Raw genomic sequence first — 57671 nt, 5'->3', positions numbered from 1 at the left:
CAGCCACCCCGGCTTGGACACCGCCGTCACGCGTGATGGCAAGCGCCTGCTGATCCAGAACGACATCGGCACCAACGATGCGCACGTGCTGGTGATCGAAGTGGAAGGCCAGACCATCCGCCTGACCTACTCCGACCTGCACCCGCCGCGCTTCAAGTTCTTCCAGGGCCTGCTGGAGAACGCCGGCTTTGTCTGGAAAGTGTCCGAGCCCGTCATCTCGCGCGACCTGAACGAGGGCAAGCCCTATACCGTGGGCATCGCCACGCTGGAGGCCGCCGACCAGGCTGCACTGGAACAGGGCCTGGAAGACATCGCTTCTTGCATCGTGTTCGTGATCGACTGGAACCGTGCGCGCAAGCGCCTGCAGCTGTTCGTGAGCAAGGCGCAGGCGGTGGCCATCCTGCAGCACACCTCGGAGCACCGCTGGGGCCATATGGGCTGGCTGCTGGCCGGTGGTGAGTTCCTGGTGTACGACACCATGGAAGCCGTGGGCAGCGACACTTTCCGCATCGGCGAGCGACTCGATGCCGTGCTGGGCGAAAACGGCGCACGCGCCTTCCTGATCGAGCTGCTGCGCAACTGCAGCGAGCTGCTGCAACAGCAGCAGCCGCTCACGCTGGTGCAGGACAAGGCGCGCCTGCTGCTGGGCCGCGTGCTGCAGCAACGCCATGTCGAGTTCGACCTGCTGGCCGAGCACGCCGCCTTCTGCCATGCGCTGGCGCAGACGCTGAGCGATGTGCTGACGCAGGGCTGCAACGGCCATTGCGAACAGGTGGTGCTGCGCGCCAAGAACTGGGAGCACCGCGCCGACCATCTGCTCACCACCGCGCGCCAGCGGGCCGAGCGCCAGCCGCACTGGCGCGCCGTGGTCGATCTGCTGGTGCAGGCCGACAACGTGGCCGATGCGCTGGAAGAATCCACCTTTGTCTATACGCTGACGCTGGCCGAACCCATCAACGGCCTGCCGCCCTCGGTGATGGAGGTGCTGGGCAAGCTGGCCGATACCACGCTGGTGGCGATCCAGGATCTGGTGAAGGCGATCGAGATCGCGCGCCTGCTCGATGCCGGCATCGACACCACCGACAGTGATGCCTTCCTGCAGATTCTGTGGCGCATGCTGCGTGCCGAGCGCCAATGCGACGATCTGCTGCGCACGGCCCGCCAGCACATCGTGCAGACGCTGCATGCGCAGCCGGCGGCCATGCTGCTGGCCACCGAACTCGCCACCACCATCGAAGGCGCTTCCGACGCGCTGGTGGCCACTGGTTACGCGTTGCGCCAGATGGCCTTCCTCAAGACAGGAGTCCCGGCATGAGCCACCACCACCCCTTCCCCTGGCCCGACCACCTGTATCTGGTCGATCATCCCGACAGGCAGCATGCTGCCTACGTGCGCAACGGCCTGTCGCCCAGCCGCGAAACCATGGGGTCGAAGGCGCACAACCTGCTGCGCATGGCCGAGGCGGGCCTGCCGGTACCGCCCGCACTGGTGCTGGGCACGCACTACGCCCACCACCGCAAGCAGTGCATCCACCCGCTGTTCGACACCGGCATTCCGGCGCTGGAACAAAGCTCCGGCTATGGCTTTGGCGATATCCGCAAGCCGCTGGTGGTGTCGGTGCGCTCGGGTGCGCCCATCTCCATGCCCGGCATGATGGAAACCCTGCTCAACATCGGACTGTGCGATGCCACGCTGCCCGGCCTGCTGCGCCAGACCGGCAACCCGCGACTGGTGTGGGATGCCTATCGCCGCCTGGTGGCGAGCTATGGCGAAGTGGTCGAAGGCCTGCCGGCCAGCCTGTTCGAAAATGCGTTGCAGGACCTGACCCAGGGCCGCGACGAGCGTCTGCTCGATTTCAGCGAACTGCGCCAGCTGACGCAGACCTATCTGGCCCTGTATGCCGAGCATGCCGGCCACCCGTTCCCGCAGGATGTGCGCCAGCAGCTCGCGCGTGCCGTGCTGGCGGTGTTTGCCTCCTGGGATTCGGCCAAGGCGCGTGAGTACCGCAAGCTCAATGGCATCGACAGCGCCATGGGCACGGCCGTGACCATCCAGCGCATGGTGTTCGGCAACGCAGGGGGGCGCAGTGGCGCCGGCGTGGGTTTCACGCGCAATCCGAGCAATGGCGAGCCGACGCTGTGGATCGACTTTCTGGCCAATGCCCAGGGCGAGGACGTGGTGTCCGGCCGCCGCAATGCGCACGGGCACGAGGCGCTGGCCGATCTGGCACCGGATGCCTGGAACGAGCTGTCGGAAGCCACGCGCACGCTGGAGCGCCTGTTCGGCGACATGCAGGATTTCGAGTTTACGGTGGAGGACAGCGAGCTGTTCCTGCTGCAGGCGCGTTCCGGCAAGCGCACGCCGCTGGCGGCGGCGCGCATTGCGCTGGACCTGCATGAAGAGGGTCTGATCGACCGCACCACGGCACTGCAGCGCACCGATACGCTGGCGGAGGACGACTTGTGCACCGCCCATCTGGCCAGCGACTGCGGTGCCCCGGCCAGCCCCGTGGCGCAGGCAGCCAGCGCCTGCTCGGGGGTGAGCAGTGGCGAGATCGCGCTCGATGCGGAACGCGCAGCCAAGCGTGCGGCCAAGGGCCACCCCGTGATTCTGGTGCGCAATGATGCGGAGACCAATGACATCGGGGCGCTGGAGCAGTCCGTCGGCCTGCTGACGCGCAACGGTGCGCGCACCTCGCACGCGGCGGTGGTGGCACGCCAGCTGGGCAAGGTGTGCCTGGTGGGCTGCGAAACGCTGCGCATCGATATCGGCGACCGCAGCATCCAGCTGGGCGAACTGGCGCTGCGCGAAGGCGATACCATCACGCTGGACGGCAACGCCGGGCTGGTTTATCCGGGGCTGATTGCCACGGTGCGCGAACCGGATGAAGCGGTGATTGCACGGCTGGAGCAACTGCGCAGGACGAAGGCCTGAACGGGCCGGTTGCAGGCTCCCGGCCACAATGGCCCCGGGGCGATCAGGCGATCAGGGCTGGCTCCCGCTCGCGCTCCCCGGCAGCCGCACCGCCCAGTTCCGTCCGCAACCGCTGCGCTGCCTGCACCATGCGGGACAGCGCCGCCTCGGTCTCCGGCCAGCCGCGGGTTTTCAGGCCGCAATCCGGGTTGACCCACAGGCGCTCGACCGGCACCACCGTTGCCGCCTTGCGCAGCAGGCGCTCCATCTCCTGCGCCTCCGGGACGCGCGGCGAGTGGATGTCGTACACACCGGGACCAATCTCGTTCGGGTAATGGAAGTCGCCGAAGCCGCGCAGCAACTCCATGTCCGAGCGGCTGGTTTCGATGGTGATCACGTCGGCATCCAGCGCGGCGATATCCGGCAGGATGTCGTTGAACTCGCTGTAGCACATGTGGGTGTGGATCTGCGTTTCGTCACGCACGCCGCTGGCGCTGATGCGGAAGGCGCGTGCCGCTTGGTCGAGGTAGCTGCGCCAGCCGGCACGGCGCAGCGGCAGCCCTTCGCGGAAAGCCGGTTCGTCGATCTGGATGATGGCGATGCCCGCTTTTTCCTGATCCACCACCTCGTCGCGGATGGCCCAGGCAATCTGCTCGCAGGTGAGTGCGCGCGGCTGATCATCGCGCACAAAGGACCATTGCAGCATGGTGACGGGGCCGGTAAGCATGCCCTTCATCCAGCGCGGCGTGAGGCTTTGCGCATACTGCGTCCACGCAACTGTCATGGGCGCGCGGCGGAGCACGTCGCCGTAGATGACCGGAGGCTTGACGCAGCGCGAACCATAGCTCTGCACCCAGCCATTGGCGGTAAAGGCATAGCCGTCGAGCTGCTCGCCGAAGTATTCCACCATGTCGTTGCGCTCGGCCTCGCCATGCACCAGCACGTCCAGCCCCAGCGCCTCCTGACGGCGAACGACATCGCGGATTTCCTCCTGCATGCGCGTGCGGTAGGCTTCTTCGGTCAGCGCTCTCTTGCGCAATGCCGCGCGCGCGGCGCGGATGGCGGGGGTCTGCGGGAACGAGCCGATGGTGGTGCTGGGAAGCAGCGGCAGTTTCAGATGCGCGCGCTGTGCCGCCTGCCGCACGGCAAAGGCAGATGCCCGCTGGTCGTCACCGGGTACGCTGCTGACGATACGCCGCGCCACTTCCTCGCGGTGGACCCGGGTGCTGCTGCGGCGGCTCTGCAGGGCCGCGCGGGCGCTGTCCCACGCGGATTGCTGCGCCGCCGGCAGTTGACCGCCCAGATCCAGCGCCGCACGCAGCAAGCCCAGTTCCGCCAGTTTTTCCTGTGCGAAGGCCAGCCAGGAACGCAGCTCGGGATCAAGCCGCTCTTCCGACTCGAGGCTGATCGGCACGTGCAGCAGCGAGCAGGACGGCGCCAGCCACAGCTCGCCCTTGTGCTTGGCTGCCACTTCGCGCAGGCGTGCCAGCGCAGCGTCCAGATCGGTGCGCCACACATTGCGCCCGTCGACAATGCCGACCGACAGCACCTTGTGTGGCGCCGCCAGCCAGTCGGCCACGCGAAGCAGCTCGGCCGGTGCGCGCACGGCATCCACATGCAGGCCGGCCACGGGCAGCTGGCAGGCCATGCGCAGGTTGTCATCCAGCGGCGAGAAATAGCTGGCCAGCAGGATGCGCGGTGCGCTGCGGGCCAGCTGCCAGTACGCGCGCTCGAAAGCATGGCGCCAGGCATCAGGCAGATCCAGGCCGAGGATGGGCTCATCCAGCTGCACCCATTCCACGCCGCGCTCAGCCAGCCGCGCCAGGATGCGCTCGTAGGCACCCAGCAAATCGTCGAGCAGCTTGAAGCGGTCGAATCCGGCTTGCTTTTCCTTGCCCAGCCAGAGGAAGCTCAGCGGGCCCACCAGCACCACCTTCACCTTGTGGCCCAGCGCCTGCGCCTGCTCCACTTCCGCCAGCAGGCGGTCGGCCTGCCCGGCAAAGCGCGTGTCGGGATGGAATTCGGGCACCAGATAGTGGTAGTTGGTATCGAACCACTTGGTCATCTCCAGCGCGAAGGTGCCGCCCTCTTCGGCCGCTCCGTCTTCCTGCGCCACGCCGCGCGCCATGGCGAACGCGCGCAGCAGGTCGGCCTCCGCGCAGTCAAAGCCGAAACGCGCCGGCTCGCACCCCAGCCACTGGATGTGGTTGAGCATATGGTCGTAAAAGGCAAAGTCGCCAACGGTCACCAGATCAAGTCCGGCGTCTCGCTGGGCCTGCCAGTGGCGCTGGCGCAGCTCGGCGCCGGTCGCCTCCAGGGCTTGCAGGCTGATCTCCTTGCGCCAGTATTGTTCCAGCGCGAATTTCAGTTCGCGCTGCGCGCCGATGCGCGGAAATCCCAGGGTATGGATGGTGCTTGGCATTGCTCACTCCTTGTATGCACAAATTTCAAAATCAGATGCGCTATGATGAGTTTTATTAATAAATGAATCAAACGAAACTTTTTGCCCCTCACTATTAGTCATTCTCATGATCCAGTCCCCGCTCGAGATTCGTCACCTGCGCACCCTGTCCGCCCTGCGGGATGCGGGCAGCCTGGTGCGCGCCGCCCAGTGGCTGCACCTGACCCAGTCAGCCCTGTCGCACCAGATCAAGCTGCTGGAAGACCGCTATGGCACACCGCTGTTCGAGCGCAAATCGGTGCCGCCGCGCTTTTCCGCTACCGGGCAGCGCCTGCTGCAACTGGCGGATGCCGTGCTGCCGCAAATCGACGCCGCCGAGCGCGATGTGGCGCGCCTGGTGTGCGGCGGTGCCGGGCAGTTGCGCATCGTGGTCGAATGCCATACCTGCTTCGACTGGCTGATGCCGGTGATGGACGCCTTCCGCACCGCCTGGCCCGAAGTGGAACTGGATATCGTCTCGGGCTTTCATCCCGACCCGGTGGCGCTGCTGCTGCAGGAGCGCGCCGAAGTGGCCGTGGTGTCGGAGATGGATGCGCAGGATGCCGACAGCGGCGTGCAGTTCCACCCGCTGTTTTCCTATGACATCGTCGCGCTGCTGGCCAACACCCATCCACTGGCAGCCAGGCCCTTTCTGCAGGCTGAAGACTTTGCCGACCAGACACTGATCTCCTATCCGGTGCCCGATGACATGCTGGACCTGATGCGACAGGTGCTGCTGCCGGCCGGCATCCAGCCGGCGCAGCGGCGCACCACCGAACTGACCGCCGCCATGCTGCAACTGGTGGCAAGCGGCCGCGGCATTGCAGCCCTGCCGCGCTGGGCCGTGCAGTCCTACTTGGATCGCGGCTACGTCACCGCACGTCCCATCGGCGCGCAAGGACTGACGGGCCAGCTGTTCCTCGCCTGCCGCGCCGATCTGGCCGGACAGGCCTGGCTGCCGGATTTCGTACACACCACGCGCGAGACCTGTTTCATGCAGCTCGCTGGCGTGCGCCTGCTTTAGCCGCCATGCGCTGCTCGAAGGCGGGGCCGTAGGCCAGGCGCAGACGTCCCTCCGCCAGGGCCAGCATATGTCCCAACAGGGAAGCCTCCCGTTGCGCAGGCGGGGTACGCCGTGCCTGCGTATGCAACAGGCGATACAGCCGCTCCGCCTCGCGTCGTTCCTCGGCGCTGATCACCGCCACATGCATGCCGTAATGCGGCCGCGCAACCAGCAGGCCCTCGTACTGCAGACGCTTCAGCGCTTCGCGCACCGGTGTGCGGCTGATGCCGTACTCCTCCACCAGCGAGCGTTCATCCATGGCCTGGCCGGGCGCAAACTCGTGGCGGAGCACGCGCTGGCGCAGGTCGTCCACCAGGCGATCGCACAGGGCCCGAGCGGGTGGCAGCATGCCACGCGCCGCGCCATCCAGCCGCAGGGTTTCCGGCACTTGCAACACGCTACCGCCTCCCTCCCGGCCTCAGCGGTAGCGCTGTTCCAGGGCGTCCCATTCCGGCTTGCCCACCAGGCGCTGACGCTCGGCAAACGGCGCCACCAGGCCGCTGGACTCCTGCACTTCCTTCTCGTCGCGCAGCACCACAAGCGCCTTCTGCATGCCGGCCACAGCACCCTGCAGCGCGGCGTTGGCATACAGCACCAGGCCATAGCCGAGCTCGCCCAGCTCGGTGGCGTTGAAGATCGGCGTCTTGCCGCCGATCACCATGTTCATCAGCTGGGGCTTGTCCAGGCGCTGCGGCAGCGCGCGAATCTCGTCGGCCGTGGTCACGGCTTCGACGAACAGGATGTCGGCACCGGCTTCGGCAAAGCGCTGCGCCCGCTCCACGGCCGCTTCGAAGCCATGCACGGCCGCCGCATCGGTACGCGCCATGATGAGCAGATCACTGTCGCGGCGCGCATCGGCAGCGGCCTTGATCTTGCTCACGGCCTCTTCGGTGGAGATCTCCTCCTTGCCGGAAAAATGGCCGCAGCGCTTGGGTGCCACCTGGTCTTCCAGCTGGATGCAGTCGGCACCGGCCCGTTCCAGCGTGCGCACCGTGTGGTACACATTCAACGCATTGCCAAAACCGGTATCGGCATCGACGATCAACGGCAGGTTGACGGCATCGCGAATGCGCGCGGTATGGTCGGCGATTTCATGCAGGCCCATGAACCCCTGATCGGGCATGGCAAACCACATGTTGGTCACGCCGGCGCCGGTGATGTAGATGGCCTCGAAGCCCAGATCCTCGATCACCTTGGCAGAAAGGGCGTTGAATGCGCCGGGCACAAGCACGCCACGGCGCGCTTCGGCCAGGGCCTTGAGTTGCTGACGGGGGGTCATAGGGCTGTTCTCCTGATTCTTTTCTTCGACTTAAAAACTGTCGGCCGGCACATACACCATGCCTTCCATCAACACGCGGGCACTGCGGCTCATCAGCGCCTTGGACACGCGCCACTGCCCTTGCTCCTCGATGGCTTCTGCGCCCACGCGCAGCGTGCCGGAAGGATGGCCAAAGCGCACTGCCTGGCGCGTGCCGCCACCCGCGGCCTGGTTGACCAGCGTGCCGGGGATCGCTGCGGCGGTGCCAATGGCCACGGCAGCCGTGCCCATCATCGCGTGGTGCAGCTTGCCCATGGACAGCGCCCGCACCAGCAGGTCGATCTCGCCCGCCTGCACCGGCTTGCCGCTGGATGCGGTGTACTCCGCCGGCGGAGCCACAAAGGCCACCTTGGGCGTGTGCTGGCGCTGCGCGGCTTCGTCCACGCTGCGGATCAGCCCCATGCGCAGCGCGCCCGCGGCACGAATGGCCTCGAATCGGGCCAGCGCCTGCGCATCGCCATTGATGGCTTCCTGCAGCTCGGTACCGGTGTAGCCGATATCCGCCGCATTCACGAATACGGTCGGAATGCCGGCGTTGATCAGCGTGGCCGGCAGGCTGCCGATATCGGGCACGTCCAGCGTATCGACCAGATGGCCGGTGGGGAACATGGCGGCGCCCTCGCCCTCCTCGGCCGGATCGACGAATTCCAGCCGTACCTCCGCCGCCGGAAAGGTCACGCCGTCCAGCTCGAAATCGCCGGTTTCCTGCACCTGGCCGCTGGCCATGGGCACCTGCGCGACGATGGTCTTGCCGATATTGGCCTGCCAGATGCGCACCGTGCAGATACCGTCCATCGGCACCCGCTGCGCATCCAGCAGTCCGTTGGCAATGGCAAATGGCCCGACTGCTGCGGAGAGATTGCCGCAGTTGCCGCTCCAGTCCACAAAGGGCTGGTCGATCGCCACCTGGCCGAACAGATAGTCCACATCATGGTCGGCACGACTGCTGCGGCTGACAATCACGGTCTTGGAGGTGGACGAAGTGGCGCCTCCCATGCCGTCGATCTGCTTGCCGTACGGATCGGGACTGCCGATCACGCGCAGCAGCAGCTTGTCACGCGCCGCGCCGGGCTGCTGCGCAGCAGCCGGCAGGTCCTGCAGGCGAAAGAATACGCCCTTGCTGGTACCGCCGCGCATATAGGTGCCGGGAATGCGGATCTGGGGTGCGAATGCCATCTCAAGCCTCCTGTTGCTGCGCAAGAAAGTCCTGCGCAAAGCGCTGCAGCACGCCGCCCGCCTCGTACACCGACACTTCCTCGGCCGTATCCAGACGGCAGATGACCGGCACCTCCAGCACATCGCCGTTGCGGCGCGTGATGCGCAGCGTCAGCGTAGCGCGCGGCGTGCGCTCGCCCAGCACATCGTACTGCTCGCTGCCGTCCAGCTTCAGCGTCAGGCGCGTGGTGCCGGGCTGGAATTCCAGCGGCAGCACGCCCATGCCGATCAGGTTGGTGCGATGGATGCGCTCGAAGCCTTCGGCCACCACCACTTCCACTCCGGCCAGACGCACGCCCTTGGCGGCCCAGTCACGGCTGGAGCCCTGGCCGTAATCGGCCCCTGCAACAATGATCAGCGGCTGGCGGCGGTTCAGATAGGTCTCGATCGCCTCCCACATGCGCACCACCCGCCCTTCCGGCTCGATACGCGCCAGCGAACCGGCACGCACGCTGCCATCGGCATTGCGCACCATCTCGTTCTTGAGCGTCGGGTTGGCAAAAGTGGCGCGCATGGCGGTCAGGTGATCGCCGCGGTGCGTGGCGTAGCTGTTGAAGTCCTCTTCGGGCAGACCCATATTCGCCAGGTATTGGCCCGCCGCCGAATCGGCCAGAATGGCGTTGGAGGGCGACAGATGGTCGGTAGTGATGTTGTCCGGCAACACGGCCAGGGCGCGCATGCCGGCCAGCGTGCGCGGGTAGGCCGCCAGCGCGCCCACGCCCTCCGCATCCCAGTAGGGCGGGCGGCGGATGTAGGTCGATTGTGGGCGCCAGTCATACTGCGGGGACACGGTTTCACCATCGTCCTGGCGCAGGGCGAACATCGGCTCATAGACCTTGCGGTACTGCTCCGGCTTGACGGCCTGCGCCACCACGGCGTCGATCTCCGCATCGCTGGGCCAGATGTCCTTCAGGCGAATGTCCTTGCCATCCACGCTACCCAGTACGTCGTTCTCGATATCGAAGCGCACGGTGCCGGCAATTGCGTAGGCCACCACCAGCGGCGGCGATGCCAGGAATGCCTGCCTGGCATAAGGATGGATGCGGCCATCAAAGTTGCGGTTGCCCGACAGCACCGCCGTGGCGTAGAGGTCGCGATCGATGATTTCCTGCTGAATCTCGGGATCCAGCGCACCGCTCATGCCATTGCAGGTGGTACAGGCAAACGCGACAATGCCGAAGCCCAGTGCCTCCAGGTCCCCCAGCAGGTCTGCTTCCTGCAGATATAGCTCGACCGCTTTGGAACCCGGTGCGAGGGAGGTCTTGACCCAGGGCTTGCGCGTCAGGCCGAGGCGATGTGCATTGCGTGCCAGCAGCGCCGCCGCAATCACGTTGCGCGGGTTGCTGGTATTGGTACAGCTGGTAATCGCGGCAATGATGACCGCGCCATCCGGCAGCAGGCCTTCGGCCTCTTCGGCCCGCGCCATCTCCAGCTTGATCGGCCCGGCAATGCCGCGCTTGACCAGTTCGCTGGTCGGCAGGCGGCGGTGCGGGTTGCTCGGGCCGGCCATGTTGCGCACCACGGTGGAGAGATCGAAGCGCAGTACGCGTTCGTATTGCACATTGGCCAGCGTATCGGCCCAGAAGCCGGCCTGGCGCGCATACGTTTCCACCAGCTGCACCTGCTCGGGCTCGCGGCCGGTCAGGCGCAGATAGTCCAGCGTCTGTTCGTCGATGGCAAACAGCGCAGCGGTGGCACCGTATTCGGGGCACATATTGGAAATGGTGGCGCGGTCGCCAATCGTCAGACTGCGCGCACCCTCGCCGTAGAATTCGAGGTAGGCACCCACCACTTTTTCCTGGCGCAGGAATTCGGTCAGCGCCAGCACCACATCGGTCGCGGTAATGCCCGGCTGGCGGCGGCCGGTCAGCTCCACGCCGACGATATCGGGCAGGCGCATCCAGGAAGCGCGGCCCAGCATCACGTTCTCGGCCTCCAGTCCGCCCACGCCCACTGCAATCACGCCCAGCGCGTCCACGTGCGGCGTGTGGCTGTCGGTACCGACGCAGGTATCGGGAAAAGCCACCCCGTCCTGCACATACACCACGGGCGACATCTTTTCCAGATTGATCTGGTGCATGATACCGTTCCCGGCCGGGATCACATCGACATTGGCAAATGCCTTTTTCGTCCAATCAATGAAGTGAAAGCGGTCTTCGTTGCGGCGATCCTCGATGGCGCGGTTTTTGGCGAATGCGTCCGGCACATGGCCGCCACACTCCACCGCCAGCGAATGGTCCACGATCAGCTGCACCGGCACCACCGGGTTGACGGCGGCCGGATCGCCTCCCTCCTTGGCAATGGCATCGCGCAGACCGGCCAAATCCACCAGCGCGGTCTGGCCCAGAATGTCGTGACACACCACGCGCACCGGGTACCACGGAAAATCCCGGTCGCGGCGGCGCTCGATCAGCTGGCGCAGGCTGTCGTCCACGATGGCCGGATCCGCCTTGCGCACGATGTTTTCCGCATGCACGCGTGCGGTGTACGGCAGAGTGTCCCAGGCGCCAGGCTGCAATTGCTCCACGGCGGCACGCGCATCAAAGTAGCTCAGCGCCGTACCGGGAAGGGGTTTTTTGTATTCAGTATTCATGGGAGGATGCAGGTTCGCCGCCTTGCGCCATCCACCAGCCTGGGCGAGGCCGGCAGCAGAAGCAGGCAGCATACCGGGCAAGGCCTGCACACAGCGCCTTGCCGGTGGATCAAAACAAAACTACGCGACAGGGTTCGGCAAGAACCTCAGCCCCGCGCCTCGATCGGCACAAAGCGCTGGTCTTCCGGGCCCGTGTAGTTGGCACTGGGGCGGATGATCTTGTTGTCCACGCGCTGCTCGATCACGTGCGCCGCCCAGCCGCTGGTGCGCGCGATCACGAACAGCGGCGTGAACATGGCGGTGGGCACGCCCATCATGTGGTAGCTCACCGCGCTGAACCAGTCCAGGTTGGGAAACATCTTCTTGACTTCCCACATCACCGACTCCAGGCGCTCGGCAATGTCATACATCTTGGTCGAGCCGGCCTCTTCCGACAGCGCCCTGGCCACGCCCTTGATCACCACATTGCGTGGATCGCTGAGGGTGTAGACCGGGTGACCAAAACCGATCACCACTTCCTTGCGCTCCACGCGGGCGCGGATATCGGCCTCGGCCTGATCCGGATTGTCGTAGCGCTTCTGGATCTCGAACGCCACCTCGTTGGCGCCGCCATGCTTCGGACCGCGCAGCGCACCAATGGCGCCGGCAATCGACGAGTACATGTCGCTGCCGGTACCGGCAATCACGCGTGCCGTGAAGGTGCTGGCGTTGAACTCGTGCTCGGCGTACAGGTTGAGCGAGGTGTGCATGGCACGCACCCAGCTTTCCGGCGGAGCTTCGCCATGCAGCAGATGCAGGAAGTGGCCGCCAATGGAGTCGTCATCCGTCTCCACCTCGATGCGCTTGCCCTGCGTGCTCCAGTGGTACCAGTACAGCAGCATGGAGCCGAGCGATGCCATCAGGCGGTCGGCAATATCGCGGGCGCCGGGAATATTGTGGTCATCCTTCTCCGGCAGCACGCAGCCCAGCGCCGACACGCCGGTGCGCATCACATCCATCGGATGCGCACTTGCCGGCAGCTTTTCCAGTGCCTCCTTCACGCTGGCCGGCAGCCCGCGCATGGCCTTGAGCTTGGCCTTGTAGGCCTTCAGTTCGGCCCGCGTCGGCAGCTTGCCATGCACCAGCAGATGCGCGACCTCCTCGAACTCGCACACCTCGGCCATGTCCAGAATGTCGTAGCCGCGATAGTGCAGATCGTTGCCGCTGCGGCCGACCGTGCACAGCGCCGTATTGCCGGCCGCCACTCCCGACAGCGCCACGGATTTCTTGGCCTTGGGCGCAGCCACCGTTGCCGGTGCGGCGATCGTTGCGTCAGTTCTCATGTTGTCTCCTGATTGATGTAACGCGTTGCCATGGGCTGCGGACGACCCTTGCCGTCCACCGCCACCATCTCGAACACCCCCTTGAGCGCCAGTTCCTCAGCCAGGGCGGGCCGGCTGATCACGCCATGCACGCACACGGTGAGCGAACTGCGCCCCATGCGGCTGACCCAGGCACGCAGATGCAGCACGCTGCCCTGCGGCACGGGCGCCAGGAACTCCACGCCGCTTACCGCCGCCATCACGACATTGGCCTGCGCGCATTGCCGTGCCGCGACGAAGGCCGCCTTGGCCAGCATCTGCAGGGCATTGCCGCCGAACAGCGTGCCGTAGTGGTTGGCGTGCTCGGGGAACACGATTTCGGTCATTTCGGTAGTGGCTTGGGGATGTCGCATAATTCGCAATGTACGCAATCCTCTGCTGCAAAATAAGCCCTGAATTGGCGAATGGTTGCCAATAAATTCGCCTGTTTTGCAAATTTTGCGAATCCGCTTGCAAGGAACCCCGATGCGAAAGACTTTCATGGGCGTGCGCCTGCGCAGCCTGCGCGCCGAACGCGGCATGACGCAGGTCGCCATGGCACAGGCGCTCGGCCTGTCGCCCAGCTACCTCAACCAGCTCGAGCAGGACCAGCGCCCGCTCACCGCCTCCGTGCTGCTCAAGATCCACCGCGTGCTCGATGTGGACATCCAGCAGTTCTCCGAGGATGAAGAGGCGCGCTTCGTCGCCCAGCTGCAGGATGCCCTGGCCGAAAACCCCGCTGGCGAAACCGTCGACCAGGCCGAGCTGCGCGAAGTCGCCGCCAAGCTGCCGAAAATCGGCCGCATCCTGCTCGCCCTACAGCGCCGCCACCTGGAAGACCTGCAGCGGCAAGAGGCACTCGCCGCCGGCCTGGGCGACGTGCGCGGCCCCTCCCCGGCCACCCGCCCCATGCCCTACGAAGCGGTGCGCGACGTGTTCTTCACGCACCGCAACTACTTCCACACACTGGATATCGCCGCCGAAACCCTGGCCGACGAAGCCCGTGCCCATGGCGGCGCCCTGGCCGACTGGCTTGCCACCCGTCTGCGCGAGCGGCATGGCGTGCATGTCACGCTCACCAGCGCCGCCACGCAAGGCTCGCTGCGCCACTTCGATGCGCAGGCACATGTGCTGCAGCTCTCTGGCCAGCTCGCCCCGGCGCAGCGCGCCTTCCAGCTGGCCACCCAGCTCGCCCTGCTGGAACACACCGCCGACATCGACACCATCGTCTGCGCCGCCGCGCTGGACCACGATGCATCCCTGCTGCTGCGCCTGGGCCTGGCCAACTACCTGGCGGGCGCGCTGCTGCTGCCCTACCGCCTGTTCCTGCAGAGTGCCGAAGCCCTGCGCTACGACATCGACCTGCTGGCGCAGCGCTTCGGCGTGGGCTTCGAAACCGTGTGCCACCGCCTGTCCACACTGCAGCGTCCGCAGATGCCGGGCGTGCCCTTCTTCTTCATCCGCGTGGACCGTGCCGGCAACATCTCCAAGCGCCAGTCCGCCACGCACTTCCACTTCTCCAAAACCGGCGGCACCTGCCCGCTGTGGAACGTGTACGAAGCCTTTGCCAAGCCGGGCGAGATACAGCGCCAACTTGCCCGCATGCCCGACGGCCGCACCTACCTCTGGATTGCCCGCACCGTCACCCACAGCGAAGGCGGCTTCGGCGCTCCCAGCAAGACCTTCTCCATCGGCCTCGGCTGCGACGTGCGCCACGCCGGCCGCCTCGTCTATGCCAAAGGGCTGGACCTGAAAGACCCCGACGTCGCCACCCCGATCGGCATGGGCTGCAAGGTGTGCGAACGCGCCGCCTGCCCGCAGCGCGCATTCCCCTTCACCGGGCGGCCGCTGGATGTGAATGAAAACGACAGCCGGTTTGCGCCGTATGCGGTGGCGACCTGATTGTTGCCATTCGTGAGCCGGTCAATCGGCGCATGCTGTCAACCTTCCTGCGACAACCCGCCATCCGTATTGCCGGAGCGCGTCACAAGCGCATGACTTCCTTGTCGCCAATCCAACAATGTAGTAACATGACTACATTCATCCACGGACATCAGGAGGGACTCATGACCGTGACCACTCTCACCAGCCGCGAATTCAACCAGGATCTCAGCCGCGCCAAGCGCGCTGCCCTGGAAGGCCCGGTCATCATCACCGACAGAGGCAAGCCAGCGCATGTGCTGTTAAACATTGAGGAATACCGTCGGCTTACCACCGCTCCACGCACACTGGCCGAAGCTCTCGCCATGCCTGGCGCCGCCGATATTCCGTTTGACCCGCCACGGCTGAATATTGGCCTTCGCATCCCCGATTTCGACTGACAGTCCACTGCCCATGTATTTGCTCGATACCAATGTGGTTTCCGAACTGCGCAAGGCCATGCACGGGCGTGCCGATCCACGCGTTGTCGCTTGGCAGGCTCAAGTCGATCCAAGCCACTGTTTCATAGCTACCACTACTGTCATGGAGCTGGAAATCGGCATCCTCCGGATGGAAAGGCGCGACGCCATGCAGGGCGCCATACTCAGACAGTGGCTGGAGCAGCATGTGTTACCTGCTTTCTCCCAGCGCATCCTGTCCTTTGATCTTGCCACTGCCCGACAGTGTGCCCGGTTGCATGTGCCTGATCCCCGTTCCGAACGGGACGCCATGATCGCCGCCACCGCTTTGGTACATGGACTCACTGTCGTGACGCGCAACGCCGCTGACTTTGAAGCTACTGGCGTGCCGTTGCTGAACCCTTGGGGAAAATGGACGTTGCAGGAACAGAGCGCCGACTACCTGCACCAGACCTGTGCAAGCACCACCCCCGTTTTCGCTCGCTGAGTTGTTGTTCAGGAAACGCGCGCGCCCTTTCAACCGGCATTCCCACCGATGCCTACGGGCTCGAAGAAGTCTGCCTTTAGCCTTGAGCAAACGTTTCCAGTTGCAGGTCTTTCCTGGATGGCACCAACGTCAGGTTACGTCTTGCCTTGCTCCCACAGGCATGCATTGCTAGCCTGACCGCTCCCCTCTCATCAGGAAAGGAATCCTATGCACCTGCTATCCGTCGCCTATCACGAAGACTCCGAAGGCTGGATCTACTGGATCTGGAAGGACAATCCCATGGTCGGCAACATGTGCGGCCTGGAGGCCCACAGCCAGGGCCCCGTGTACCCCAGCTACGAAGAGGCACTGAAGGCCGGCGCCGCTGCCCTGCAGCGGGTGGATCACGCCCACGAAGCGGGCATCTGAGCTCGCACGGGCCGACCATTCAGGCAAGAAAAAAGCACCTTAGCCGTCAGCCTAGGTGCTTCCAAGTATTTGATCTACCAACAAAAAGTTGGTAGGCGCGAGAGGACTCGAACCTCCGACCCCCACCATGTCAAGGTGGTGCTCTAACCAGCTGAGCTACGCGCCTGTAATTCAGAAGCGAGAGTATAGCACGCGTTTTTCACGGTTTTCAAGACCGCGACACTTTTCGTCGGATTTCTGCACCATCCTCCCCGACCACCCCGTCGGCCGCATGCAGAATCAGCAACAGCATACGAAGCGCCGCCAGACGCCACCCACGGAGGAAAACACGATGAATACCCAGCCCGCCGCCCCTGCAGCTGCAGTCACCCGAATCGCCAGCCGCCGCGCCCGCGCAGGACAGGAGGCCGCCTACGAGGCGCTGGTGCGCGAGATGTTCGAGCAGATGCGCCAGACACCGGGCTTCCGCCACGGGCAGCTGGTGCCACCCGAGCAGGCCGGCGGGCTCTACCATGTGATTTCGCAATTCGACTCCGAAGCGGCACTGCAGGCCTGGAACGCCTCCCCCAAACGCGCCGACATCCACGCCCGCATGCGCGCCGTGGCCGAAGACGAACCCGAGTACCGCGTCCTGACCGGCCTGGAAGCCTGGTTCGCTCCCGCCGTGGTGCCCGCCACCATGCACCCGCCCCGCTCACGCATGGCCTTCGTCACCTGGCTCGGCATTTTCCCGACGGCGGCCTTCTTCCTCTGGTTCGTGGCGCCGCTGGTCGCGCACTGGCCCTTCCTGCTGCGCACCGCGCTGATCACCGGCCTGATCGTGGCCACCATGACTTGGCTGGTCGCGCCACGCCTGACGCGCTGGATGCGCGGCTTTCTCAACCCGAAACGCTGAACACCCTCAGCGCCGCCGCGTCCCCAGAATGCCGTCCATCACCGACAGCTCGCCGAGCACCTTGTTGAGCCGGTGCGTGTCGCTCACCTGCACGGTCAGCATCATGTGGCTGATTTCCTTGCCGGCATCGCTGTGCAGGCCCACCACCGGCATCTTCTCGCGCGCAAACAGTTCGCTGATGTCGCGCAACAGGCCGGCGCGGTCCGTCGCCTGCACCAGAATGTCGACCGGGTAGGCGGCAGTCCCGCCCTCCAGCCCCTGCCACTGCACCTCGATGGCGCGCTCGGGATTGTCGCGCACCATGCTGCGGTAGTTGGGACAGTCGGCCCGATGCACGCTTACGCCCTTGCCGCGCGTGACGAAGCCACCGATGGCATCCGGCGGTGCCGGCTTGCAGCACTTGGCCAGTTGCGTCATCAACGAGCCCATGCCCACCACCAGCACCCCCCCCTTGGGTGCCGGCCGGTGCGACTTGCGGTCGCCCTTGGCCGCCTGCTTCTGCAGCAGGATCTCATCCTGCGACAGCTGCGGTGCCTGCGGCTTGAGCACCGCCTCGATGTTGCGCAGCGAAAATTCGTCCTTGCCCACCACCTCGAACAGCGCATCCGCATCCGAAAACCCGAGCTGCCCGGCCAGATCATCGAGCTTGACCGCCGTCTTGCCTTCGCGCTGCAGCAGCTTCTCCACCGCATCGCGACCGCGGGCAATCGCGTCCTGCAAGGCCAGTGCATTGAACCAGGCGCGCACCTTGGCACGGGCGCGGTTGCTCACCAGATAGCCCTGTTCCACGTTCAGCCAGTCGCGTGAGGGGCCACCCTCCTTGGCCGCCGTGATCGACACGGTCTGCCCGTTGCGCAGCGGCGTGTTCAGCGGCACCATGGCCCCGTCCACCTTGGCGCCGCGGCAACGGTGGCCCAGGGTGGTGTGCACGCTGTAGGCAAAGTCCACCGGCGTGGCGCCCTGTGGCAGTTCGACGATGGCCGCTTCCGGCGTCAGCACATAGATCTTGTCGTCCAGCACCACATTCGGCTGCTCGGGCTCGGGCGCCTGCTCGCCCCCCGCGGCAAACTCGCGCTCCCAGGCCAGCAGCTGGCGCAGTACCGCAATCTTCGCGTCATAGGCGCTGTTGGCGCTGTGGCCGGCATAGCCCTTGGCCCCGGCCTCCTTGTAGGCCCAGTGCGCCGCCACCCCGCTCTCGGCGTGATCGTGCATGTCCTGCGTGCGGATCTGGATCTCGACTGGGCGCACCCGCCCGTCCTCTCCCAGCTGCCGGATCACCGTATGCAGCGACTGGTAGCCGTTGGCCTTGGGCTTGGCGATGTAGTCGTCAAACTCCGAGGGGATGGGCTCGTGCTGGCTGTGCACCCAGCTCAGCGCCGCATAGCAGTCCTTCACCTCGGGCACGATCACGCGCAGCGCCATGCGGTCGTAGATCTGCTCGAAATCCAGCCCCTTGCCACGCATCTTCTTGACGATGCTGAAGATGTGCTTGGGCCGCGCCTGCACGCTGGCCGTGATGCCCTGCGCGGCCAGCCCCTCGCGCACCTGCCGGCGCAATTCCTCGGCGCGCTGCTCGCGCTCGGTGCGCTTTTCGTCGAGCAGGCGCGCTACGGAACGGTAGGTGTCCGGCTCCAGAAAGCGGAACGCCAAGTCTTCCATTTCCCACTTGATCTGCCAGATGCCCAGCCGGTTGGCCAGCGGCGCCAGCACGTGCAGCGCCTCGTAGGCCAGCGCATGCGGCACCGGCAGCTTGGTGGCGGCATAGTGGCGCAGGGTCTGCAGGCGCGAGGCCAGGCGCAGCAGGATCACGCGCAGGTCGCGCGAGAAGGCCAGCAGCATCTTGCGCACCGCCTCCACCTGCTCGGCGGGGCTGCCCAGGCCGCTGCTGCCCGGCTGCACGCGTTGGCTCTGCTGCAGCCGCATCAGGCGCGTGGCCTGCAGCGCCAGCTGCGCATATTCGTCGCCAAAGGCCTGCTCGATCATCTCCTGCGGGCGGCTCAGATGGTCGGCCGCATACACCAGATAGGGCACGGCCTGCAGCGAGACGGCGCCACCCATCTGCTCCAGGATTTTGGCCACGCCGTCGGCATGCTCCAGCTCGTTCTCGCCGCTCGGCAGGCTGCAGTTGACCAGCAGCGGGCCGGCAAACTGGCGCGCGCGCGTCAGCACGTCGGCCTGGGTTGGCAGGGTGTCGGAACTGGCCTGGACGATGCCGGCCACTTCGTCATCGGGGGAATGCTTGCCTGCGGGGGCACTTGCGGGATTCATGGTTCAACCTGTGCCGGCTCTCGGGCCGGTCTCTCGTCATTCTCGTTGGCACGCTGCCTGCCGGCAGCCATGCCATGCTCAATCAGCTGTCTGCATCCAGCAGGAAATGCCGTATCGTCTCCACCTGCTCCGGCTGCACCAGCGCAGGCGCATGGCCCACGCCGGCAAACTCGACCAGGCGCGGTTTGGGCCCATGCTCGGTCATCGCCTTGGCCGCGGGAGCCGTCAGCAGATCGGATTCGGCTCCGCGCAGCAGCAGCGTGGGCGTGCGGATGGCCTCGTACAGCTTCCACAGCAGCGCCTCGCCCTGCACAAAGGTTTCGCGCGGCACATGGCGGAAGGCCAGGCCCAGCAGCGGGTCGTAGTGCAGTTGCAGGCCGCCTTCGTGGTGCGGGCGCAGCATGGGGCGGTTGATTTCGGCCCACTGCTCGGGCGTATGCGGCCCGAAATTGGCAAAGCGCAATTCCAGCGCCGCCAGCGCCTCGGCCTCGTCGGCAAAATGGCCGGTATCCATCACGTAGCTGCCGATGCGCTGGATCGACTCCCAGGCGATCACCGGGCCCACGTCATTCAACACCAGCTTGTGGATGGGCGATGGCAGCGGCCAGGCCTCGGTGGCCATCACGGCATGGATGCCCATGGCAATCAGGCCGCCCATGCTGGTGCCGACCCAGTCGAGACGTCCGATCGGCGCCTGCTGGTGCAAGTGCGCCAGCAGCTGCAGCATGGCGCCCACGTAAGTTGGCACCTGATACAGCGCAGGATTGCGCAGCCACTCGCTTTGACCGCGACCGGGAACATCCGGACAGATGATGCGCATCGGCGGCAGGCCGCGCTGCTCGGCATCGGCCAGCAGCGCACGCGCCAGCACGTCGAAGTCGCGTCCCTGGCGCGTCAGGCCGTGCACGCACAGCACCACGTGCGAGGCATTCGGGTCGCCCCACTGCCACCAGGCCATGCGGAAAGCGTGGTCACCGGAGGTGCATACAATGTGCTGGAGTGTGGGCTGTGTCATGGTCGGACATCCGCAAGTCAACGTGGATAACAGGCTGGCAGGGCGGCGCGCCCCATACGGATTCATCGTACCTGAATAATCCCCGCAGAGACGCAAGGAGAAACTACATGCTCAAGGGAAAAACCGCGCTGGTCACCGGATCGACCAGCGGCATCGGTCTGGGAATCGCCAAGGCACTGGCAGCCCAGGGCGCCAACGTGGTGCTGAACGGCTTTGGTGACCACGAAGGCCCGCAGCGCGAAGTCGAGCAGGCCGGTGCCGCCCACGGCATCGCCACCGCCTACCACGGCGCCGACATGAGCAAGCCGGTCGAGATCGAAGCCATGATGGCCTTTGCCGCCGAGAAATTCGGCCGCGTCGATATCCTGGTGAACAACGCCGGCATCCAGCATGTGGCGCGCGTGGAGGATTTTCCCGTCGAGAAGTGGGATGCGATCATGGCCATCAACCTGAGCAGCGCCTTCCACGCCACGCGCCTGGCCATCCCCGCCATGCGCGAAGCCAACTGGGGCCGCATCATCAACGTGGCGTCTATCCACGGCCTGGTGGCATCCGTTGAAAAATCCGCCTACGTGGCGGCCAAGCACGGCGTGATCGGCCTGACCAAGGTCACCGCGCTCGAGAATGCCACCACCGGCGTCACCTGCAACGCCATCTGCCCGGGCTGGGTGTTGACGCCGCTGGTGCAAAAACAGATCGACGCGCGCGCGCTCGAGGGCAACATCAGCGTGGAAGAAGCGCAGAAGAACCTGCTGCGCGAAAAGGAACCCTCCCTGCAGTTCACCACGCCTGAAGAGCTCGGCGCACTGGCCGTGTTCTTCTGCTCGCCCGCCGGCAACAACGTGCGCGGCGTGGCGTGGAACATGGACGGGGGTTGGACGGCGCAGTAATACCAGCCCGGCCACGGAGGAGCGGAACGGTCACGGACCCTCGCCCTCCTCACGCAACGCCACCGACCATGCCGTCTGTGTACAACAGGCGGCTTTTTTCGTTGTGCGGCCGCCGCGACCGTCCAAATCCCCGTATCCTCACCGGCCATGTCTTCCTATTTCCGACTGCTCCTGCTGCTGTCCGCCCTCACCATGGTCGGCCCGCTGGCGATCGACGCCTACCTGCCGTCGTTCAGCGCCATCCGGCAGGACCTGAAAACCGATGAAGTGATGGTCCAGCAGACGCTGGGCCTGTTCCTGTTTGCCTTTGCCGGCATGATGCTGTTCTACGGCACGCTGTCCGATGCCTTCGGGCGGCGCAAGGTGATTCTGGTGTCGCTGGCGGTCTATACACTGGCTTCGCTCGGCGCCGCGCTCAGCCCGAGCATCGAATGGCTGCTGTTCTTCCGCGTGCTGCAGGGCCTGGGCTCCGGCGGCGGTACCGTGGTCAGCCGCGCCATCGTGCGCGACCTGTTCAAGGGCGCCGAGGCACAGCGCATGATGTCGCACATGACCATGGTGTTCGGTCTGGCACCGGCCATTGCGCCCATTCTGGGCGGCTGGCTGCAGGTGCTGCTGGGCTGGCGCTGGGTGTTCGGCTTCTCGGTGCTGTTCGGGCTGCTGATGCTGGTGCTGGTCTGGCGCCATCTGCCCGAGAGCCTGCCGCCGGAAAAACGCCAGCCTTTCCATCCGGGCGCCATCGCCACGCAGTACATCAACTGTCTGCGCCACCCGCGTTTCGTGCTGCTGATTCTGGTGCTGGCCATGGCCTTTGCCGGTTTCTCGCTCTACATCGGCTCGGCCTCGCATTTCATCATGGACATCCTGCACCTCGAGGAGACCGATTTCGGCTGGATGTTCATTCCGCTGGTGGGCGGCCTGATCACCGGTTCGGCCATCGCCGGCCGGCTGGCGCACCGGCTGTCACGCCGCACCTTTGTGCAGACCGCCTTCGGCATCATGGCCACCGCAGCCATCTTCAACGTGAGCTACAACCTGCTGCAGGGCGACCAGCTGCGCCTTCCCTGGGCGGTGCTGCCGCTGTTTATCTACAACTTCGGCCTATCCTTCCTGACGCCGGCGGTGACGATGGGGGCGATGGATTTCTTCCCGCACAACCAGGGCTTGGCCTCGTCGCTGCAATCGTTCACGCAGATGGTGGTGTTTGCCACCATGGCCGGCGTGGTAGTGCCGCTGCTGTTCGGCAGCGGGCTGTATCTGGCGCTGGGCATGGCGATCATGGCCTGCCTGAGCCTGCTGTTCTACTTCCTGTTCCGGCTGCTGCATGCGCGCGCTGTGGGGCCGGAGGCTGCACCCCCGCCCCGCTGAGCCATGCCTGCCCATTTTTTCCACATCCGCCGCGCGAGCCTGCACGACCTTGCTGCCATCGAGAGGATCCAGCACGAATGCTATGGTGCGGACTTTCATGAAGGGCAGGACGCGTTTGCCAACAAGATCCGGCAGGCGCCGGACTATTGCCTGGTGGCGGAGTGTGCGCAAGGCACCGTGCTGGGCTACTTCATGTGCCTGCTGGCAAGTGCCGAGCGGTTTCCCTGCCTGCATGCGGATGACTTCCAGTGCCCCGGCGATCCGGACATCCTGTATCTGCATGACATGGCCCTGTCCGCTTCCGCCCGGGGCCGCGGCCTCCGGCAGGCCTTTCTTGCCGCCATCTACCGCACTGCACGGCAGAACCAGGCATTGAAAGACGTGTTTCTGGTGGCGGTTCAGGGTGCCGAAGTGGTATGGGAAAGGGAAGGCTTCCAGCCCGTCAATGCCCGTGCCGTCGGTCTGTCCGCCTCGCTGGAAACCTATGGCAGCAGCGCGGTCCTGATGAAAAAACCCCTGCAGCCTGCCGTCGCGCGCTGAACATGGTGGCTTGCGCCCATGTGCCACGGGGCAGCCGCCGGCAGTGACCAGCAACCCTGCAGGCAACCCTAGCGCCCCCTGTTTGCCATGCATCGGCGATAATAGACAATCCCTGCCATCCCGCAGGCACTGTTTCGAAAGCAATTGCCCCATGACAGACCAAGCTACTGTCTCTCTTTCCCCTGTTTCCATTTCTCCCGTCGAAGACATCGTGGCCGACATGCGTGCCGGCAAGATGGTGATCCTCGTGGACGAGGAAGACCGCGAGAACGAAGGCGACCTGGTACTCGCCGCCGACCATGTCACGCCCGAGGCCATCAACTTCATGGCGCGCTACGGCCGCGGCCTGATCTGCCTCACGCTCACGCGCGAGCGCTGCCTGCATCTGGGCCTGCCGCCCATGACGCAGCGCAACGGCGCCCAGCATGGCACCGCCTTCACGGTATCAATCGAAGCTGCACAAGGCGTCACCACCGGCATCTCTGCGGCCGACCGTGCCCGCACCGTGCAGGCTGCCGTGGCACCCAATGCGGTGCCGGCCGATCTGGTCCAGCCCGGCCACATCTTCCCGCTGCAGGCGGTGGATGGCGGCGTGCTGATGCGCGCCGGCCATACCGAAGCCGGTTGCGACCTGGCCGCCATGGCCGGCTGCAGCCCCACCGCCGTGATCTGCGAGATCATGAAGGACGACGGCACCATGGCCCGCCTGCCCGATCTGCAACTTTTCGCAGCCGAGCATGGCCTGAAGATCGGCACCATCGCCGACCTGATCGAGCACCGCGCCCGCCACGAATCGCTGATCCGCAAGGTCGCCAGCCGCACACTGATGACGGCGCATGGCGAATTCATGGCCCACGCCTACCAGGACATGCACGGCCACAACCTGCATCTGGCGCTGGTCAAGGGCGTCTGGAACGAAGACGACGAAGTGCCCACCCGCGTGCACGAGCCGCTGTCCGTGCTGGATGCGCTCGAAACGGGCCGCCAGATGCACAGCTGGAGCCTGGAAGACAGCCTGCGCTACATCCACGCACAACAACGCGGCGTGGTGGTGCTGCTCAACTGCGGCGAAACCGCCCAGCAACTGCTGGCCCAGTTCGACGGCACGGCTGAATCCTCGCACGCCCCCGGCAAGGGTCTGGACCTGCGCAGCTACGGCATCGGCGCGCAGATCCTGCGCGAATGCGGCGTACGCAAGCTCAACATCCTCGGCACGCCGCGCCGCATGCCCAGCATGGCCGGCTACGACTTGGAAGTGACCGGCTTCATTCCGGCCCCGCCTCAAGCCTGATTTAATGCATTACCTATACACATCATGAAAAACGCTGACAAGGGCGATCTGGACGCCATCACCAGTCAACTCAACGGCAAGAAGCTGCGCATCGGTATCGTGCAGGCGCGCTGGAACGCCGGCGTGACCGACTCCCTGGCCGAAGCCTGCCTGGGCGAGCTGATGCAGCTCGGCGTCAAGGCCAAGAACGTGACGCTGGTGCAGGTGCCCGGCGCGCTGGAAGTGCCGCTGGCGCTGCAGGCCCTGGCCGACCGTGCCGACTACGACGCGCTGATCGCGCTGGGTTGCATCATCCGCGGCGAAACCTACCACTTCGAGCTTGTAGCCAACGAATCCGGTGCGGGCGTCACCCGCATCTCGCTGGACCATGGCCTGCCGATCGCCAACGCCATCCTCACCGTCGAAAACCAGCAGCAGGCCGAAGCCCGCCAGGTGGAAAAAGGCGTGGACGCCGCCCGCGTGGCGGTGGAAATGGCACTGCTGCTCGAAACCATGGCCGGGGCCTGAGCATGACGGCGACCACTCCCAAGTCCGGCGCCGAAGATGGCGCCCTGACGCCCGAACAGGCGCTGCAGCAGGCTGTACAGCAGGACCATGCTGCCGCCGACAAGGCTGCTGCCGCGAAAAAACCTGCTGCGCCCCGCGCGCGCAAGCCCTCCAGCAAGACCGGCCGCTCGCGCGCCCGCGAGTTCATCGTGCAGGCCCTCTACCAGCATCTGGTCGGCCACAACGACGCCACGGCCATCGACCAGTTCACGCGCGAACTCACCGGTTTCCACAAGGGCGATTCGGCCCATTTCGACTCTGTCTTCCACGGCTGCGTGGAGCATGGCAAGGAACTGGACACGCTGATCGAGCCCCTGCTCGACCGCGGCTGGAAAGAAATTTCTCCGATCGAGCATGCCTGCATGTGGATCGGCGTGTACGAATTCAAGTTCTGCCCCGACGTGCCCTGGCGCGTGGTGCTGAACGAGTGCATCGAGCTGGCCAAGTCCTTCGGCGGCACCGACGGCCACAAGTATGTGAACGGCGTGCTGCACGCCCTGGCGCCGCGCCTGCGTGCCACCGAAGTCGAGCACGACCGCAGCAAGAAGTGACGCCTCGCGGCCGGCGCTGCCACAAGCGGCGCCCGGCCTGTTCCGTTCAGCCGGGCTCGCACGCGGCCCGTCCTGCCTGATGAGACCGCAATGACGCAAGCCCCCCCTCTTCGCCTGGCCAGCCGCGCCGAACGCATCGAGCCGTTCTACGTGATGGAGATCTTCAAGGCGGCGCAACAATTGCAGGCACGCCTGCCGGCCGGCGCCGATCCGCTGATCTACCTGAATATCGGCGAGCCCGACTTCACCGCACCGCCGCTGGTGGCCGAAGCCGCGGCGCGCTGCATCCGCGACGGCAACACGCAATACACCCAGTCCAACGGCCTGCCGCTGCTGCGCGAACGCATCAGCCAGTGGTATGCGCAGCGCTTTGGCGTGGACATGGATCCGGGCCGCATCGTGATCACCGCCGGCGCCTCGGCGGCGCTGCAGGTGGCCTGCCTCGCGCTGATCCAGCAGGGCGACGAGATCCTGATGCCGGATCCGAGCTATCCGAGCAACCGCCATTTCGTCAGTCTGGCCGAGGGCACGCCCAAACTGATACCGTCCGGCGCCGCCGAGCGCTTCCAGCTCAGTGCCGCCAAGGTGGCAGAACACTGGGGTGAGCACACGCGCGGCGTGATGCTGGCCACCCCGTCCAACCCGACCGGCACCTCGATCGCGCCGGAGGAACTGCGCGCCATCCACCAGTTCGTGCGCAGCAAGGGCGGCGTCACCATCGTCGATGAAATCTACCTCGGCCTGAGCTACGACGAAGCCTACAGCCACAGCGCGCTGGCGCTGGGCGAGGACGTGATCAGCATCAACAGCTTCAGCAAGTATTTCAGCATGACCGGCTGGCGCCTGGGCTGGGTGGTGCTGCCGCCGGTGCTGGCCAAGACGGTGGAATTGCTGTCGCAACACCTGTTCATCTGCCCGAGCACGGTGGCGCAGCATGCGGCCGTGGCCTGCTTCGCGCCGGAAAGCATCGCGCTGTACGAGCAGCGCCGCGCCGAATTCCAGGCCCGGCGCGACTGGTTCGTGCCGCAGCTCAACGCACTCGGCCTGCAGGTGCCGGTGATGCCCGACGGCGCCTTCTACGCCTGGGCCGACTGCAGCAGCTGGTTCGAGCGCCTGGGCGTGGACAATAGCTGGGATGCCACTTTCGCGCTGATGGAAAAGGCGCAGCTGGTGGTCACGCCGGGCCGCGACTTCGGCGTGGCCGACACCAGCCGCTTCATCCGCTTCTCCACGGCCAATGCCCTGCCGCAGTTGCAGGAGGCGGTGGAACGGCTCAAGCGCCTGCCCTGAGACACTCTGCTGCACCGCAACATCATGTTTCACTTTGACATCCGCGTTTACTGGGAAGACACCGATGCCGGCGGCATTGTCTTCTATGCTAACTATCTGAAGTTCTTCGAGCGCGCCCGCACCGAGTGGCTGCGTGCGCTCGGGGTGCAGCAGCAGGAACTGCGCGAGCGCAGTGGCGGCATGTTCGTGGTGAGCGCCACCGAGATGAAGTACCATCGTCCGGCCCGGCTGGATGACGTGCTCCATGTCACGGCCGACCCGGTGCAGATCGGCAAGGCTTCCTGCGTGATCGCGCAAACCGCCCGCCTCGGTGGCCCGGAGGGGCCGCTGCTGGCCGAAGGCAGCATCCGTATCGGCTGGGTCGATACCGCGACGATGCAGCCGGCGCGCATGCCGGCAGAGCTTCACGCCATCATGGTGGCCGGGCACTGAACCCCTTCGTGGCAGGCCGTGCCGTGCCTGCCGCACACAACGACAACAGGAATCGCATGAACGCTCAGGACATGAACATCGTGCAGCTGGTGCTCAACGCCAGCTGGGTGGTACAGGCAGTGATGCTGCTGTTGCTGGCGGTGTCCATCGCCAGCTGGGCGGCGATTTTCAGCAAGATCGGTGCTCTCAAGCGCACGCGCAGGCTCAACGATGCCTTCGAGCGCAACTTCTGGTCGGGCAGCAACCTGACCGAGCTGTACGCCGGCGCCAGCCAGAACGCCAAGCTGGCAGGCCCGACCGAACGCATCTTTGCCAGCGGCATGCGTGAATTCCTCAAGCTGCGCGAGCGCCATGTGTCCGACGCCACGCTGCTGGACGGTGCCCGCCGCGCCATGCGCGCCAGCTACCAGCGCGAGGTGGACAGCATCGAAAGCGGCATGTCCTTCCTGGCCTCGGTCGGCTCCATCTCCCCCTACGTCGGCCTGTTCGGCACGGTGTGGGGCATCATGCACGCCTTCACCGGCCTCTCCGCCATGGAACAGGTCACGCTGGCCACGGTGGCGCCCGGCATTGCCGAAGCGCTGGTGGCCACGGCGCTGGGCCTGTTTGCCGCCATTCCGGCAGTGGTGGCCTACAACTACTTCGCGCGTGACATCGACCGCGTGGCCGTATCGCAGGAAACCTTCATCGAGGAGTTTTCCAACATCCTGCAGCGCAACACCGGCGAGCAAGCTGCTGCCGGCACGGCCTCGGGCCACTGAAACGAGGAGCCTGCCATGCCCGCCCTGGTTTCCCGCGGCCGCGGACGCCGCACCATCAACGAAATCAACATGGTGCCCTTCATCGACGTGATGCTGGTGCTGCTGATCATCTTCATGGTCACCGCGCCGCTGATCCGTCCGGGCACCATCAACCTGCCCTCGGTGGCCAAGAGCAGCCAGCAGGCGGCCGACGTGGTGCAGGTGGAAATCAAGCGCGACGGCACGCTGGCGCTGCACGGCAAGACCGAAAGCAGCACGCTGCAGCTCGACAGCATTGCCACTGCGGTGCAGGAAGCCCAGGCTGGCGATCCGGCACGCCCGGTGGTGATCAGTGCCGACCGTGAGGTGCAGTACGACCAGGTGATCCAGGTAATGGACCGCCTGCGCCAGGCCGGCGTGCAGCGCATCGGTCTGGCTGCTGCTTCGCGCTCCTGAGGCGGGTGATTTGCGCTGATGCTGGATACCACTGCCCTCCGCGATGAATTTGCTCCGCCGCGCCCGCGTGGCGTTGGCAAGGCAGTGGCGCTTGCGCTGCTGGTGCATGTGGGTCTGGTCGGGCTGCTGGCGCTGGGGGTGAACTGGAAGTCGGATCCGCAGACGGCCGTGTATGACGCCGAAATCTGGGACATGACGCCTTCGCAGGAAGGCGGGCCCAAGGGCCCTGCAGTACCCGCCAAAGAGCCGGAAGCGCGGAGCGAGGGGGACACGGCCAATGCCGACGAGGCAATCCGCGTGGCCCGCGAACAGCAGGCGCGCCAGGCGGCCGAGCAAGCCATGGCACGGCGTGCCGAGCAAGCCGCCCAACGCCAGCAGGAAGCGGAGCGCCGTCTGGCCGAACAGCAGCAACAGGCAGAAGAACGCCAGCGCCAGGCGCAGCAGCGCGCCGAACAGGCCCGTGAAGCGCGTCAGCGCGAACAGGAAGCGGAAATTGCCCAGCGCAAGCGCGACGCGCAGAAGCAGCAGGAACAAGTGCAGGCGGAACGGCGCAAGCAGGAAGCCGAGCGCCAGGCCCGCCAGCAGGCGGTGAAGGATCAGGCGAGAGCGCAGGCGGAAGCGCGCGTGAAAGCCCAGCAGGAGGCGAGGGCTGCGGCACAAGCCAGGGCGCAACAGGATGCCAGGGCCGCAGCGCAGGCCAAGGCGGATGCCGCTGCGAAAGCAAAGGCCGACGCAGCCGCAAAGGCGCAAGCTGCCAAGGAGGCCGCCGCCAAACGGGAGGCAGACGCGGCACGCGCAGCCCAACTGGATCGCCTGCAGAAGCTGGCCGGCGCTGCCGGAGGTGGCGGCTCGAACTCCGCCAAAGGCGCCACCGGCAGCGGCAAGGACGCCAAGTCGCGCGGCGGCCCCTCCTCTGGCTACGCGGCCAAGGTCCGCGCCAAGGTGCGCCCCAACATCACTTACAACGATGACGAAGGCGACAGTCCGCGCACCGACGTGGAAGTGCGTGCCGCGCCCGACGGCACCATCACCGCGCGTCGCATCATCCGTTCCAGCGGCAACCGCAGCTGGGACCAGGCCGTGCTGCGTGCCATCGACAAGACCGACACGCTGCCCAAGGATATCGATGGCAGCGTGCCGTCACCCATCGTGATCGAGTTCCGCTTGCGGTAATTCGGGTTGCCCTCCCGTTGCGGGTAGCCGCGACCATGCCGCGCTGGCGTGCCTATGGCAGCGCATCCGGAAAATGCCCCTGCAGGATCAATCGCAGCGAGTGCAGGATCGCCTGGCGATCCACCTCTTCCCCGGCCAGTTGCGCAATCATCGGCACCGCCCCCAGCGTGGTACTGAGCGCCCCCAGCAGCAGAAAATGGAACACCGCCGGATGCGGACTGAGCAGCACGCGCTGCTCGATGGCCTGCTGCCATAGCGGCGCACAGATCGCATAGCAAGGTTGCACCAGCCGTTCGGTCAGATACTGCAGACGCCGCCCCGAGTGCCCCAGTTCCCGCTGGATGAAGCGGAACAGCGCGCGCTGCTGATCAGCCAGATCGATGAAGAAGTCAACCGCATCATGCACCCGCTGCAGCAGGGGGGATGGCGCATCCACGATCCCCTGCAACACCGGAAGCAGAGGTTTCTGGCGCTCTGCCACCGCATCCACAGCCGCATGCCACAGTCGCTGCTTGGAACCGAAATGGTGCGAGACCAGCGCCGGATCCAGCCCTGCCAACTCCGCGATGGCGCGCAGGCTGGCGGGCTCGAAGCCCTGGAAGCCAAATACTTCCTCTGCAGCCTGCAGCAGGCGCTGGCGCCCGTCCTCGCCGGCAGAACTGGCCGGTCGGCCGGGCCGACGATGGACGGAAGGGGTATCACGGGCAGCAGCAGCAGACACGGTTTCTCCCTCTGATATATTCAATGGTCGTTGAATTATGCCGCATATATGGATTATGATATGCATCGATAGTTGCCATTTTGGTAGCAAGGTGTCTGGGGTGCACAGCTTTTTTCTGTCGCGCTTCAGGCTCCCGTTCCCGCCGTGCTGTTGCACAGTGCCGGCAACCGGGTTTCCCCAAGATCAAGAGACATCATGAACTTGCCCTTGCGTTCCTGCCCCCCGCCGAATCGTCTGCTGCTGGCCGCACTCACATCGCTGGCGCTGGTCGGCGGTATTGCCGGCTGTGCCGCCCCTGCCCAACCCGAACAAGCCCTGACGCCGCTTCCGTACCGGTATCCGGAGCTGCCGGGATCCGGGCTGTCCGCTGCGGCCGCGTTGCCCACCCTGGACTGGGCCGAGCTGATCGCCGACCCCGACCTGCAGCGCCTGCAACAGGCCGCCCTGGCCTACAACAGCGACTTGCGCGTGGCCGCCATGCGCGTGGAGGAGGCGCGCGCGGCCGCCGGCCTGCAGCGCGCCACCACCCTGCCGATGATCGGCCTGTCCGCCCAGGGCGTGCGTGCGCGCACCGAATTGCCGCTGGACCAGATCGACCTCTCCAATGCCGGTCTGCCACCCCAGCTGGCGGTGCCGCTGGAAAATGCCCTGCACCAGGCCGAGCGCGAGCGCATCCTCTCGACCTATTCGGCCGGCGTCATCATGCCCAGCTACGAGATCGACTTCTGGGGCAAGGTGCGCGCCATGAATCAGGCCGCGCGCGACCGCTATCTGGCCAGTGCCGAGGCGCAGCAATCCTTCCGCACCGCCCTGCTGGCGCTGGTGACCGACAGCTGGCTGCAGGGGCTGGAACTGCAGGAACGCCTGCAGCTGGCGCGCCAGACCCTGGCCAACAGCGAGGAAAGCCACCGCATCATGCGGCGACGCAAGGAGGTGGGCCTGATCTCCGACATGGAACTGCGCCAGACGGAAACGCTGGTTGCCTCCACGCGCAGCGACCTGGCGACGCTGGAGCGCCAGGTTGCCGCCAACCGTGCTTTGCTGACCCAGCTCACCCATGTCATCGAGGTGCCGCGTGCCCGCACGACTCGCCCGCTGAGCCGGATCGAGGACCGCAATCTGCCGGCCGGCCTGCCGTCCGAACTGCTCACGCGCCGGCCCGACATCCGGGCAGCAGAACTGCAGCTGCAGGCGGCACGCGGCAATGTCACGGCTGCACGCAAGGCCTTCCTGCCCAGCATCACCCTCACCGCCGGCGGCGGCATCGCCAGCAACGCGCTGGAGAGCCTGTTCAGCAACAACTACGGCACCTGGCTGTTCATGCCGCGCATCAGCCTGCCGATTTTCGATGGCGGCCGCCGGCAGGCCAATCTGGATCTGGCCGAGGCACGCAAGCACCAGGCGGTGGCGCAGTACGAAAGCGTGATCCGCAATGCCTTCCGCGAAGTATCCGAACTGCTTGCCGCCCGCCACTGGCTGGCCGTGCAGGAGCGCGACGTGCGCCAGCTGCTGGCCGCGCAGACCGACCGCGCCTTTCTGGCCCGGCGGCGCTACGAACGTGGCTACAGCAGCTACTTTGAAGTGCTCGATGCCGAACGCTCGCGCTTTGCCACCGAGCAGAGTCTGGTGCAGCTGCGCCGCGCCCGCCTGAGCAGCCTGGTGGGCCTGTACAAGGCGCTTGGCGGCGCGCAGACGCAGCCTCTGGCCCGGCCCTCCAGCCCCTCTTCTCCCCCCACCCAGGAAGGAACCCCGTCATGAGCCCGAGAATCAAGCAATGGTCGATCGCCTCCGCCGTCGTGGCGCTGCTGGCCGGAGGCGGCTGGTGGTACTGGCAGCAACAGCAGGCCGGCAAGGAAACCGAGGGCTTTGCCTCCGGCAACGGGCGCATCGAGGCCACCGAGGTGGACATCTCGGCGAAGATGCCGGGGCGCGTCAAGGACATCCTGGTGAACGAGGGCGATTTGGTCAAGAGCGAGCAGGTGGTGGCCCATATCGATGCCAGCGCCATGCAGGCGCAACTGGATCAGGCCCAGGCCCAGCTGCACAAGGCGCGTGCCGATCTGGTCACGGCCCAGGCCGTGGTGCGACAGCGTGAAAGCGAACGCGCGATGGCGCGCAAAACGCTGGAGCGCACGCAGTCGCTGCTGGCCGATCGCGCCATCTCGCAGCAGCAGGTCGACGAGGACCGCACCCGCGTGAACAGCATGGACGCGGCTTTGACCGTCGCACGCTCGCAGGTGAAGCAGGCGCAGGCCGGCATCGCCGCCTCCGAAGCCGGCGTCGTGCGGCTGCAGAGCGAACTCAATGACACCGAACTGCGCGCGCCGCGCGACGGCCGCATCCAGTACCGGGTGGTGCAGCCGGGCGAAGTGGTGGGCGCCGGCGGCAAGGTGCTCAGCATGCTCGACCTCAACGATGTCTACATGGGCTTTTTCCTGCCCGAGCAACTCGCGGGGCAGGTCGGCCTGGGCAGCGAAGTGCGCATCGTGCTCGATGCCGCTCCGCAGTTCGTGATTCCGGCCCGGATCAGCTATGTGGCCAGCGTGGCGCAGTTCACTCCCAAATCGGTGGAAACGCACAACGAGCGCCAGAAGCTGATGTTCCGCGTCAAGGCGCGCATCGATCCGGCCTTGCTGCAGAACTACCAGCAGAGCGTCAAGTCCGGCTTGCCCGGCGTGGCCCATGTGCGCCTGAGCGCGCAACATGAGTGGCCGCAACAGCTGCAGGTGAAGCTGCCGCCCGCCACGGCCGCCCAGGCGGCTGCCAGCCACTAAGGCGGAACCGAGGGCATGACAGCACTCCAGGCACATCCCCCTGCAGTGGTCGCGCGCCTGCGCCAGCTGACCCACCGCTACGGCAGCACGCTGGCCAACAACGGCATCGACCTGGACATTCCCGCTGGCTGCATGGTCGGCCTGATCGGTCCCGATGGCGTGGGCAAGTCCACCCTGCTCGGGCTGGTTGCGGGGGCGCGCAAGATCCAGCAGGGCCAGGTCATGGTACTGGACGGGGACATGGCCGAGGCCGAACACCGGCGCGTCAGCTGCAGCCGCATTGCCTACATGCCGCAGGGCCTGGGGCGCAACCTGTATCCGACGCTGTCGGTGTTCGAGAACATCGACTTTTTCGGCCGCCTGTTCGGCCTGAGTGCCGGCGAGCGCAAACAGCGCACCGCTGCCCTGCTCGCCAGCACCGGCATGTCCGCTTTTGCCGGCCGGCCGGCGCAGAAGCTGTCTGGCGGCATGAAGCAGAAGCTGGGCCTGTGTTGCGCGCTGATTCACGACCCCGACCTGCTGATCCTGGACGAGCCGACCACCGGCGTCGACCCGCTCTCGCGTCGCCAGTTCTGGGAGCTGATCGCGCGCATTCGCAGCGAGCGTCCGCAGATGAGCGTCATCGTCGCCACGGCCTACATGGAAGAGGCCGAGCAATACGACTGGCTGGTGGCCATGGATGCCGGCCGGATTCTCGCCACAGGCACACCGCAGGAGCTGCTGCAGCGCACCGGCAGCCAGGATCTGGAGCAGGCCTTCCTGCGGCTGTTGCCGCCCGAGCGGCTGCAGGGCCATCAGGCGCTGGTGATTCCGCCGCTGCCGCAGGGCGAACAGGAGGTGGTGATCGACGCCCGCGGGCTGCGCATGCAGTTCGGCGATTTCGTGGCGGTGGACGATGTGACCTTGCAGGTGGGGCGCGGCGAAATCTTCGGCTTCCTGGGCAGCAATGGCTGCGGCAAGTCCACCACCATGAAAATGCTGACCGGCCTGCTCGAACCCAGCGCCGGCGAGGCCCTGCTGCTGGGCCAGCGCATGGATGCCAGCAATATGGCCACGCGCCGCCGCGTCGGCTACATGTCGCAGGCGTTTTCGCTCTACACCGAGCTGTCGGTGCGGCAGAACCTGCAATTGCATGCGCGCCTGTTCCACCTCCCTGCCGACACGGTGCCGGCACGGATTGACGAACTGGCCCGCCGTTTCGCGCTGACCGAAGTGCTGGACCAGCAGCCGGACCGGCTGCCGCTGGGCATCCGTCAGCGGCTGCAGCTGGCAGTGGCGGTACTGCACCACCCGGACGTGCTGATTCTGGACGAGCCGACCTCGGGCGTGGACCCGGTGGCGCGGGATGCGTTCTGGGCCCTGATGGTCGACCTGTCGCGCCGCGATGGCGTCACCATTTTCATCTCCACCCACTTCATGAACGAGGCCCAGCGTTGCGACCGCATGTCGTTGATGCATGCGGGCCGCATCCTCGCCAGCGACACCCCCGAAGCGCTCACCCGCGCCCGCGGTGCCGCCACGCTGGAAGAAGCCTTCATCGGCTATCTGGAAGATGCGATTGCGGAGCAGGAACAGGCCGGGGCACCCGCATCCGCACCGGCCGCGCCGGCTCCCGAGGCGCCTCCCACGCAGCCGTCTGCTGCAGCACCGGCCCCTCCGGCCAGACCGCCACGCTTCAGCCTGCAGCGCCTGCTGAGCTACAGCTTCCGCGAAATGCTGGAACTGCGGCGCGACCCGATCCGGCTCGCCATGGCCCTGCTGGGCAGCGTGCTGCTGATGCTGGTGATGGGCTACGGCATCACCATGGACGTGGAGCACCTCAATTACGCGGTCTACGACCAGGACCAGAGCCGCCTGAGCCAGGATTACACGCTGCAGCTGGCGGGCTCGCGCTATTTCAACGAGCGCCCGCCCATCAGCAGCCCGCAGGAGCTCGATGCGCGCATGCAGTCGGGTGAACTGGCGCTGGCGATCGAGATTCCGCCCGGCTTCGGGCGGGACCTGATGCGCGGCGCCCGGCCCGAAATCGGCGCCTGGGTCGACGGCGCCATGCCGCTGCGCGGCGAAACCATCCGCGGCTACGCCACCGGCATGCACCTGCATACGCTGTCGCAGTGGATGCAGCAGTTCAGCGGCCACACGCTGGCCCTGCCGGCCAACGTGGCGGTGCGCTACCGCTACAACCCCGACCTCAAGAGCATGGTCGCGATGGTTCCAGCCGTCATTCCGATGCTGCTGATCTTCATCCCGGCCATGCTGATGGCCCTCGGGGTGGTGCGCGAAAAGGAACTGGGCTCCATCATCAACATGTACACCACGCCGGTCACCAAGCTGGAATTCCTGCTCGGCAAGCAGCTGCCCTACATCGGTCTGGCGCTGATGAGCTTCGTGCTGCTGTTCCTGCAGGCGCTGGTGCAGTTCCGCATCCCGTTCAAGGGCGGCCTACTGGCCTATCTGGCCGGCACCGTGATCTACGTGATGGCCACCACCAGCCTCGGCCTGCTGGCCTCCACGCTCACGCGCAGCCAGGTCGCGGCCATTGCCGGCACTGCCATTGCCACCATGATTCCGGCCATCCAGTACTCCGGCGTGATCGACCCAGTTTCGTCACTGCACGGCCTGGGCAAGCTGATCGGCAGCGTATACCCCACGACGCACTATCTCACCATCAGCCGCGGCACCTTTGCCAAGGCGCTGGACTTCGGTGACCTGCTCGGCGCCTTCTGGCCCCTGCTGCTGGCCGTGCCGGTGCTCACGCTGCTGTCGTGGCTGCTGCTGAAGAAACAGGAGGCCTGACCATGCCCCGCCCGAATTCCGCTCCTGCCCCCACGCCACCCGCTGCGTCTTCAGGCCAGCCCCGGACCGCCGGCCGCCACGGCGTGGGCGAGGGCCTCAGGAACGTGTACTTTCTCGGCATCAAGGAGTTCTACAGCCTGCTGCGCGACTACGCCCTGCTGTTCGTGATCGTGTTCATGTTCACGGGAGCGGTGCTGGCCGATGCCCGTGCCAAGCCGGACAGCCTGAGCAACGCGGCCATCGCGGTGGTGGACGAAGACCAGTCCGCGCTCTCGCAGCGCCTGATCGACGCCCTGCAGCCGCCCTACTTCTCGCCACCGCGCCTGATCAGCCGTGCCGACATCGACCGCGGCATGGACATGGGGCTGGACACCTTCGTGCTGAACATTCCCCCGAACTTCCAGCGCGACGTGGTCAATGGCCGCAGTCCGTCCATCCAGCTCAACGTGGATGCCACGCGCCAGAGCCAGGCGCTGGTGGGTTCGACCTACATCGAGAACATCCTGGCCTCGGAGGTGCTGGCCTGGATGAGCGGCCACCGCAGCAATGACCTGCCACTGCCGGCGCGCCTCGTCACCCACGTCAAGTTCAACCCGAACCTGTATGCCTCGTGGTTTGGCGGCATTACCAGCATCATCAACAACCTGACGGTGCTGTCCATCGTGCTGGCCGGTGCCGCCCTGATTCGCGAGCGCGAACACGGCACCATCGAGCACCTGCTGGTGATGCCGGTGACGCCGCTGGAAATCATGCTCAGCAAGGTGTGGAGCATGAGCGTAGTGGTGCTCTGCGGCGGTCTGTTTGCGCTGCTGGTGATGGTGCGCGGCGTGCTGGGGGTGCATGTGAGCGGCTCGATTCTGCTGTTTGCGGCGGGCACCCTGCTGTACCTGTTTTCCACCACCTCGCTCGGCATTTTCCTGGGCACCATCGCGCGCAGCATGCCGCAGTTCGGCCTGCTGGTGATTCTGGTGCTGCTGCCGCTGATCGTGCTTTCCGGCGCCATCACGCCGACCGAAAGCATGCCGGAACTGGTGCGCTACGTGATGTCTCTGGCGCCCACCATCCACTTCGTGGCGTTTGCGCAAGGGGTGCTGTTCCGCGGCGCCGGGCTGGCCACGATGTGGCCCACGCTGCTGGCGATTGCGGTGACCGGCTCGGTGTTCTTCTGGGTGGCGAGCGCCCGTTTGCGCCGGACTATCGGGCAGATGGGCTGAAGCCGGCTGTCGGCTGTCGGCTATCGGCACTCGACCAGCTCGCCTGCGGCGTCCTGCCCCGGGGCGTTTTACGCTTCGTAGACCACCTGCACCTTCCCTTCCGGGAACAATGCCGTCCAGGCGGAGAGCGCCGCATCGCTCGGATAGAAACGCGAGGCTTCCCCCAGCTTCAGTTGCCCCTGCAATCGCTCGTCAGGCTGCATGTCTTCCGCCCCGCTCACGCTCAACTGCAATCGCACCGGCAACCCGCGACTGATCTCATCCCCGTCATCCAGCACCTGCCGCTTGGGCGGATGCTGCTGCAGCACGGCCTGCAGTTGCGGCCCATCGCCACTGCCATTCAACGCCACCTGCGCCAGCAGATACTTGCCAAAGCGGCAGCGCGCCGCCGGCAGATCCCAGACCTGCTGCACATTCAGCCGCATCCCGCCACTGAAACGGTCGAAGCGAGGCACCGCCTGCAGAATCACCAGCGCATCGTCCTTGAGCAAACCCGGCTGCCCCGCCCAGATGCCCTCGTCCGCACTGGCCTCGATCACGCCCGACTTGTCATCCAGCTTGAACAGCGCCAGCTTGCCGCTGCGCCCGTTGATGACGCGGAAGTCGCTCACGATGCCGGCCAGCAGTTGCGGATCGCGGCTGTCGATCAGGTCGTCGATCTTCAGGCGCGCAAAGCGGCGCACCTCGGTTTCGTTCTCGTCGAACAGGTGGCCGGACAGGTAAAAGCCGATGGCGGTCTTTTCCTGCACCAGCCGGTCCTTGATGCCCCAGGGCGTGGCCTGCACCAGCGGCGGCTCATCGGTGCTGCTGCCGGGGCCGTCCAGCATGTCGAACAGGCCGCCCTGGTTGGCGTTGGCGGCCTGGGTGGCGGCAAATTCGAAGGCCAGGTCAATGCTGGCGATCAGCGCGGCGCGGTTCAGGTGCAGGTTGTCAAAAGCACCGCCCTTGATCAGCGCCTCCACCGTGCGCTTGTTCAGGCGCGTGCGATCCACCCGGTTGCAGAAGTCGAACAGGCTGGTGAAGGCACCGCCCTCCTCGCGCGCCGTGACGATGGCGTTAATGGCGTTCTCGCCGGTGCCCTTGATGGCGCCCAGGCCGTAGCGGATCACCTTGTCGGTCACCGGCTCGAAGCGGTAGTTGCTGCGGTTGACGTCGGGCAGCTCGAAGCTCAGGCCCATCTTCTGCGCATCCTCGAACAGCACCTTGAGCTTGTCGGTGTTGTCCATTTCCACGGTCATGTTGGCGCAGAAGAATTCGGCCGTGTAATGCACCTTGAGCCAGCCGGTCTGGTAGGCCAGCAGCGAGTAGGCGGCGGCGTGCGACTTGTTGAAGCCGTAGCCTGCGAACTTCTCCATCAGGTCGAAGATCTCGTCGGCCTTCTGCTCGCTGATGCCGTTCTCGGCCGCACCCTTGCGGAAGATCAGGCGGTGTTCGGCCATCTCCTCGGCCTTCTTCTTGCCCATGGCGCGGCGCAGCAGGTCGGCGCCGCCCAGCGTGTAGCCGCCGAGGATCTGCGCCGTCAGCATCACCTGTTCCTGATACACCATGATGCCGTAGGTCTCGCTTAGCATGTCGGCCACCAGCGGATGCGGATATTCGACCTCCTCGCGCCCGTGCTTGCGCGCCACGAAGCTGGGAATCAGGTCCATCGGGCCGGGACGGTACAGCGCGTTCAGCGCGATCAGGTCTTCCAGCCGCGTCGGACGCGCGTCGCGCAACATGCCCTGCATGCCGCGGCTTTCAAACTGGAACACGGCTTCGGTCTTGCCATCCTGGAATAGCTGGTAGGTCGGCTTGTCGTCCAGCGGAATGTCGTCGAAGCTGAAGTTTTCGCGCCCCTTGTGGCGCTTCTGGATGAACTCGCGCGCCAGTTCCATGATGGTGAGCGTGGCCAACCCCAGAAAGTCGAACTTGACCAGGCCGACGGCTTCCACGTCGTCCTTGTCATACTGACTCACGGCCGAATCGCTGCCAGGCTGCTGGTACAGCGGGCAGAAATCGGTAAGCTTGCCCGGAGCGATCAGCACGCCGCCCGCGTGCATGCCGATATTGCGCGTCATGCCTTCGAGCTTCTGCGCCAGCTCAATCAGGGTCTTGACTTCGTCGTCGTTCTCGATGCGCTCGGCCAGTTGCGGCTCAGCGGCAATGGCGTATTTTTCCTTGTCGTCGTCCGACAGATCCGGCGGCGGATACTGGATGGTGACCGGCTTGCCGGGCTTGTTCGGAATCAGCTTGCTGATGCCGTCGCAGAAGGTGTAGCTCAGGTCCAGCACGCGGCCCACGTCTCGGATGGCGGCGCGCGCGGCCATGGTGCCGAAGGTGGCAATCTGGCTCACGGCGTCACGGCCGTACTTGTCCTTCACGTAGTCGATCACGCGATCGCGGTTGGTCTGGCAGAAGTCGATGTCGAAGTCGGGCATGGACACCCGCTCCGGGTTCAGGAAACGCTCGAACAGCAGGTTGTATTCGAGCGGATCCAGGTCCGTGATTTTTAGTGCGTAGGCCACCAGCGAGCCGGCACCGGAGCCACGGCCCGGCCCCACCGGGCAGCCATTTTGCTTGGCCCAGACGATGAAGTCCTGCACGATCAGGAAGTAGCCGGGAAAGCCCATCTTCAGGATGGTGCCGATCTCGAACTCCAGCCGCTCCACGTAGCGCGGACGCGCCGCCTCGCGCTTGGCCGGATCCGGGTACAGGTGCTGCAGACGCTGCTCCAGCCCCTCGAACGACAGGTGGCGGAAGTATTCTTCCGTGGTCATCCCGTCCGGGATCGGATACAGCGGCAGCTGGGGTTTTCCAAGCGTCAGCGTCAGATGGCTGCGCTTGGCGATTTCCAGCGTGTTGGCAATGGCCGAGGGAATATCGGCAAACAGCGCCTGCATCTGTTCGGAGCTGTAGAAATACTGCTGGTGCGTGAAGCGGCGCTTGCGCCGCTGGTTGCCGAGGATTTCGCCTTCGGCAATGCAGACGCGCGCCTCGTGCGCTTCGAACTCCTCAGCGGTGAGGTACTGCACCGGGTGCGTGGCCACTACCGGCAGCTGCATGCGCTGCGCCAGTTGCACGGCGGCCACCACGTGCGGCTCGTCGGTGCTGCGGCCGGCGCGTTGCAGCTCCAGATAGAAACGGTTGGGGAAAGCGGCCACGCATTGCATGGCAATCGCATGCGCCTGCGCCATGTCGCCCGCCAGCAGCGGCGCGCCCAGCGGACCAGCCTGCGCGCCCGACAGCAGGATCAGGCCCTCGGCCAGCTCCTGCACCCATTCCCAGCGCAACGTGGCCTGGGCCTTGTTGCCCACGCTGCGCCAGCCGCGCGAGAGCAGTTCGCACAGGTTGAGATAGCCCTGCGTGTTCTGCGTGAGCAGCAGCATGCGCGGCAGCGGCTTGTCCTTGGCAGGCGGCACCAGGTCCTCGATCATGACCTCGGCGCCCAGAATCGGCTGCACGCCCTTCTTCTGCGCTGCCTTGTAGAACTTGACAGCGCCGAACAGATTGTTCAGGTCGGTCAGCGCCAGCGCGGGCTGGCCATCCTTCGCAGCCGCCGCGACGGCATCGTCCACACGGACAGTGCCGTCAACAACGGAGAATTCGGAATGGAGGCGCAGGTGGACAAACATCGGGGCATTTTAGCCGCCGGGGTCGGTCAGGGGCGCCCCGTACCGAATGTCACTTGCGCCAGTAATTGTTGGCCGCCGCCACCGTCTGGAAGTTGAGCGCCACCACGTGCGATGCCGCCGTCAGGCCTTCCGCCGAATTGGCGTAATGCGCCCGCAGCTCCTTCAGCACCTCGGGGTCGGGCTGAGTGTATTTCACACCACGACGGCTGAGGGTGATGGCGAGTTCAAACCCCTGTTGCGGGGTTTCGGTGATCAGGGAGTCGAGCCAGATATCCATGGGAATCTCCTTGCACGCAGTGTCTGCCGATAGGTGAAAGCCATGGTACCCCGCATGCGCCGTGCCGTCGCCCAATGCACCTAGTGCGAGCGGTGGCATCGTTCCGCAAGGATGGGGCGGGAATCTTCAGGCGACTCGACAGCTTGCTGCGGGTGCCCATTGCCCTGCGCGGCAGTGGCAGGAAGTGGGCAGCAGGCGAAACTGCCCTCACCTCCGTGCGAGGCTGTTACCCCTGCTTCCAGCGCACCGCAGCAGCCAGCACACGCTCGCCGTACATCCGCGCCGTGTCCAGGTCGCCCTGCGCCATTTCGCCCACGCCCGCATCCGACGGGGTGGTGGCCAGCGCACCGGCATAGCCGCCGACGTAGTTGGGATCGTTGCGGCCGGCAGCCTTGCTGTTGGACGGCATGATGCCCAGGCTGACCCACAGGCCGCCGTGCTGCGCCGCCAGCGTCATGAAATAGCCGATGGTCTCGCCCTTGTCGCCGTTCATGGTGGCGCTGTTGGTGAAGCCGCCGAACAGCTTGTCTTTCCACAAGCCCGCAAACCACTGCTTGGAGGTGGCGTCGGCAAACTTCTTGAACTGCCAGCTCGGGCCGCCCATATAGGTCGGGGCACCGAAGATGATGGCATCGGCCTGATTCAGTTCTTCCCAGGCGGGCGGCGGCAGGTTGCCGTCGGCATCGATGGCAAGGACGCGCGCCTGCGCGCCATCGGCCACGGCATGCGCCATGCGCTGGGTGTGGCCGTAGCCGGAATGGTAGACAACAACAACGTTGGGGTGACTCATGTTTTTTGCTCCTGATCAACCGGCAAGCATAGCAAGAATGCGTGAAGGCCTGATGGCCTCACCAATCGGGTGGACCATTCCCTCAGTGCCTAGGCAGGGGTTCAAACCAATGCCTCACCCACGCGTCAGGCAAGGCGAGCATCCAGGCTCAGGCAACCGGCGCCCAATGCGGCCAGAAAGGGAAAAATCACGCGGCCAGATCGAAGACCAGCACCTCGGCAGCGCGTGCGCCATCGAGCTGGATGCGGGTTTCATCGGCAAGGAAAGCGGTATCGCCGGTGTGCAACTGCTGGCCATTGACTTGCAGCGAGCCGCGCGCCACGAATACCGCAGCCTTGCGCCCCTCGGCCAGAACGAGTTCGGCCGTATCGGCACCGTCCAGCAGGCCGGCATGGATGGCTGCGTCGGCGTGCAGCGGCATCACTTCGGGCAGATTGCGCGAGGCCGGGGCCGCGAGCAGCTTCAATTGGCCGCGTGCCGCTTCCAGACCGGTATCGCGCTGGGCGTAGCCAGGAGGCAGCTGCTGCGCAGCCGGCTCGATCCAGATCTGCAGGAAATGCGTCTGGCCCTGGCGGTTGGCGTTATGTTCGCTGTGCAGCACGCCGGTGCCGGCCGTCATGCGCTGGATCTGCCCCGGCACGATGGTGGTGGTATTGCCCATGCTGTCGGCGTGCGTCAGCGCACCTTCCAGCACATAGCTCACGATCTCCATGTCGCGGTGGCCGTGGCGGCCAAAGCCGGTACCGGGATCGATGCGGTCTTCGTTGATCACGCGCAGATTGCCCCAGCCCATCCAGCGCGGGTCGTAGTATTCGGCAAAGGAAAACAAGTGCCAGCTGTCGAGCCAGCCGTGTTGGGCATGGCCGCGTTCATGGGCACGTCGGATAGTAAACATGGTCATCTCCTGAACAAGGAGGCAGGTAGCGCCCTGCCAATGCCTCTACTGTAGGTTGCGCACCCTCCAAAAACAGCGCATGATATTGACGTTCTTCATCAAATTTTTTGAACCATGCCGCAATCCGCCATTCAGGACAGCCTCAGCCCTTCCAACCTGCGCATGCTGCAGGCGGTGGCCGAACACGGCAGTTTTGCTGCGGCTGCGCGTGCCCTGGATCTGGTGCCCAGCGCCCTGAGTTACCGCATCCGCCAGATGGAAGAGGCACTCGACGTGCTGCTGTTCGACCGGCAGGGGCGCCAGGCCACCCCCACCGCAGCGGCCTGCGAGTTGCTGCACGAAAGCCGCCTGCTGCTCGCCGAGGTGGACCGCATTGCCCACCGCGTGCAGCGCGTCGCCACCGGCTGGGAGCCGCAACTCACCATCGTGATCGAGGACTTGCTGGACATGGGGACGGTGTTCGAGTTGTGCGAGGCGTTCTACACCCTGGGCGCACCCACCCGACTCAAGCTGCGCTCCGAAGTGATGACCGGCACTTTCGAAGCACTCACCAGCGGCCAGGCCGACCTGGCCCTGGGCGTGCTGCTCGACAGCGGCTGGACCGACCGCCTGATCGAACACCGCCCGCTCGGGCATATCGACTTCATCTACGCGGTGGCCCCCCATCACCCGCTCGCTGACATCACCACGCCGCTGACGCCACAGGACATGCAGCCCTACCGCGCCGTTGCCGTGGCCGACACCGTGCACCGCAACAACAGCCGCACCGTCGGCCTGATCGCGGGACAGGATGTACTGACCGTTCCCGACATGGGCGCCAAAATCGAGGCGCAGGTGCGTGGTCTGGGTGTGGGCTACGTGCCCGTCACGCGCGTGCAGGCCCAGCTGCAGAGCGGCCTGCTGGTGCAGAAGGCCCTGGCCCAGCCCCGGCGCGACACGCATTTCAACAGCCACTACGCCTGGCATCGCGGCAAGCAGCGGCACGGTCAGGCACTGCAATGGTGGCTGCGGCAACTCCAGAGCCCCGTCACACGCCAGGCGCTGCTGCAGGGGCGAACGCTGGAGGCGGCTCTGCCTGTGCGTGCGACGGATGCCGAACCGGCCGGCATGCCGCCAGCTGCCCGCCCCGCCTGAAGGTCTGCTGCCACGCGCGAGGCCGGACGGGCACACGCGTTTCGCTACACTGCAGCCCCATGTACATCGGTCGATTCGCTCCCTCTCCCACCGGCCCCCTGCACGCAGGCTCGCTGGTCGCAGCCCTGGCGAGCTGGCTGGATGCACGTGCCCATCAAGGGCGCTGGCTGGTACGCATCGAGGATGTCGACACCCCCCGTTGCAGCCCGCAAGCTGCGCGCACCATCCTCGCGCAACTGCAGGCACACGGTCTGGTGCCGGATGCACTGCCGGTCTTCCAGTCGGAACGCGATGCCCTGTACCAGCAGGCGCTGGACCAGTTATTGGCGGCCGGCCTGGCCTACCCCTGCGCCTGTTCGCGCAAGGAAATCGCCCAGGCACTGGCGAGCCTGGGACAAGGCCAGCAGCGGCACGGCGAACTGGTCTACCCCGGTACCTGCCGCCCGGAAAATGGCGGCCTGCACGGCCGACATGCCCGCGCCTGGCGCCTGCACGTAGCCGCCTGCCTGCAGCAGGACGGACTCCCCGCCGACGCCCCCACGCACTGGCAGGATCGCCGCCTCGGCCCGCAAAGCCAGCAGGTGGCCGAAGCCGTCGGCGACTTCGTGCTGCGTCGTGCCGACGGCCTGTGGGCCTATCAGCTTGCGGTCGTGGTCGATGATGCCGCGCAAGGCATCACCGATGTGGTACGCGGCGAAGACCTGACCGACAACACCGCGCGCCAGATCGTGCTGCAGCGTGCCCTCGGCCTGCCCACACCACGCTATCTGCATACGCCGCTGGTGCTCGGCCCCAATGGCGAGAAGCTGTCCAAGCAGAATGCGGCGCAACCGCTGCCCGAAGGCGATGCGGCCCAACGCACGGCCAACCTGCAGGCCGCAGCCGCAGCACTGGGCCTGCCCGCCGCAAGCGCAGAAACGCCCGAGGCGGCCCTGCAACAGTGGATTGCGCACTGGCAACAGCGCCATGGCGCCGCCTGAGCGCTGCTCCCGCTGCCGGCCAGGCACTTTCACGGCACAGTCACGCAGCCTTGCTACGGTATTCCCTGCACGCCACCCGGCCTGCGATTTCCGACGACCGTCATTGCAAGGAGCGCACCATGGACCACTCTTCCACCACCCTGGCTGCGGCCGAACTGGCCGATCACTACATCGAACTCATCCTGTCCACCCAGCCCGAGCTGCTGGTGGCCGACCTGTCTGACGCCGACGCCGAGGAAATCGTGCACCAGGCCGAGCGCCTGGCCCTGTACCGCCAGACCCTGATCGAGCAGCTGCAGGAGCAGCCTCTGCCGAATGACTTCTCCGCCGACATGGGCGACGACGAGGACGACGAAGAAGACGACGAAGAAGACGAGAACTGAGCACGCGCTCTTCCTGCCAACCGCGCCACGGGCATCCGCTGGCGCGGTTTTTTGTGCCTGCAACCTTCCCGCTTGCGGTACCATCCCGCCTATGAGCCTGCCTGCCCCCTCTTCCCTGCCTGAGCCGTCCGAATCTTGCGCTGCATCCTCAGACGCAAAACCCGCGTCCGGAGCCCCCGCCGACATCGCCCACCCGCGCGCCATCCGCAGCTTCGTGCGCCGCGCCGGCCGCGTCACCACCGGGCAGGCCAAGGCCTACGCGCAATGGGGCGACCAGTTTCTGGTGCCCTATACCGCAGCACCGCTCGACTTTGCCGCCACCTTCGGCCGCGAGGCACCCACGGTGCTGGAAATCGGTTTCGGCATGGGTGAAGCAACCGCCCATATTGCCGGGGTGATGCCCGATACCAACTTCCTGTGCTGCGAGGTGCACGAGCCCGGCGTGGGCGCCCTGCTCAAGCGCATCGGCGAGCAGGGCCTGAACAACATCCGCATCTGCGCCCACGACGCCGTGGAAGTGCTGGACAACATGCTGCCGCACGGCAGTCTGAACGGCATCCATATCTTCTTCCCCGACCCCTGGCACAAGAAGCGCCACCACAAGCGCCGCCTGATCCAGCCCCCGCTGGTGCGCAAGCTGGCCGAGCATCTGGTGCCCGGCGGCTACCTCCACTGCGCCACCGACTGGCAGCCCTATGCCGAGCAGATGCTCGAGGTGCTGCAGGGCGAAATCCTGCTGGGCAACAGCAGCGGCCATGATCACGGCTACGCCGACAAGCCGCACTACCGGCCGCTGACCAAATTCGAAAACCGCGGCCTGCGCCTGGGCCATGGCGTGTGGGATCTGGTGTTCGTGCGCAAGCCGCTGGACTGAAGCTGTTCCGCCGCCAAATGCGCGCGGTACCGTTACCGCGCTGAACTGCCGCGTGTTGCCGGCCCACCCGGATCGACTGTCCTGCGCGCGCAATGCACCCATTTACCGTTTTTTTGCTGCATCGCAACGTCTTTTCACCGCAAATGACGCGAAAATCCGCTACGCTTGACTTTCATCGATCAGGAAAGTGAGGAAAACCGTGTCCCAGACCGCGTCCCTGATGGGAGGAACCTTCAGCAAACAGCTGGCCCGCCTGCTGCCGCCAGCCCTGGCCTCGATCGGCATGACCGGCCTGGTCAACGCCCCGCGCCAGAGCGGCCAGGAGGATCCGCGCGTCCCCACACGCAACACGCATGCGCGCCTCGACACCTATCTGCGCCAGGAGCCCGAAACGCTCACGCCGCGCAGCCTGAAAAAGCTGTTGGCCGAACTGCAGGCCGTTGTCGATACCAAGGTGAGCGAAGTCGAGAGTGTGCGGCGTGCGCAACCTTTCGTCGACTGGTACCAGGCTGCCGACCATGACGCGCGCGCCGACGCCTGGCGCCTGATGACCGAGCAGTTCTCGCCCGACCCCAAGAAGGTCAAGCTGGCCAAGGACCAGTACGAAGCAGCCCTGGGCACCGATGACGAGGCCCAGGCCGAAATCAAGCTGCGCAAGGCCTTCCACTCTCCGCGCACGCGCCTGCTGCAACGCCTGGGCGCTACGCCCGGCGGCATGCGCTTCCTGCTCGACCTGCGCACCGAACTGCTGCAGCAACTCAAGACCGAGCCGGCCCTGCTGCCGCTGGACGCCGAACTCGAACACCTGTTTACCGGCTGGTTCGACATCGGCTTTCTCGAACTGCGCACCATTACCTGGGACTCACCCGCCTCGCTGATCGAAAAGCTCATCAAGTATGAAGCGGTGCACGACATCGTCAGTTGGGACGACGCCAAGAACCGGCTCGACCACGACAGACGCTGCTTCGCCTTCTTCCATCCGCGCCTGCCGAACGAGCCGCTGATCTTCGTCGAGGTGGCCCTCACGCGCGCCCTTGCCGACAGCATGGTACCGCTGCTCGACATCACGGCCAGCGACGCCGATGTGAAGAAGGCCAACACGGCCATCTTCTACTCCATCAGCAACACCCAGACCGGCCTGCGCGGCGTCGGCTTTGGCGATTCGCTGATCAAGCGCGTGGTCGAGGCCCTGCAGCAGGAACTGCCGCAGATCAGGAATTTCGCCACCCTGTCACCGATTCCCGGTTTTCGCAAATGGCTGGCCAAACACGCGGCAGACGTTGCCGCCGCGCTTCCGGTCAAGACGCGCGCGCAATACCGCGTGGATGACAGCCTCGACGACGAAGCCTGGAACACCGGCTGGCCCGACACGCTGGATCCGGCCCAGCCGCGCGACGACGATGCGCTGCCGCAGCAGATGCTGCGCGGCGCCGCCGCGATGTATCTGGGCAGTCTGGACGACAGCGGCCGCCCGCTCGACGCCGTGGCGCGCTTCCATCTGGGCAACGGTGCGCGGCTCGAACACATCCACTGGGGCGCCGACCCCTCTGCCAAGGGCGTGCGCCAGTCTTACGGGCTGATGGTGAACTACTTGTACGACCTGGACAAGCTGGACCGGCACCGCGCCATGCTGGCGGCCGGCAAGGTCGCCATGTCGCGCGAGGTGAGCAAGCTCAGGCAGTTCGGCTGACCCACCCTGGCAGTTCGGCCGCCACGGCCACCCGAACTGCGGTGATCTGCATCCATCACGTCCTGTTTGCATCTTTTTGCAGCACAACATCGGTAAAAACCCTGTAGGTCCAACGCAAGCACCGCGTCAGGTAAGCGACGGTAAGCCGTGTTATTCTTTACAGGTTACCCGTTAACAAAGTCCCATCGCTGGTGACTGCGCAGCGGGTCCAGAATCCCGGCATGCCTGGCCCTGCGCCAGACCGCGAGACAACGCCTGCCGGACCGATACAACATCAACGAGGACCACCATGAAACTGATTCTTCTTGGAGCACCCGGCGCCGGCAAAGGCACCCAGGCCACCTTCATCTGCCAGAAGTACGGCATTCCCCAGATCTCCACGGGCGACATGCTGCGCGCCGCCGTCAAGGCCGGCACCCCGCTGGGCATCGAAGCCAAGAAGGTCATGGACGCAGGCGGCCTGGTCAGCGACGACCTGATCATCAACCTGGTCAAGGAACGCATTGCCCAGCCCGACTGTGCCAACGGCTTCCTGTTCGACGGTTTCCCGCGCACCATTCCCCAGGCCGAAGCCATGAAGGAAGCCGGCGTCAACCTCGACTACGTGCTGGAAATCGACGTGCCCTTCGAGGCCATCATCGAGCGCATGAGCGGCCGCCGCAGCCACCCCGCTTCCGGCCGTACCTACCACGTCAAGTTCAACCCGCCCAAGGAAGAAGGCAAGGATGACGTGACCGGCGAGCCGCTGGTGCAGCGCGACGACGACAAGGAAGAAACCGTCAAGAAGCGCCTGGAAGTCTACAGCCAGCAGACCCGCCCGCTGGTCGACTACTACAGCAACTGGGCCAAGGAAGACGCAGCCGCCGCGCCCAAGTACCGCGCCATCAGCGGCATGGGCGACGTGACCGAGATCACCGACCGCGCATTCAAGGCGCTGGAGAGCTGATTCCGGCAGGCCTGCCTTCTACAGCGGGCATGGTTGGTCAGGGCGCCCTTGCGGTGCCCTGCCTGTTTTCAGGCACTGGTTTTCGCGGTGGCAGCCTCTGCGGGCAACACGCCGGCCAGCAACTGCAGCACCATTTCAGTCCGCGCCTGCACCGGACGCAGCACCTGCCCGCGGCACACCGCCAGCGGCACCGGCGATTCGGCGCCGGGCACGGCACGGCCTTCCAGACAGCGGCTGCTGCGCCACACCGGAACGCCCTGCTGCATCAGTGCGGAAGCCGCCTGCTCCAACTGCTCATGCAGCGTGGCATTGCCGCTTCCCGCCAGCACCACGCCCTGCACACCGGCCTGCTGGCAGGCACGCAGGCTGCGACCGACGTTGCCGGCATGGCTGACCAGGATTTCCACCCACGGCCATTGCGTTTCCTCATCCTGCACCGCATTCCACAGGGCCTGCGCAGGCGCTGCGGTTGCCAGATCATCGGCCTGGCCCATGCGCGCCGCGGGATCACGCAACCAGCGCACCACTCCTTCCTCGACATGCGCCAGCACACCGGCATCGCCGCTGGAAAAGGCATCCACCCGATAGGGCTGCACCTTGTGCACATCGCACGCGGCATGCACATGGCCGGCCGCCACTGCAAGCACGCCGCTGGCACGCGAATCCAGCAACACCGAAACCGCGTCCGCCAGATTCTGCGAACCATCCGACAGGCGCGCCGTGGACGGGCGCATGGCGCTGGACAGCACCACCGGTTTGCGCGCCTGCTCCGCACGCAACACCCCCGCCGACGCGGCCACATCCAGCATGCGCTGCAGGAACCAGGCAGTCTCTTCCAGCGTATCGGTGCCGTGCGTGATCACCAGTCCCTGCACATCGTCCTGCGCCAGCCAGTGCGTGCAGCGCAGGGCCAGTCGTTGCCACAGCGCGTAGTCCATGTCCTTGCTGTTGACCTGGGCCACCTGCTCTGCGGCCAGCGCACAGTCACCCAGCAGTTGCTGCAAACCCGGCACCTGTTCAAGCAGTGCCCCAACCGGCACTTCGCCCGCCCGATACGCAACGCCATCCGCCGCACTGGCCGATGCTCCGGCAATGGTGCCCCCTGTCGCCAAAACCACGATTTTTTTCATACCTGCCGCGCCCTTGCTTGCAAAACCGGAAAAACTGGTTAAAAATACAGTAACTGGATGCGCACACAGTATGGATGCACATTCAGCCTTCTTCCAACCCGATTTCGGCAGTGTAGACCATGAACCCACCCGTCAAACTCACCGCACGCCAGCAACAGATCCTGGAACTGATCCAGCAGGCCATCGCCCAGACGGGCGCTCCGCCTACCCGTGCCGAAATTGCCGCAGAGCTCGGCTTCCGCTCCGCCAACGCTGCCGAAGAACACCTGCAGGCGCTGGCGCGCAAGGGCGTGATCGAACTTGTCAGTGGCACCTCGCGCGGCATTCGCCTGCGCCAGCCGGTGCACCCTGCCCACCAGAGCACGCTCGAGGCCTTTGCCCAGCTCGCTCTGCCGCTCATCGGCCGCGTGGCCGCCGGCTCGCCGGTGCTGGCCGAAGAGCATGTCGATACGGTCTACCACGTCGCCCCCTCGCTGTTCGCCAGCAAGCCAGACTATCTGCTCAAGGTGCGCGGCATGTCCATGCGCGATGTCGGCATCCTCGATGGCGACCTGCTCGCCGTGCAAAGCACACAGAACGTGCGCAACGGCCAGATCGTCGTGGCACGCGTGGGCGATGAAGTCACCGTCAAGCGCTACCAGCGCCTGCCGAACCATATCGAGCTGCACCCCGAAAACCCCGACTACCCCACCATCGTGGTACAGCCGGGTGAGCCCTTCGCCATCGAGGGGCTGGCCGTCGGCCTGATCCGCAACAGCGTGCTGATGTAGCGCACGCATTCTCCCTTTTCGTACAGCCCCACAGGGTGGCGGGCGTTGCCGGACTGGCTGATCCAGCGGCAACCCCTGGGGTGTGCTGTCCCTGCTGAATCCTGCCTGTGCAACACCTTGTGTACATAGGAGACTTTCATGAGCCACACTTCCCTGCCCATTCTGCGCAACCTGCTTGGTCCCGTCCGTCCGGTCCTTGTCCCGCTCTCGGGCCGTGCGCGTGGCGAGCTCATCGGCTTTCGCCCGATGGCCGTGCTGTGCGACGAGGAACAGGCATTCAAGCCGGAAAAGGCTGCCGACAGGCCAGCTGCGATCCTGCATGCAGCCGCAGCACCGGCCGCTTCCGCACCGCCCGCCCTGCCGGCGGCGGCCGCACCGGGGCATTTCCGTTTTTTTCGCGCATTTTCCGCAACGACCCTGACGCCCGCTCCGCGGCGGCTGCCCAAGCGCTCCCGCCCCTCGGGCAGGCTGGTGCTTTCCGGCACTTTTTCCGAGGTGTGTGGCGAACTTGAACGGCTGGTCGCCCAGGAAGAACGCTACCTGCATGCGGGCTGACCCCCGCCATCCGGACGGGGACAGCGCACCTCCCCGTCCCTGACGACGTTGTAGACACACGAGCAGCCGATCCTCCTTGCATCCAGATGTAAGCAGTTGCTGCCCTTTGCAATATGCTGCATGGGGCTGTAATTTCGCCGCGCGGCAGTGCACAATTGCGCGCATGAATATTGTGATTCTGGACGACTATCAGGACGCTGTGCGCAAGCTTGCCTGCGCCAGCAAGCTTGATGCCCTGCATGCCAAGGTCTACACCAACACGGTCAAGGGCATCGGGCAGTTGTCCGTACGGCTGAAGGATGCCGACATCATCGTGCTGATCCGGGAGCGCACCGGCCTGTCGCGCGCACTGCTGGAAAAGCTGCCCCGCCTCAAGCTGGTGGTGCAGACCGGGCGGCTCGGTGACCACGTCGATGTGCAGGCCTGTACCGATCTGGGCATTGCGGTAGCTGCCGGAACCGGCTCCCCCTATGCCGCTGCCGAACTCACCTGGGCACTGTTGATGGCAGCCGCGCGCCGTATTCCCCAGTACATGGCCAATCTGCGTCACGGTGTATGGCAGCAATCCGGCATGAAGGCGGCCTCCATGCCGCCCAACTTCGGAATCGGCACCGTGCTGCGCGGCAAGACGCTGGGCCTCTGGGGCTTCGGCAGAATCGGCCAGCTGGTCGCCGGCTATGGCAAGGCCTTCGGCATGCAGGTCCTGGTCTGGGGCAGCGATGCCTCCCGCAATGCCGCCGCCAGTGCAGGCTACACCCCCGCCCTCAGCAAGGAACAGCTGTTCAGCGAGAGCGATTTCGTCAGCCTGCACCTGCGCCTCGCCCCCGAAACGCGCGGGGTTGTCACGCTCGAAGACTTGCTGCGCATGAAGCCGACCGCCACCCTGGTCAATACCGCACGCGCCGAGTTGCTGCAACCCGACAGCCTGATCACGGCCCTGAACCGCGGCCGCCCCGGCATGGCAGCCATCGACGTGTTCGACAACGAGCCCGTGATGCAGGGCCAGGCCTTGCTGCGCCTGGAAAACTGCCTGTGCACGCCGCATATCGGCTACGTGGAGCAGGAAAGCTACGAGCTGTATTTCAGCCAGGCCTTCGACAGCGTGCTGGGATTCATCCAGGGCAATCCGGTCAATCTGGTCAACCCCGAGGCCCTGAAGATCCGTCGCGCCGCACACTGAACCGTTCATCGCGCCAGGTTCACGTCCTTCACCGTCAGCCGTAGGCTCGTTCCGCCCGCAAATGACACGCTGACGGACACAGGTGCCGGCATCGGCTACAATGGCGGGCGACGGGCCTTCCCGCATGGTGAAGCGGCCAACCGGGTCAGGTGGGGAACCAAGCAGCCCTAACTGTGTAGCCAGTGCCGGGGTCAAGGCTCGTCACCTTCTTCTTGAAAAGTCGTTGCAGAACAAGCACTTGGAGTAAAACAACGACTCTCCAGCACTCCTGTATCACTTGACTGTATCACTCGTCGATCCAGGAGTTCGCCCCTACAGCACCACCAGCCGCCCCTCCGCAGTCAGAAATGCCGCCTGCACCGGCTCGCCCGCATGCAACTGGCCAACCGCCTTGCGGTACTCTTCCAGCTGTTTCCGTAATGTCTCCTGCCGTTCCGGCGCCAGTGATGACTTGAAGTCCAGCACCCACCAGCAGGCAGGCTGATCACCGCGTGCCTTCCGCTGCACCAGGCGGTCCAGCCGCAGCACCTGGCCGTTCCAGGCCACGTCGATTTCATTGGCAGCCCAGCCCAGCTGCGCCGAGTCCCAGGCCCAGCCGCCCTCGCCGTGCACAATCGCCTGTGCACTGCGCAGCACGCTTTCGCCCTGCGCCTGATCCAGACCATACAATTGCTGCAGCGCCTGCTGTTGCCGCGCCAGCCCGTCCGCTGCAGCGTCCGGCCGGTACCACTCCAGCGCCTTGTGCATGGCCTCACCCAGCCGGCCCTGCAGTTCAAGCCCGGGATCGCGCTGCAACAGCTGGGTGGTGGCGTTCCCGCGACTGGCATGTTCCGCCAGAGGCAACAACTCCAGCAGGCCCGCCTCCACAGCCGGCACCGGCAGCGCGCGGGCAGAGCGCACCGGCTCGGGCACCGCCGCCTTCGTGCCAATCTCCGGCCAGCCAGCCGCCGGCAAGGCCACCATGCCCTGCACATCCACCTCCAGCATTTCCGGCTTGGCCTGCCCCGTCCACTGCCGCCACCAGCTGGCCGCCTGCACCGAGCGCGGCTGCGCGCTGGAAAACGCCAGCACCTGCGCCGCCCGGGTCATGGCCACATAGAGCGCATTGCTCTCTTCGCGCTCTTCCGCCTGCTGGTCTTCTGCCAGCAGCAGCCGCACTGATGGCGGCGGCGCACTGAACTTCTCGATGAACACCACGCTGTCCGGATGCGCGGCCTCGCCCGGCCAGCGCACCAGCACGTCCATGGTGCGCGCGCGCCCTTTGGCCGCGTCGGTATCGAGCAGCAGCACCAGGCCCGCCTCCAGGCCCTTGGCACCATGGATGGTCATCAGGCGGATGCCCTTGGCGCCCGCCTGCGGCGCCGGCGTCGGATCGCTGCCGCGCAGGGCCCGCACCCAATGGTAGGCATTGGCGTAGCGTCCTCCGTCCAGCGCCAGCGTATGGCCCGGCAAGGCCTGCAATCGTTCGATCACGCTGGCGCGCTGCGTGGCCGGAGTGCAATTGCGGTAACGCGCGAGCAGATCGCCTTCGCGATAGATGGCATCCAGCGCGTCATGCGGAAGGCGCTGCTGCAGAAAATTCTGCCAGCGCCGCAGGGTACGCGCCAACGCCGCCCAGCGCGAATCCGGCAAGGACTCCTGAAAAAACAGCCAGTCCAGCCAGCTCACGCGCCGCGCATCGCCATCCAGCTCCCCGCCAGCCAATGCGCGCACGCCCAGCGCAATGTCCACCAGATCGGCATCGTCCAGCCCGAAAATCGGCGATTTCAGCGCCCGCGCCAACGACACATCGTGGCGCGGCGAAATCAGCGCATCAACCAGCGCCACCACATCCTGCACCTCGGGCGCCTCGGCCAGCTTCATCTTGTCCGCCTTGTGCGCAGGCAGGCCGACTTCGGCCAGCGCCCGTTGCATCGTGGCGATGCGGTCGTTGGTGCGCGCAATCACCAGAATGTCGTCGGGCGAGGTACCCGCCTGCACGCAGCGCTGCAGCCAGCGCGCCGCCTGGCGGCACTCGCGCTCCTTGAGCAGTTCCTCCTCCTCCACCTTGGGCGTGGTCAGGCTGTTGCGCCAGCTGCGTTCGCCGGTATCCTGCGCCTTTTCCGGGCGCAGGATCTGCGGCAGCGCAAGCACGCACCCCGGCGCGGGCGAGGCCGTGGTGTGCTCCCGGAAATCCTGGTAGCGCCCCTCCTGCTGCGCCGCCAGCATCACCGCGTTGACGGCATCGATCACCGGATGGCTGTTGCGGCGCGTGTGGTCGCAGCTGAGCACCGCACCGCCGAGGCCGGTGCGCACGAACTCCTTCGCTGCACGAAACACCTGCGGATCGGCGCGGCGGAAGCGGTAGATGCTCTGCTTGGGATCGCCCACGATGAACACGCTGGGCGCCGTCGCCACACCGGTATAGCCGGACAGCCAGGCATGCAGCGCCTGCCACTGCATCGGGTTGGTGTCCTGGAATTCGTCCACCAGCAAGTGGCGCAACTGCGCATCCAGCCGTTCCTGGATCCAGCCGCTCAGCAGTTCATCCTGCAGCAGCAGGCGCGCAGTCTGCTCGATGTCGTTCATGTCGACCCAGCCGTGGCTGCGCTTGACCTCGGCGTAGCAGCGCAGCAGCAGGCGCGTGAGGCGCGTCATGCGCTGCTGGTAGAGCCAGGCCTCGTGCTGCTGCTGCGCCTCCAGCACCCGCAACACCCGCTCCTGCACGGCAATCACGGCGTCGATCTGCGCGATCTTGTTGCCGAACTTGCGTGGGGACCCGGTCTGGGTCAGCAAGGCCGTGCATACCCCTTCCCAGTCATTGGTGCTGATGGCCTGCTCCAGTTCCACGCCCCGCGCGGCAAAGCTCGGAGCAGCGGCCTGCGCCAGAATGCGGGCGGCCTCCAGCAAGGCATCGCGCGGCACCGGCCGCTGCAGCAGCGCGTCCACAGGATGGTCGCAATCCTGCATGTCCGGGAACAGCTCGCCAAAGGGCGGCACCGACTGTTCCACCACGCCCTGCGCATCCGCCAGCACAAACTCCACCCGTTTGGACAGTGCCGATTCCAGCGACTTGAGCGTGTTGCTGCGCCCGTTGCGCAGCACCAGTGCCTGATAGTCCGCCATTGCGGCGGCATCGCCCAGCAAGGCCTGGTGGAACGGCCGCCATACTTCGGCCACCGCACGCTGGTCATCCTCCAGCAGTTCATACTGACTGGGCAGGCCCAATTGCTGCAGCAACTGCAGCGGCGCGGCGCGCAGCAGCGCTGCGAACCAGCCGTGGAAGGTGCGGATTTGCACACCGCGGCCATGCTGCAGCAGGCGCAGGTACAAGCCCTGCAGCGCAGGGGCCTCGGCCCTGGCCTGCTCCGGCGTCATGCCACGCAGCTGCAACTGCTCGGCCAGTTTCTCCAGCGGCAGCTCGGCAAACTCCGCCAGCCATTCGTTCAGGCGCTGCCGCATTTCGGCGGCAGCCTTCTTGGTGAAGGTGATGGCCAGAATCTGCTGCGGCTCGGCTCCCGCCAGCAGTGCCCGCAGGATACGGCTGACCAGCATCCATGTCTTGCCGGCGCCGGCGCAGGCCTCCACCACCACATGGCGGGCCGGATCGCAGGCGATGGCATAGAAAGCAGCCGACGGCACCGTGCGGCCATCGGCGGTATAGGCGTCATGCAGCGGGCGCGTCATGCCTGCTCCTCCTCATCCCAGAAATCCCGGCGGCACAGGCCGCGCATGGCGCAGTAGTCGCAGCGTCCGCCCCGTCCCAGCGCCTGCAGCGGCGTGCCCCGGGCAATGCCCTGCAGGTCGCGCGCCATGCCATGCACCAGTTGCGTCGTCAGCTGGTGCACCTCCTGGTGCGGATAGAGTTTCGTCTCGCCGCTCTCGCCCACGTTCACATAGGCCACCTGCACCGGTTCCGGCGCCAGCAGCGTTGCGTAGAAGGCCAGCTGCGTATCTTCGTCCGGCCGCTTGATGCGCTCGCTGGTTTTCGCGGCCGCCTCCGACTTGTAGTCGAGCAGCAGCCATTGCGGCGCGGTGCCGTCATCGTCGGGCGGCAGAAGCAGGCGGTCCACCCGGTCCAGACAGCCCCGCAGCCGCACGTCCGGAATATCCGCCGCCTGCAGCGCAGGCTGCTCCGGATCGGCCGGCATATCGGCCTGCAGGGCCGCGAACACCTCGCGCAGCGAGCGCTCACGCCATTGCTCGGCCGCGTCGAACCGGGCCTGTGTCGCCGCATGCTCGCCCAGCAGCCAGTGCAGATAGCCGTCGCGCAGGCGCGGCCAGACCGACTGGTAGGGCACGAAATCCACCTCATCCAGCCCTTCGGAACGCAAGGCATCCTGCGCCGCCTGATCCATCCACTGCACCAGCTGTTCAAGCCCGGGATCAGCCACATCCAGCTGCTGCCAGCGCTTGTGAAACAGCGCCAGCACCTCGTGCAACCAGTTGCCGAAATCGCGTTTTTCCAGGGCACGATCCAGTTCGGGAACTTCGCGCAACTTCAATTGCTGCTGGCCGAAGAACTGATAGGGACAGGCACGCAGGGTGTCGTAGGCGCTGGCAGACAGCTCGGACAGCGTCAGCGCGCGGCTCACCACCTGGGGCGGAGCCACGGGGCGTTTTTCCAGTGCGCGCAGGACGCGCAGCTCCGTTCCAGCCTGCATGGGGCGACGCCCTCCTTCCCCGGCCAGATGCCAGGACTCCAACAACAAGGGGCTGGGCAGCAGCGCTTCCCCGCCGCCATCGCTCAGGCTGTTCAGCAAGGTCACCGAAGGCAGCTGCAGCGCATGCTCCCAGGCGGCACGCTGCGCCTGCTGCAGGCCGGCACGCAACGGCAGGCCCAGCAGTTCGCGCTGTGCCGCGGTCCAGTCGCCGGGCGGCTCGGGCGCCGCAGGCAGCCGCTGCTCATCGCAGCCCGGCAGCACCACCGCCGCAAAGGGCCGCGCCAGCAGCTGGCTCAACGGCAGGATCACCACCTGTTCCTGCAACGGATACGGCGGCTTGAAACTGCCCGCTTCCAGCACATCCTGCACCCAGCGCGTGAAATCCTCCAGCGTCCAGCGGGTTTCGTCATGCAGCAGCTCTGCCGCGCCCGGCTGGGCATGCAAGGCCTTCAACACGGCCTGTCCGGCAGGATCGCCGTGCAGCCAGGCCAGCTGGCCGGTATGCGTCAGCGTCAGTGCCAGATCGGCGAGCCATTGCTGCAAGGGGCGCGGCGCCTGCAAGGCCTGCCGCCATTCCTCCACCGTCTGTACCCAGCCGGCGGCAGCATCGTCCCAGCGCTTCCACGCCGCCAGCGACGGCCAGCGCGCCACGCCCTGCTTGCGCAGCCAGGCTTCCACTGCCTGCACCCGGGCCGCAGGCACCGGATGCTCATCCGCCTGCGCCACGACGGGCA

General features: G+C 65.9%; 48 protein-coding genes, 1 tRNA gene, 1 other RNA gene and 1 pseudogene (2 of these 51 only partly in view). 33 read left to right on the top strand and 18 right to left on the bottom strand.

The genetic code is table 11. The features are described 5' to 3' along the window. Positions 1 to 1315, top strand: the 3' portion of a protein-coding gene (locus tag ACX36O_RS02645) for a DUF47 family protein (RefSeq protein WP_250130953.1). The gene continues 635 nt to the left of window position 1, outside the view; 1315 of the gene's 1950 nt are visible here — the last part of the coding sequence; its start codon lies off the left edge, out of view; its stop codon occupies positions 1313 to 1315. Next, positions 1312 to 2934 (top strand): PEP/pyruvate-binding domain-containing protein, encoded by a 1623-nt coding sequence (locus ACX36O_RS02640; RefSeq protein ID WP_213358917.1) that lies wholly within the window; start codon positions 1312 to 1314, stop codon positions 2932 to 2934. Before ACX36O_RS02645 ends, ACX36O_RS02640 begins: the two co-directional genes overlap by 4 nt. Before the next feature lie 43 nt (positions 2935 to 2977). On the opposite strand, the gene metE is transcribed toward ACX36O_RS02640, so the two are convergent. Further along, the gene (gene metE / locus ACX36O_RS02635) at positions 2978 to 5335 is read right to left on the bottom strand and encodes a 5-methyltetrahydropteroyltriglutamate--homocysteine S-methyltransferase (protein WP_488360009.1); all 2358 of its coding nucleotides are present in this window, start codon (positions 5333 to 5335) and stop codon (positions 2978 to 2980) included. Between the two features lie 106 nt (positions 5336 to 5441). On the opposite strand from metE, the gene ACX36O_RS02630 reads away from it, so the two are divergent. Next, complete coding sequence (locus ACX36O_RS02630) at positions 5442 to 6377, top strand: LysR family transcriptional regulator (protein WP_213358913.1); 936 nt, start codon at positions 5442 to 5444, stop codon at positions 6375 to 6377. On the opposite strand, the gene ACX36O_RS02625 is transcribed toward ACX36O_RS02630, so the two are convergent. From ACX36O_RS02625 to ACX36O_RS02600, 6 genes are all read right to left on the bottom strand, one after another. After that, positions 6346 to 6813 carry a GntR family transcriptional regulator gene (locus ACX36O_RS02625; protein WP_213358911.1) on the bottom strand — a complete coding sequence of 156 codons (468 nt, stop codon included), beginning with the start codon at positions 6811 to 6813 and terminating at the stop codon, positions 6346 to 6348. The genes ACX36O_RS02630 and ACX36O_RS02625 overlap by 32 nt on opposite strands. Positions 6814 to 6834: 21 nt before the next feature. Continuing rightward, complete coding sequence (locus ACX36O_RS02620) at positions 6835 to 7695, bottom strand: isocitrate lyase/PEP mutase family protein (RefSeq protein WP_488360008.1); 861 nt, start codon at positions 7693 to 7695, stop codon at positions 6835 to 6837. Between the two features lie 30 nt (positions 7696 to 7725). Then, on the bottom strand, positions 7726 to 8910 hold the full coding sequence (gene prpF, locus ACX36O_RS02615) for a 2-methylaconitate cis-trans isomerase PrpF (protein ID WP_213358901.1): 1185 nt from the start codon (positions 8908 to 8910) through the stop codon (positions 7726 to 7728). Position 8911: 1 nt separating this feature from the next. After that, complete coding sequence (gene acnD, locus ACX36O_RS02610; RefSeq protein ID WP_213358897.1) at positions 8912 to 11542, bottom strand: Fe/S-dependent 2-methylisocitrate dehydratase AcnD; 2631 nt, start codon at positions 11540 to 11542, stop codon at positions 8912 to 8914. A 146-nt stretch (positions 11543 to 11688) separates the two neighbouring features. Then, a complete protein-coding gene (prpC, locus tag ACX36O_RS02605; RefSeq protein ID WP_213358895.1) occupies positions 11689 to 12864 on the bottom strand; it encodes a bifunctional 2-methylcitrate synthase/citrate synthase in 1176 nt (391 codons plus the stop codon). After that, complete coding sequence (locus ACX36O_RS02600; RefSeq protein WP_250130952.1) at positions 12861 to 13256, bottom strand: acyl-CoA thioesterase; 396 nt, start codon at positions 13254 to 13256, stop codon at positions 12861 to 12863. The genes prpC and ACX36O_RS02600 overlap by 4 nt, the downstream gene beginning before the upstream one ends. Before the next feature lie 112 nt (positions 13257 to 13368). On the opposite strand from ACX36O_RS02600, the gene ACX36O_RS02595 reads away from it, so the two are divergent. The 4 genes from ACX36O_RS02595 (at position 13369) to ACX36O_RS02580 (ending at position 16116) form a co-directional block, all read left to right on the top strand. Continuing rightward, positions 13369 to 14784: a short-chain fatty acyl-CoA regulator family protein gene (locus tag ACX36O_RS02595; RefSeq protein ID WP_213358892.1), complete on the top strand. Its 1416-nt coding sequence runs from the start codon at positions 13369 to 13371 to the stop codon at positions 14782 to 14784. Positions 14785 to 14948: 164 nt separating this feature from the next. Beyond that, on the top strand, positions 14949 to 15203 hold the full coding sequence (locus ACX36O_RS02590) for a type II toxin-antitoxin system Phd/YefM family antitoxin (protein ID WP_213358890.1): 255 nt from the start codon (positions 14949 to 14951) through the stop codon (positions 15201 to 15203). 13 nt (positions 15204 to 15216) lie between these two features. Continuing rightward, on the top strand, positions 15217 to 15708 hold the full coding sequence (locus ACX36O_RS02585) for a type II toxin-antitoxin system VapC family toxin (protein ID WP_213358888.1): 492 nt from the start codon (positions 15217 to 15219) through the stop codon (positions 15706 to 15708). A gap of 207 nt (positions 15709 to 15915) precedes the next feature. Further along, positions 15916 to 16116 (top strand): hypothetical protein, encoded by a 201-nt coding sequence (locus ACX36O_RS02580; protein WP_213358886.1) that lies wholly within the window; start codon positions 15916 to 15918, stop codon positions 16114 to 16116. 89 nt (positions 16117 to 16205) lie between these two features. On the opposite strand, the gene ACX36O_RS02575 is transcribed toward ACX36O_RS02580, so the two are convergent. Further along, a tRNA-Val gene (locus ACX36O_RS02575) sits at positions 16206 to 16282 on the bottom strand. 165 nt (positions 16283 to 16447) lie between these two features. Here ACX36O_RS02575 and ACX36O_RS02570 point away from each other — a divergent pair. Further along, positions 16448 to 17011: an antibiotic biosynthesis monooxygenase gene (locus tag ACX36O_RS02570; protein WP_371687169.1), complete on the top strand. Its 564-nt coding sequence runs from the start codon at positions 16448 to 16450 to the stop codon at positions 17009 to 17011. Positions 17012 to 17017: 6 nt separating this feature from the next. Here the strand turns inward: ACX36O_RS02570 and ACX36O_RS02565 are convergent, their stop codons facing one another. Both ACX36O_RS02565 and ACX36O_RS02560 read right to left on the bottom strand, forming a co-directional pair. Further along, on the bottom strand, positions 17018 to 19279 hold the full coding sequence (locus tag ACX36O_RS02565) for a RelA/SpoT family protein (protein ID WP_371687170.1): 2262 nt from the start codon (positions 19277 to 19279) through the stop codon (positions 17018 to 17020). An 82-nt stretch (positions 19280 to 19361) separates the two neighbouring features. Next, on the bottom strand, positions 19362 to 20294 hold the full coding sequence (locus ACX36O_RS02560) for an alpha/beta fold hydrolase (RefSeq protein WP_488360007.1): 933 nt from the start codon (positions 20292 to 20294) through the stop codon (positions 19362 to 19364). A 107-nt stretch (positions 20295 to 20401) separates the two neighbouring features. Here ACX36O_RS02560 and ACX36O_RS02555 point away from each other — a divergent pair, with 107 nt between their 5' ends. The 11 genes and pseudogenes from ACX36O_RS02555 to tolA all read left to right on the top strand — a co-directional run bounded on the left by ACX36O_RS02555 (position 20402) and on the right by tolA (position 29571). Then, positions 20402 to 21184: a 3-hydroxybutyrate dehydrogenase gene (locus ACX36O_RS02555; protein WP_371687172.1), complete on the top strand. Its 783-nt coding sequence runs from the start codon at positions 20402 to 20404 to the stop codon at positions 21182 to 21184. Positions 21185 to 21331: 147 nt separating this feature from the next. Next, on the top strand, positions 21332 to 22552 hold the full coding sequence (locus tag ACX36O_RS02550) for a multidrug effflux MFS transporter (RefSeq protein WP_371687174.1): 1221 nt from the start codon (positions 21332 to 21334) through the stop codon (positions 22550 to 22552). A gap of 3 nt (positions 22553 to 22555) precedes the next feature. Further along, entirely contained in the window at positions 22556 to 23092 is a 537-nt protein-coding gene (locus tag ACX36O_RS02545; protein WP_488360006.1) for a GNAT family N-acetyltransferase, read from the top strand. A gap of 151 nt (positions 23093 to 23243) precedes the next feature. Then, entirely contained in the window at positions 23244 to 24383 is a 1140-nt protein-coding gene (gene ribBA, locus ACX36O_RS02540; protein ID WP_488360005.1) for a bifunctional 3,4-dihydroxy-2-butanone-4-phosphate synthase/GTP cyclohydrolase II, read from the top strand. Positions 24384 to 24407: 24 nt separating this feature from the next. Further along, entirely contained in the window at positions 24408 to 24890 is a 483-nt protein-coding gene (gene ribH / locus ACX36O_RS02535; RefSeq protein ID WP_213358864.1) for a 6,7-dimethyl-8-ribityllumazine synthase, read from the top strand. A gap of 137 nt (positions 24891 to 25027) precedes the next feature. Then, positions 25028 to 25480: pseudogene (gene nusB, locus ACX36O_RS02530) on the top strand (transcription antitermination factor NusB); the annotation flags it as partial. 90 nt (positions 25481 to 25570) lie between these two features. Beyond that, positions 25571 to 26770: a pyridoxal phosphate-dependent aminotransferase gene (locus ACX36O_RS02525; protein WP_371698249.1), complete on the top strand. Its 1200-nt coding sequence runs from the start codon at positions 25571 to 25573 to the stop codon at positions 26768 to 26770. Between the two features lie 21 nt (positions 26771 to 26791). Next, entirely contained in the window at positions 26792 to 27202 is a 411-nt protein-coding gene (ybgC, locus tag ACX36O_RS02520) for a tol-pal system-associated acyl-CoA thioesterase (RefSeq protein WP_213362599.1), read from the top strand. 56 nt (positions 27203 to 27258) lie between these two features. Further along, positions 27259 to 27963 carry a protein TolQ gene (tolQ, locus tag ACX36O_RS02515; RefSeq protein WP_371687176.1) on the top strand — a complete coding sequence of 235 codons (705 nt, stop codon included), beginning with the start codon at positions 27259 to 27261 and terminating at the stop codon, positions 27961 to 27963. Between the two features lie 15 nt (positions 27964 to 27978). Next, the gene (gene tolR, locus ACX36O_RS02510) at positions 27979 to 28398 is read left to right on the top strand and encodes a protein TolR (RefSeq protein WP_371687177.1); all 420 of its coding nucleotides are present in this window, start codon (positions 27979 to 27981) and stop codon (positions 28396 to 28398) included. An 18-nt stretch (positions 28399 to 28416) separates the two neighbouring features. Further along, positions 28417 to 29571 (top strand): cell envelope integrity protein TolA, encoded by a 1155-nt coding sequence (gene tolA / locus ACX36O_RS02505; RefSeq protein WP_371698251.1) that lies wholly within the window; start codon positions 28417 to 28419, stop codon positions 29569 to 29571. Between the two features lie 52 nt (positions 29572 to 29623). Here the strand turns inward: tolA and ACX36O_RS02500 are convergent, their stop codons facing one another. Next, on the bottom strand, positions 29624 to 30292 hold the full coding sequence (locus ACX36O_RS02500) for a TetR/AcrR family transcriptional regulator (protein WP_371687179.1): 669 nt from the start codon (positions 30290 to 30292) through the stop codon (positions 29624 to 29626). 195 nt (positions 30293 to 30487) lie between these two features. Here ACX36O_RS02500 and ACX36O_RS02495 point away from each other — a divergent pair, with 195 nt between their 5' ends. Genes ACX36O_RS02495 through ACX36O_RS02480 form a run of 4 tightly spaced genes read left to right on the top strand, consistent with a single transcriptional unit; the run spans position 30488 to position 37076 of the window. Then, complete coding sequence (locus tag ACX36O_RS02495; RefSeq protein WP_371687180.1) at positions 30488 to 32050, top strand: efflux transporter outer membrane subunit; 1563 nt, start codon at positions 30488 to 30490, stop codon at positions 32048 to 32050. Next, positions 32047 to 33066, top strand: coding sequence for an HlyD family secretion protein (locus tag ACX36O_RS02490; protein ID WP_213358833.1), 1020 nt, complete (start codon positions 32047 to 32049; stop codon positions 33064 to 33066). Before ACX36O_RS02495 ends, ACX36O_RS02490 begins: the two co-directional genes overlap by 4 nt. A 15-nt stretch (positions 33067 to 33081) precedes the next feature. Then, the gene (gene rbbA / locus ACX36O_RS02485) at positions 33082 to 35862 is read left to right on the top strand and encodes a ribosome-associated ATPase/putative transporter RbbA (protein ID WP_213358831.1); all 2781 of its coding nucleotides are present in this window, start codon (positions 33082 to 33084) and stop codon (positions 35860 to 35862) included. A gap of 2 nt (positions 35863 to 35864) precedes the next feature. Then, positions 35865 to 37076, top strand: coding sequence for an ABC transporter permease (locus ACX36O_RS02480; RefSeq protein WP_213358829.1), 1212 nt, complete (start codon positions 35865 to 35867; stop codon positions 37074 to 37076). Positions 37077 to 37144: 68 nt separating this feature from the next. On the opposite strand, the gene dnaE is transcribed toward ACX36O_RS02480, so the two are convergent. The 4 genes from dnaE to ACX36O_RS02460 all read right to left on the bottom strand — a co-directional run bounded on the left by dnaE (position 37145) and on the right by ACX36O_RS02460 (position 42652). Further along, a complete protein-coding gene (gene dnaE, locus ACX36O_RS02475) occupies positions 37145 to 40690 on the bottom strand; it encodes a DNA polymerase III subunit alpha (RefSeq protein ID WP_371698256.1) in 3546 nt (1181 codons plus the stop codon). Positions 40691 to 40739: 49 nt separating this feature from the next. Further along, positions 40740 to 40967 carry a hexameric tyrosine-coordinated heme protein gene (locus ACX36O_RS02470; protein ID WP_371687183.1) on the bottom strand — a complete coding sequence of 76 codons (228 nt, stop codon included), beginning with the start codon at positions 40965 to 40967 and terminating at the stop codon, positions 40740 to 40742. A 226-nt stretch (positions 40968 to 41193) separates the two neighbouring features. After that, entirely contained in the window at positions 41194 to 41757 is a 564-nt protein-coding gene (locus ACX36O_RS02465) for a flavodoxin family protein (RefSeq protein ID WP_213358824.1), read from the bottom strand. A gap of 187 nt (positions 41758 to 41944) precedes the next feature. Continuing rightward, the gene (locus tag ACX36O_RS02460) at positions 41945 to 42652 is read right to left on the bottom strand and encodes a pirin family protein (protein WP_371687184.1); all 708 of its coding nucleotides are present in this window, start codon (positions 42650 to 42652) and stop codon (positions 41945 to 41947) included. A gap of 114 nt (positions 42653 to 42766) precedes the next feature. On the opposite strand from ACX36O_RS02460, the gene ACX36O_RS02455 reads away from it, so the two are divergent. The 6 genes from ACX36O_RS02455 (at position 42767) to adk (ending at position 48659) form a co-directional block, all read left to right on the top strand. Beyond that, a complete protein-coding gene (locus ACX36O_RS02455; protein WP_213358819.1) occupies positions 42767 to 43786 on the top strand; it encodes a LysR family transcriptional regulator in 1020 nt (339 codons plus the stop codon). A gap of 59 nt (positions 43787 to 43845) precedes the next feature. Beyond that, positions 43846 to 44766: a tRNA glutamyl-Q(34) synthetase GluQRS gene (gene gluQRS / locus ACX36O_RS02450; RefSeq protein WP_213358817.1), complete on the top strand. Its 921-nt coding sequence runs from the start codon at positions 43846 to 43848 to the stop codon at positions 44764 to 44766. A 119-nt stretch (positions 44767 to 44885) separates the two neighbouring features. Further along, a complete protein-coding gene (locus tag ACX36O_RS02445; RefSeq protein ID WP_213358815.1) occupies positions 44886 to 45149 on the top strand; it encodes a hypothetical protein in 264 nt (87 codons plus the stop codon). A 91-nt stretch (positions 45150 to 45240) separates the two neighbouring features. After that, a complete protein-coding gene (gene trmB / locus ACX36O_RS02440) occupies positions 45241 to 46023 on the top strand; it encodes a tRNA (guanosine(46)-N7)-methyltransferase TrmB (protein WP_213358813.1) in 783 nt (260 codons plus the stop codon). A gap of 220 nt (positions 46024 to 46243) precedes the next feature. After that, positions 46244 to 47713, top strand: a complete 1470-nt coding sequence (locus ACX36O_RS02435; protein WP_371687197.1) for a malonyl-CoA decarboxylase — start codon at positions 46244 to 46246, stop codon at positions 47711 to 47713. A gap of 289 nt (positions 47714 to 48002) precedes the next feature. Continuing rightward, positions 48003 to 48659, top strand: a complete 657-nt coding sequence (gene adk, locus ACX36O_RS02430; protein WP_213358811.1) for an adenylate kinase — start codon at positions 48003 to 48005, stop codon at positions 48657 to 48659. 68 nt (positions 48660 to 48727) lie between these two features. Here adk and ACX36O_RS02425 read toward each other — a convergent pair whose 3' ends face one another. Continuing rightward, entirely contained in the window at positions 48728 to 49777 is a 1050-nt protein-coding gene (locus ACX36O_RS02425) for an asparaginase (RefSeq protein WP_488360004.1), read from the bottom strand. A 131-nt stretch (positions 49778 to 49908) separates the two neighbouring features. Here ACX36O_RS02425 and lexA point away from each other — a divergent pair, with 131 nt between their 5' ends. From lexA to ffs, 4 genes are all read left to right on the top strand, one after another. Next, entirely contained in the window at positions 49909 to 50559 is a 651-nt protein-coding gene (gene lexA / locus ACX36O_RS02420) for a transcriptional repressor LexA (protein ID WP_213358807.1), read from the top strand. A gap of 138 nt (positions 50560 to 50697) precedes the next feature. Continuing rightward, positions 50698 to 51114, top strand: coding sequence for a hypothetical protein (locus ACX36O_RS02415; RefSeq protein ID WP_371687186.1), 417 nt, complete (start codon positions 50698 to 50700; stop codon positions 51112 to 51114). Between the two features lie 163 nt (positions 51115 to 51277). Beyond that, positions 51278 to 52294 carry a D-2-hydroxyacid dehydrogenase family protein gene (locus tag ACX36O_RS02410; protein WP_213358804.1) on the top strand — a complete coding sequence of 339 codons (1017 nt, stop codon included), beginning with the start codon at positions 51278 to 51280 and terminating at the stop codon, positions 52292 to 52294. Between the two features lie 109 nt (positions 52295 to 52403). Beyond that, positions 52404 to 52500, top strand: an RNA gene (ffs, locus tag ACX36O_RS02405) — signal recognition particle sRNA small type. 106 nt (positions 52501 to 52606) lie between these two features. Here the strand turns inward: ffs and ACX36O_RS02400 are convergent. Beyond that, positions 52607 to 55960, bottom strand: a complete 3354-nt coding sequence (locus ACX36O_RS02400) for a UvrD-helicase domain-containing protein (RefSeq protein ID WP_371687187.1) — start codon at positions 55958 to 55960, stop codon at positions 52607 to 52609. Next, on the bottom strand, positions 55957 to 57671 hold the 3' portion of the coding sequence (locus ACX36O_RS02395) for a PD-(D/E)XK nuclease family protein (RefSeq protein ID WP_371687188.1). It continues 1087 nt past the right edge of the window; 1715 of the gene's 2802 nt are visible here — the last part of the coding sequence; the start codon falls outside the window, past its right edge; it ends in the stop codon at positions 55957 to 55959. Before ACX36O_RS02395 ends, ACX36O_RS02400 begins: the two co-directional genes overlap by 4 nt.

The sequence above is a fragment of the Brachymonas sp. KE5 genome, from assembly GCF_057773645.1.
Note: the sequence above shows the minus strand (reverse complement) of the source record. Positions and strands in the feature narration are given on the sequence as shown.

Bases quoted from the DNA above. Each gene is read 5' to 3' on its own strand.
- ACX36O_RS02640 (WP_213358917.1), top strand. From the start codon at position 1,312: ATGAGCCACCACCACCCCTTCCCCTGGCCCGACCACCTGTATCTGGTC.
- metE (WP_488360009.1), bottom strand. From the start codon at position 5,335: ATGCCAAGCACCATCCATACCCTGGGATTTCCGCGCATCGGCGCGCAG.
- ACX36O_RS02630 (WP_213358913.1), top strand. From the start codon at position 5,442: ATGATCCAGTCCCCGCTCGAGATTCGTCACCTGCGCACCCTGTCCGCC.
- ACX36O_RS02620 (WP_488360008.1), bottom strand. From the start codon at position 7,695: ATGACCCCCCGTCAGCAACTCAAGGCCCTGGCCGAAGCGCGCCGTGGC.
- prpF (WP_213358901.1), bottom strand. From the start codon at position 8,910: ATGGCATTCGCACCCCAGATCCGCATTCCCGGCACCTATATGCGCGGC.
- acnD (WP_213358897.1), bottom strand. From the start codon at position 11,542: ATGAATACTGAATACAAAAAACCCCTTCCCGGTACGGCGCTGAGCTAC.
- prpC (WP_213358895.1), bottom strand. From the start codon at position 12,864: ATGAGAACTGACGCAACGATCGCCGCACCGGCAACGGTGGCTGCGCCC.
- ACX36O_RS02600 (WP_250130952.1), bottom strand. From the start codon at position 13,256: ATGCGACATCCCCAAGCCACTACCGAAATGACCGAAATCGTGTTCCCC.
- ACX36O_RS02595 (WP_213358892.1), top strand. From the start codon at position 13,369: ATGCGAAAGACTTTCATGGGCGTGCGCCTGCGCAGCCTGCGCGCCGAA.
- ACX36O_RS02590 (WP_213358890.1), top strand. From the start codon at position 14,949: ATGACCGTGACCACTCTCACCAGCCGCGAATTCAACCAGGATCTCAGC.
- ACX36O_RS02585 (WP_213358888.1), top strand. From the start codon at position 15,217: ATGTATTTGCTCGATACCAATGTGGTTTCCGAACTGCGCAAGGCCATG.
- ACX36O_RS02580 (WP_213358886.1), top strand. From the start codon at position 15,916: ATGCACCTGCTATCCGTCGCCTATCACGAAGACTCCGAAGGCTGGATC.
- ACX36O_RS02570 (WP_371687169.1), top strand. From the start codon at position 16,448: ATGAATACCCAGCCCGCCGCCCCTGCAGCTGCAGTCACCCGAATCGCC.
- ACX36O_RS02565 (WP_371687170.1), bottom strand. From the start codon at position 19,279: ATGAATCCCGCAAGTGCCCCCGCAGGCAAGCATTCCCCCGATGACGAA.
- ACX36O_RS02560 (WP_488360007.1), bottom strand. From the start codon at position 20,294: ATGACACAGCCCACACTCCAGCACATTGTATGCACCTCCGGTGACCAC.
- ACX36O_RS02555 (WP_371687172.1), top strand. From the start codon at position 20,402: ATGCTCAAGGGAAAAACCGCGCTGGTCACCGGATCGACCAGCGGCATC.
- ACX36O_RS02550 (WP_371687174.1), top strand. From the start codon at position 21,332: ATGTCTTCCTATTTCCGACTGCTCCTGCTGCTGTCCGCCCTCACCATG.
- ACX36O_RS02545 (WP_488360006.1), top strand. From the start codon at position 22,556: ATGCCTGCCCATTTTTTCCACATCCGCCGCGCGAGCCTGCACGACCTT.
- ribBA (WP_488360005.1), top strand. From the start codon at position 23,244: ATGACAGACCAAGCTACTGTCTCTCTTTCCCCTGTTTCCATTTCTCCC.
- ribH (WP_213358864.1), top strand. From the start codon at position 24,408: ATGAAAAACGCTGACAAGGGCGATCTGGACGCCATCACCAGTCAACTC.
- ACX36O_RS02525 (WP_371698249.1), top strand. From the start codon at position 25,571: ATGACGCAAGCCCCCCCTCTTCGCCTGGCCAGCCGCGCCGAACGCATC.
- tolQ (WP_371687176.1), top strand. From the start codon at position 27,259: ATGAACGCTCAGGACATGAACATCGTGCAGCTGGTGCTCAACGCCAGC.
- tolR (WP_371687177.1), top strand. From the start codon at position 27,979: ATGCCCGCCCTGGTTTCCCGCGGCCGCGGACGCCGCACCATCAACGAA.
- tolA (WP_371698251.1), top strand. From the start codon at position 28,417: ATGCTGGATACCACTGCCCTCCGCGATGAATTTGCTCCGCCGCGCCCG.
- ACX36O_RS02495 (WP_371687180.1), top strand. From the start codon at position 30,488: ATGAACTTGCCCTTGCGTTCCTGCCCCCCGCCGAATCGTCTGCTGCTG.
- ACX36O_RS02490 (WP_213358833.1), top strand. From the start codon at position 32,047: ATGAGCCCGAGAATCAAGCAATGGTCGATCGCCTCCGCCGTCGTGGCG.
- rbbA (WP_213358831.1), top strand. From the start codon at position 33,082: ATGACAGCACTCCAGGCACATCCCCCTGCAGTGGTCGCGCGCCTGCGC.
- ACX36O_RS02480 (WP_213358829.1), top strand. From the start codon at position 35,865: ATGCCCCGCCCGAATTCCGCTCCTGCCCCCACGCCACCCGCTGCGTCT.
- dnaE (WP_371698256.1), bottom strand. From the start codon at position 40,690: ATGTTTGTCCACCTGCGCCTCCATTCCGAATTCTCCGTTGTTGACGGC.
- ACX36O_RS02470 (WP_371687183.1), bottom strand. From the start codon at position 40,967: ATGGATATCTGGCTCGACTCCCTGATCACCGAAACCCCGCAACAGGGG.
- ACX36O_RS02465 (WP_213358824.1), bottom strand. From the start codon at position 41,757: ATGAGTCACCCCAACGTTGTTGTTGTCTACCATTCCGGCTACGGCCAC.
- ACX36O_RS02460 (WP_371687184.1), bottom strand. From the start codon at position 42,652: ATGTTTACTATCCGACGTGCCCATGAACGCGGCCATGCCCAACACGGC.
- ACX36O_RS02455 (WP_213358819.1), top strand. From the start codon at position 42,767: ATGCCGCAATCCGCCATTCAGGACAGCCTCAGCCCTTCCAACCTGCGC.
- gluQRS (WP_213358817.1), top strand. From the start codon at position 43,846: ATGTACATCGGTCGATTCGCTCCCTCTCCCACCGGCCCCCTGCACGCA.
- ACX36O_RS02445 (WP_213358815.1), top strand. From the start codon at position 44,886: ATGGACCACTCTTCCACCACCCTGGCTGCGGCCGAACTGGCCGATCAC.
- trmB (WP_213358813.1), top strand. From the start codon at position 45,241: ATGAGCCTGCCTGCCCCCTCTTCCCTGCCTGAGCCGTCCGAATCTTGC.
- ACX36O_RS02435 (WP_371687197.1), top strand. From the start codon at position 46,244: ATGGGAGGAACCTTCAGCAAACAGCTGGCCCGCCTGCTGCCGCCAGCC.
- adk (WP_213358811.1), top strand. From the start codon at position 48,003: ATGAAACTGATTCTTCTTGGAGCACCCGGCGCCGGCAAAGGCACCCAG.
- lexA (WP_213358807.1), top strand. From the start codon at position 49,909: ATGAACCCACCCGTCAAACTCACCGCACGCCAGCAACAGATCCTGGAA.
- ACX36O_RS02415 (WP_371687186.1), top strand. From the start codon at position 50,698: ATGAGCCACACTTCCCTGCCCATTCTGCGCAACCTGCTTGGTCCCGTC.
- ACX36O_RS02410 (WP_213358804.1), top strand. From the start codon at position 51,278: ATGAATATTGTGATTCTGGACGACTATCAGGACGCTGTGCGCAAGCTT.
- ACX36O_RS02400 (WP_371687187.1), bottom strand. From the start codon at position 55,960: ATGACGCGCCCGCTGCATGACGCCTATACCGCCGATGGCCGCACGGTG.